The 54,967-nt window shown below is 37.2% G+C and carries 47 protein-coding genes, 2 tRNA genes and 2 pseudogenes; 31 read left to right on the forward strand and 20 right to left on the reverse strand.

The window, feature by feature from the left end; all coding sequences use genetic code 11:
- Positions 1-309: 309 nt before the first annotated feature.
- The 3 genes from QPK98_RS14810 to mce form a co-directional block, all read right to left on the reverse strand.
- Positions 310-606, reverse strand: a complete 297-nt coding sequence (locus QPK98_RS14810; protein ID WP_310994246.1) for a GIY-YIG nuclease family protein — start codon at positions 604-606, stop codon at positions 310-312.
- Positions 607-643: 37 nt separating this feature from the next.
- Positions 644-717 (reverse strand) — tRNA-Ile (locus tag QPK98_RS14815).
- A 49-nt stretch (positions 718-766) separates the two neighbouring features.
- A complete protein-coding gene (gene mce, locus QPK98_RS14820) occupies positions 767-1,171 on the reverse strand; it encodes a methylmalonyl-CoA epimerase (RefSeq protein ID WP_310994247.1) in 405 nt (134 codons plus the stop codon).
- 141 nt (positions 1,172-1,312) lie between these two features.
- Here mce and rbfA point away from each other — a divergent pair, with 141 nt between their 5' ends.
- Positions 1,313-1,708, forward strand: a complete 396-nt coding sequence (gene rbfA, locus QPK98_RS14825) for a 30S ribosome-binding factor RbfA (RefSeq protein WP_310994248.1) — start codon at positions 1,313-1,315, stop codon at positions 1,706-1,708.
- 1 nt (position 1,709) lies between these two features.
- Positions 1,710-2,933, forward strand: coding sequence for an ABC transporter permease (locus QPK98_RS14830; RefSeq protein ID WP_310994249.1), 1,224 nt, complete (start codon positions 1,710-1,712; stop codon positions 2,931-2,933).
- 184 nt (positions 2,934-3,117) lie between these two features.
- On the opposite strand, the gene QPK98_RS14835 is transcribed toward QPK98_RS14830, so the two are convergent.
- Positions 3,118-3,774 carry an FAD-binding oxidoreductase gene (locus QPK98_RS14835; protein WP_310994250.1) on the reverse strand — a complete coding sequence of 219 codons (657 nt, stop codon included), beginning with the start codon at positions 3,772-3,774 and terminating at the stop codon, positions 3,118-3,120.
- Positions 3,775-3,864: 90 nt separating this feature from the next.
- Positions 3,865-4,026: pseudogene (locus tag QPK98_RS14840) on the reverse strand (tRNA dihydrouridine synthase DusB); the annotation flags it as partial.
- Positions 4,027-4,251: 225 nt separating this feature from the next.
- On the opposite strand from QPK98_RS14840, the gene QPK98_RS14845 reads away from it, so the two are divergent.
- Positions 4,252-6,090 (forward strand): T9SS type A sorting domain-containing protein, encoded by a 1,839-nt coding sequence (locus tag QPK98_RS14845; protein ID WP_310994251.1) that lies wholly within the window; start codon positions 4,252-4,254, stop codon positions 6,088-6,090.
- A gap of 4 nt (positions 6,091-6,094) precedes the next feature.
- Complete coding sequence (locus QPK98_RS14850) at positions 6,095-6,613, forward strand: hypothetical protein (protein ID WP_310994252.1); 519 nt, start codon at positions 6,095-6,097, stop codon at positions 6,611-6,613.
- Positions 6,614-6,670: 57 nt separating this feature from the next.
- Here QPK98_RS14850 and dusB read toward each other — a convergent pair whose 3' ends face one another.
- Positions 6,671-7,663, reverse strand: a complete 993-nt coding sequence (dusB, locus tag QPK98_RS14855) for a tRNA dihydrouridine synthase DusB (RefSeq protein ID WP_310994293.1) — start codon at positions 7,661-7,663, stop codon at positions 6,671-6,673.
- A 128-nt stretch (positions 7,664-7,791) separates the two neighbouring features.
- On the opposite strand from dusB, the gene QPK98_RS14860 reads away from it, so the two are divergent.
- Complete coding sequence (locus QPK98_RS14860; protein ID WP_310994253.1) at positions 7,792-8,718, forward strand: DMT family transporter; 927 nt, start codon at positions 7,792-7,794, stop codon at positions 8,716-8,718.
- Positions 8,719-8,868: 150 nt separating this feature from the next.
- Positions 8,869-10,665, forward strand: a complete 1,797-nt coding sequence (gene lepA, locus QPK98_RS14865) for a translation elongation factor 4 (RefSeq protein ID WP_310994254.1) — start codon at positions 8,869-8,871, stop codon at positions 10,663-10,665.
- Positions 10,666-11,008: 343 nt separating this feature from the next.
- On the opposite strand, the gene QPK98_RS14870 is transcribed toward lepA, so the two are convergent.
- Together QPK98_RS14870 and QPK98_RS14875 are read right to left on the reverse strand one after the other, a co-directional pair.
- Positions 11,009-11,233, reverse strand: coding sequence for a hypothetical protein (locus QPK98_RS14870; RefSeq protein WP_310994255.1), 225 nt, complete (start codon positions 11,231-11,233; stop codon positions 11,009-11,011).
- A gap of 37 nt (positions 11,234-11,270) precedes the next feature.
- Complete coding sequence (locus tag QPK98_RS14875; protein ID WP_310994256.1) at positions 11,271-13,142, reverse strand: cation:proton antiporter; 1,872 nt, start codon at positions 13,140-13,142, stop codon at positions 11,271-11,273.
- 137 nt (positions 13,143-13,279) lie between these two features.
- Here QPK98_RS14875 and QPK98_RS14880 point away from each other — a divergent pair, with 137 nt between their 5' ends.
- The 6 genes from QPK98_RS14880 to QPK98_RS14905 all read left to right on the forward strand — a co-directional run bounded on the left by QPK98_RS14880 (position 13,280) and on the right by QPK98_RS14905 (position 20,918).
- The gene (locus tag QPK98_RS14880; RefSeq protein ID WP_310994257.1) at positions 13,280-14,140 is read left to right on the forward strand and encodes an MBL fold metallo-hydrolase; all 861 of its coding nucleotides are present in this window, start codon (positions 13,280-13,282) and stop codon (positions 14,138-14,140) included.
- Positions 14,141-14,153: 13 nt separating this feature from the next.
- Positions 14,154-15,821, forward strand: a complete 1,668-nt coding sequence (locus QPK98_RS14885; protein WP_310994258.1) for a S8 family peptidase — start codon at positions 14,154-14,156, stop codon at positions 15,819-15,821.
- A complete protein-coding gene (locus tag QPK98_RS14890) occupies positions 15,821-17,656 on the forward strand; it encodes a M1 family metallopeptidase (protein WP_310994259.1) in 1,836 nt (611 codons plus the stop codon). The genes QPK98_RS14885 and QPK98_RS14890 overlap by 1 nt, the downstream gene beginning before the upstream one ends.
- 177 nt (positions 17,657-17,833) lie before the next feature.
- Positions 17,834-18,211 (forward strand): ribonuclease P protein component, encoded by a 378-nt coding sequence (gene rnpA, locus QPK98_RS14895; protein WP_310994260.1) that lies wholly within the window; start codon positions 17,834-17,836, stop codon positions 18,209-18,211.
- A 54-nt stretch (positions 18,212-18,265) separates the two neighbouring features.
- On the forward strand, positions 18,266-19,090 hold the full coding sequence (locus tag QPK98_RS14900; protein WP_310994261.1) for a DUF4349 domain-containing protein: 825 nt from the start codon (positions 18,266-18,268) through the stop codon (positions 19,088-19,090).
- A 205-nt stretch (positions 19,091-19,295) separates the two neighbouring features.
- Entirely contained in the window at positions 19,296-20,918 is a 1,623-nt protein-coding gene (locus QPK98_RS14905) for a S41 family peptidase (RefSeq protein ID WP_310994262.1), read from the forward strand.
- Between the two features lie 29 nt (positions 20,919-20,947).
- On the opposite strand, the gene QPK98_RS14910 is transcribed toward QPK98_RS14905, so the two are convergent.
- A complete protein-coding gene (locus QPK98_RS14910; protein WP_310994263.1) occupies positions 20,948-21,916 on the reverse strand; it encodes a T9SS C-terminal target domain-containing protein in 969 nt (322 codons plus the stop codon).
- Positions 21,917-22,111: 195 nt separating this feature from the next.
- On the opposite strand from QPK98_RS14910, the gene QPK98_RS14915 reads away from it, so the two are divergent.
- Positions 22,112-22,483, forward strand: a complete 372-nt coding sequence (locus tag QPK98_RS14915) for a hypothetical protein (protein ID WP_310994264.1) — start codon at positions 22,112-22,114, stop codon at positions 22,481-22,483.
- On the opposite strand, the gene QPK98_RS14920 is transcribed toward QPK98_RS14915, so the two are convergent.
- The 4 genes from QPK98_RS14920 to QPK98_RS14935 form a co-directional block, all read right to left on the reverse strand.
- Positions 22,473-22,913 (reverse strand): GNAT family N-acetyltransferase, encoded by a 441-nt coding sequence (locus QPK98_RS14920; RefSeq protein ID WP_310994265.1) that lies wholly within the window; start codon positions 22,911-22,913, stop codon positions 22,473-22,475. The two genes, QPK98_RS14915 and QPK98_RS14920, sit on opposite strands and share 11 nt — an antisense overlap.
- Before the next feature lie 13 nt (positions 22,914-22,926).
- Complete coding sequence (locus QPK98_RS14925; protein WP_310994266.1) at positions 22,927-23,844, reverse strand: cation diffusion facilitator family transporter; 918 nt, start codon at positions 23,842-23,844, stop codon at positions 22,927-22,929.
- 83 nt (positions 23,845-23,927) lie between these two features.
- Positions 23,928-24,359, reverse strand: coding sequence for a ribose 5-phosphate isomerase B (rpiB, locus tag QPK98_RS14930; RefSeq protein ID WP_310994267.1), 432 nt, complete (start codon positions 24,357-24,359; stop codon positions 23,928-23,930).
- 955 nt (positions 24,360-25,314) lie between these two features.
- Positions 25,315-25,554 carry a DUF2007 domain-containing protein gene (locus tag QPK98_RS14935; protein ID WP_310994268.1) on the reverse strand — a complete coding sequence of 80 codons (240 nt, stop codon included), beginning with the start codon at positions 25,552-25,554 and terminating at the stop codon, positions 25,315-25,317.
- 178 nt (positions 25,555-25,732) lie between these two features.
- Between QPK98_RS14935 and rnr the strand changes: the two genes are divergently transcribed.
- Positions 25,733-27,961 carry a ribonuclease R gene (gene rnr, locus QPK98_RS14940; RefSeq protein ID WP_310994269.1) on the forward strand — a complete coding sequence of 743 codons (2,229 nt, stop codon included), beginning with the start codon at positions 25,733-25,735 and terminating at the stop codon, positions 27,959-27,961.
- Positions 27,962-28,149: 188 nt separating this feature from the next.
- Here the strand turns inward: rnr and QPK98_RS14945 are convergent, their stop codons facing one another.
- Positions 28,150-29,103 carry a Fic family protein gene (locus tag QPK98_RS14945; RefSeq protein WP_310994270.1) on the reverse strand — a complete coding sequence of 318 codons (954 nt, stop codon included), beginning with the start codon at positions 29,101-29,103 and terminating at the stop codon, positions 28,150-28,152.
- Positions 29,104-29,338: 235 nt separating this feature from the next.
- Between QPK98_RS14945 and QPK98_RS14950 the strand changes: the two genes are divergently transcribed.
- Positions 29,339-30,052, forward strand: coding sequence for a LysE family translocator (locus QPK98_RS14950; protein WP_310994271.1), 714 nt, complete (start codon positions 29,339-29,341; stop codon positions 30,050-30,052).
- A gap of 186 nt (positions 30,053-30,238) precedes the next feature.
- Here the strand turns inward: QPK98_RS14950 and QPK98_RS14955 are convergent.
- Positions 30,239-30,309 (reverse strand) — tRNA-Cys (locus tag QPK98_RS14955).
- 293 nt (positions 30,310-30,602) lie between these two features.
- The gene (folB, locus tag QPK98_RS14960; RefSeq protein ID WP_310994272.1) at positions 30,603-30,959 is read right to left on the reverse strand and encodes a dihydroneopterin aldolase; all 357 of its coding nucleotides are present in this window, start codon (positions 30,957-30,959) and stop codon (positions 30,603-30,605) included.
- A gap of 106 nt (positions 30,960-31,065) precedes the next feature.
- Here folB and QPK98_RS14965 point away from each other — a divergent pair, with 106 nt between their 5' ends.
- The 4 genes from QPK98_RS14965 (at position 31,066) to QPK98_RS14980 (ending at position 33,981) form a co-directional block, all read left to right on the forward strand.
- A complete protein-coding gene (locus tag QPK98_RS14965; protein ID WP_310994273.1) occupies positions 31,066-32,742 on the forward strand; it encodes a glutamine--tRNA ligase/YqeY domain fusion protein in 1,677 nt (558 codons plus the stop codon).
- 167 nt (positions 32,743-32,909) lie between these two features.
- Positions 32,910-33,287, forward strand: a complete 378-nt coding sequence (locus tag QPK98_RS14970; protein ID WP_310994274.1) for a YtxH domain-containing protein — start codon at positions 32,910-32,912, stop codon at positions 33,285-33,287.
- Between the two features lies 1 nt (position 33,288).
- Positions 33,289-33,702 (forward strand): phage holin family protein, encoded by a 414-nt coding sequence (locus QPK98_RS14975; protein ID WP_310994275.1) that lies wholly within the window; start codon positions 33,289-33,291, stop codon positions 33,700-33,702.
- Between the two features lie 36 nt (positions 33,703-33,738).
- Positions 33,739-33,981, forward strand: a complete 243-nt coding sequence (locus tag QPK98_RS14980; RefSeq protein WP_310994276.1) for a DUF6327 family protein — start codon at positions 33,739-33,741, stop codon at positions 33,979-33,981.
- Between the two features lie 64 nt (positions 33,982-34,045).
- On the opposite strand, the gene QPK98_RS14985 is transcribed toward QPK98_RS14980, so the two are convergent.
- On the reverse strand, positions 34,046-35,038 hold the full coding sequence (locus QPK98_RS14985) for an SPFH domain-containing protein (RefSeq protein ID WP_310994277.1): 993 nt from the start codon (positions 35,036-35,038) through the stop codon (positions 34,046-34,048).
- Between the two features lie 490 nt (positions 35,039-35,528).
- Positions 35,529-37,043 carry a glutamate--tRNA ligase gene (gene gltX, locus QPK98_RS14990; RefSeq protein ID WP_310994278.1) on the reverse strand — a complete coding sequence of 505 codons (1,515 nt, stop codon included), beginning with the start codon at positions 37,041-37,043 and terminating at the stop codon, positions 35,529-35,531.
- Positions 37,044-37,316: 273 nt separating this feature from the next.
- On the opposite strand from gltX, the gene QPK98_RS14995 reads away from it, so the two are divergent.
- The 4 genes from QPK98_RS14995 to QPK98_RS15010 all read left to right on the forward strand — a co-directional run bounded on the left by QPK98_RS14995 (position 37,317) and on the right by QPK98_RS15010 (position 44,037).
- Complete coding sequence (locus QPK98_RS14995) at positions 37,317-40,751, forward strand: DUF4175 family protein (protein WP_310994279.1); 3,435 nt, start codon at positions 37,317-37,319, stop codon at positions 40,749-40,751.
- On the forward strand, positions 40,744-41,160 hold the full coding sequence (gene ybeY, locus QPK98_RS15000) for an rRNA maturation RNase YbeY (RefSeq protein WP_310994280.1): 417 nt from the start codon (positions 40,744-40,746) through the stop codon (positions 41,158-41,160). Before QPK98_RS14995 ends, ybeY begins: the two co-directional genes overlap by 8 nt.
- Before the next feature lie 106 nt (positions 41,161-41,266).
- Complete coding sequence (mnmG, locus tag QPK98_RS15005; protein ID WP_310994281.1) at positions 41,267-43,138, forward strand: tRNA uridine-5-carboxymethylaminomethyl(34) synthesis enzyme MnmG; 1,872 nt, start codon at positions 41,267-41,269, stop codon at positions 43,136-43,138.
- 53 nt (positions 43,139-43,191) lie between these two features.
- Entirely contained in the window at positions 43,192-44,037 is an 846-nt protein-coding gene (locus tag QPK98_RS15010) for a class I SAM-dependent methyltransferase (RefSeq protein ID WP_310994282.1), read from the forward strand.
- A gap of 144 nt (positions 44,038-44,181) precedes the next feature.
- On the opposite strand, the gene QPK98_RS15015 is transcribed toward QPK98_RS15010, so the two are convergent.
- Positions 44,182-45,336, reverse strand: a complete 1,155-nt coding sequence (locus QPK98_RS15015) for a DNA polymerase III subunit (RefSeq protein WP_310994283.1) — start codon at positions 45,334-45,336, stop codon at positions 44,182-44,184.
- A 154-nt stretch (positions 45,337-45,490) separates the two neighbouring features.
- On the opposite strand from QPK98_RS15015, the gene QPK98_RS15020 reads away from it, so the two are divergent.
- From QPK98_RS15020 to QPK98_RS15045, 6 genes and pseudogenes are all read left to right on the forward strand, one after another.
- A complete protein-coding gene (locus QPK98_RS15020; protein WP_310994284.1) occupies positions 45,491-46,675 on the forward strand; it encodes a phosphoglycerate kinase in 1,185 nt (394 codons plus the stop codon).
- Positions 46,676-46,871: 196 nt separating this feature from the next.
- Entirely contained in the window at positions 46,872-48,422 is a 1,551-nt protein-coding gene (locus QPK98_RS15025; RefSeq protein WP_310994285.1) for a LysM peptidoglycan-binding domain-containing protein, read from the forward strand.
- A gap of 21 nt (positions 48,423-48,443) precedes the next feature.
- Complete coding sequence (locus tag QPK98_RS15030) at positions 48,444-49,421, forward strand: DUF4837 family protein (RefSeq protein ID WP_310994286.1); 978 nt, start codon at positions 48,444-48,446, stop codon at positions 49,419-49,421.
- A 553-nt stretch (positions 49,422-49,974) separates the two neighbouring features.
- Positions 49,975-50,292 (forward strand): T9SS type A sorting domain-containing protein, encoded by a 318-nt coding sequence (locus tag QPK98_RS15035; protein ID WP_310994287.1) that lies wholly within the window; start codon positions 49,975-49,977, stop codon positions 50,290-50,292.
- A 19-nt stretch (positions 50,293-50,311) separates the two neighbouring features.
- A complete protein-coding gene (locus QPK98_RS15040; RefSeq protein WP_310994289.1) occupies positions 50,312-50,890 on the forward strand; it encodes a hypothetical protein in 579 nt (192 codons plus the stop codon).
- 358 nt (positions 50,891-51,248) lie between these two features.
- Positions 51,249-51,728 (forward strand): annotated as a pseudogene (locus QPK98_RS15045) (DUF4837 family protein); the annotation flags it as partial.
- Between the two features lie 76 nt (positions 51,729-51,804).
- Here the strand turns inward: QPK98_RS15045 and QPK98_RS15050 are convergent.
- On the reverse strand, positions 51,805-52,011 hold the full coding sequence (locus QPK98_RS15050) for a twin-arginine translocase TatA/TatE family subunit (RefSeq protein WP_310994290.1): 207 nt from the start codon (positions 52,009-52,011) through the stop codon (positions 51,805-51,807).
- Positions 52,012-52,131: 120 nt separating this feature from the next.
- On the opposite strand from QPK98_RS15050, the gene QPK98_RS15055 reads away from it, so the two are divergent.
- On the forward strand, positions 52,132-52,995 hold the full coding sequence (locus QPK98_RS15055; protein ID WP_310994291.1) for a M23 family metallopeptidase: 864 nt from the start codon (positions 52,132-52,134) through the stop codon (positions 52,993-52,995).
- A 6-nt stretch (positions 52,996-53,001) separates the two neighbouring features.
- Positions 53,002-54,492 (forward strand): GH3 auxin-responsive promoter family protein, encoded by a 1,491-nt coding sequence (locus QPK98_RS15060; RefSeq protein WP_310994292.1) that lies wholly within the window; start codon positions 53,002-53,004, stop codon positions 54,490-54,492.
- The last annotated feature ends 475 nt before the right edge of the window (positions 54,493-54,967 follow it).

Genomic DNA, 54,967 nt, shown 5'->3' on the forward strand with positions numbered 1-54,967 from the left:
AGTCGGATCGCATGTGCATAACTGCTAACTTCAAACGCTAAAAACAGTTCCCAATCGTTTGTAATGGAAGTAAATGATTTACTGCCATAGGTGCCATTGTTGTGTTTTTCAATTCGAACTTTCAAATCATTATGACAAGCACCAGTATAAAAAGCATCTAATTTCTAACTGTATAAAATGTAAGTGTGTGCCATTGTAAACAAAAAAAGCACCCGGTTAGAGTGCTTTTTGTGGTCCCATCCCGAAAATCTTCGGGACAGGCGCTGGGCTCGAACCAGGGACTTTCTGTCCCGAAAGCTTTCGGGAGAGTCAGATACTCCCGGTTTCATTTACAATCTTTTCTCTTAGTTCAGGATATTTTGAAAGATTCAGGATATACTTTCTGCTTTTCATCAATTTTATCTTCCGTTCCAGTCGGATCGCATGTGCATAACTGCTAACTTCAAACGCTAAAAACAGTTCCCAATCGTTTGTAATGGAAGTAAATGATTTACTGCCATAGGTGCCATTGTTGTGTTTTTCAATTCGAACTTTCAAATCATTATGACAAGCGCCAATATAAAAAACATCTAATTTCTGACTGTATAAAATGTAAGTGTGCGCCATTGTAAACAAAAAAAGCACCCCGTTAGAGTGCTTTTTGTGGTCCCACCTGGGCTCGAACCAGGGACTTTCTGATTATGAGTCAGATACTCTAACCAGCTGAGTTATAGGACCGATTAAGAGGATGCAATATTACTACATATTTTAAAACTCTACAAGCATTTTATTTCCTAATTTCTTGGCAAAGCTCTACAAGTACTCCGTTTGCCGATTTAGGATGAAGAAACGCAACCAACTTATTATCAGCGCCTCTTTTTGGAGTTTCATTCAGCAAAACAAATCCTTCCTTTTTAAGACGTTCCATTTCAGCAATAATATCTTCTACGGCAAATGCAATATGATGAATGCCTTCACCGCGCTTTTCAATAAATTTTGCAATAGGGCTATCGGGATTGGTAGCTTCCAAAAGTTCAATTTTACTTGCTCCAGTCTTAAAAAAAGAGGTTTCTACGCCTTCACTTGCAACTTTTTCATGCTTATATGGCGCAGTGCCGAGTAGAGCTTCGTAAACTTTATTGGCTTCGTTTATATTTTTTACCGCAATACCTATGTGTTCTATTTTTTCCATAACTATGCCCGCGTAAACGGGTAACTTTTTATTGTTTTTACTTTGACTATTTTTCAAAAATACAAACTTAATTCCATTGAATTTCAATAAGCTTGAGGCTTCCTTAACGCTCGGTACAATTTTATGTTCTATTTTTGCACTATGGAAGAAACTAATAGACAGAAAAAAATAAGCAGTGTTTTGCAAAGTGATCTCGCAAACGTATTGCAGAATATGCTACGCGAAGCAGGACAAATGGGCATTATCATTTCGGTGAGCAAAGTGAGCACCACTACAGACCTTTCTATTGCCAAGGTCTATGTAAGCGTGTTTCCGGCAGATAAGGCCGAAGCTATTGTAGCCGAACTCAACAAAATAAAGCCAAAAATAAAGCACGAAATTGCGCAACTTACCAAACATCAACTGAGAAAGATGCCCGATTTGAGCTTTTTTAACGATGATTCGCTGGAGTATATCAATAAGATAGACGAAGCTGTAAAAGGGGGCGACAACCCATTGGAAAACCCAGATTTACTTCCGAAAAGAAAAAAGTCGTAATTTGAACTTTTCGCTCTATATCGCCAAGCGCTATTTGTTTTCAAAAAGCAGCAACAATGCCATTAATATAATTACCGGTATCGCTGCCCTTGGCGTGATAGTAGCCGCCATGGCACTCTTTATTGTGCTATCTGCATTTTCGGGCTTAAAGGATTTCAGTTTACAGTTTACCAATATTTTTGATAGCGATCTTAAAATTGTACCCGACAGCGGAAAGACCATTAGTTTTTCTGAAGCGCAAAAAGCACAGCTGAACAATCTTGAAGGCGTAGAAACTTTTTCAGAAATAATAGAAGAGCGTGTTTTTCTTCATTATAAAGGCAAAAATCACATTGCCTACATAAAAGGCGTGGATACGCTATACGGAAAAGTAACCCAACTGGACAGCATTATGTATTTTGGCGAATGGTTGATACCGCATGAACATCAAGTGGTTGTAGGCCTATCCACAATTGCCAAACTCTCAATGGGGGTTAATGATTATACGGATTTATTGGAAATTTACGTGCCAAAACCAGGCACGGGACAGCTCAACGCCCTTGACCCTTCTGATGCCTTTACCAAGGAAAACGTAGTTGTTTCGGGAGTGTACCAAGTAAATGAGGATTTAGATGCCAAATATGTGTTTTCCGATTTAGATTTCGCCAGAAACTTACTTGGCTTGGACAGCTCTAAAATCTCTTCCGTAGAATTAAAGTTGCTGCCAGATGCTTCCCGCATGGGCGGACAGATGGAAGAAAATGTTCGTGCCGAAATAAACAATATCTTCCCAGAGAACATCCGCATTAAAAACCGAATTCAGCAAAACGATGCGCTTTACAAGATGCTAAACGCCGAAAACCTCGCTGTTTACCTCATCGCTACATTGGTGGTAATTATTGCACTTTTTAACGTAATTGGCTCCATCATCATGATGATATTAGATAAGCGGAAAAACATAAAAACCCTTTATAATATGGGGGCTTCATTACCAGAGATACGCCGTATTTTCTTTCTACAAGGCACGCTAATGGCCGTTTTTGGTGGGATAATAGGGATTTTATTAGGTATTCTCGCCGTTTTTGCCCAGCTTAAATTTGAGTTTGTCGCAATAACGAGCACCTTGGCCTACCCTGTTAAAATGGAACTTATAAATGTAGTTATCGTTTTTGTAACCATAGCTGTTTTGGGCCTTATTGCTTCAAAAATTGCCTCGAGCAGAGTTAGGGAGAAATTATTGGTTTAAGTTGCAAAAATTGACAGCTTGAATTTTTCGAGACTGTTGTACATTTTGAGTATTTGATCAGTTTTTACTCTAAACCTAAAGAAATATGGATGAAATTTCAAGTTCTTCCTTTAGGATAAGAGGTACAGAACTTGAAATTTCGCTAAAAATTGTTTGATATCCATTAGAAGATACACTTAAGGTTTTAAACAATAAGAAACTCCGGATCTGCTCCCAAGCTAATCAAAGCCTCACAAATTTCCTCGGTAAAGTTTTTGGGCCCACAGACATAAAAACGGGAGTCAAAACTACCTATGGTCTCTATAAGAAATTTACGGTCTATTCGGCGTTCACGAAAACCGATGACTCCTTCCCTAGTGAATACATTTTTATAGGCGGGGCCCAACATTTTTGTCAATTCATCGTGTAGAATGATGTCGTCCTTGGTTTTATTTGAATACAAAAGCGCAAGGTTCCGCAGGTTTCCACTTTCAAAAAGCGCCCTAAAGATTGCAATAAAAGGAGTTATACCCGTACCGCCGGCAATAAATATGCCCGGCCCCTTGTATTGGATAGTGCCATATACATCATGAAGCAAGAGCTCATCGCCCGTATTGAGCGCGCCCATTTTGGAGGTTACCCCTTTATGATCTTCGTATATTTTAACGATGAATTCCAGATAATCCCAATGTTGCAAAGAGGTAAAGGTAAACGGCCGTATCTGGTTCTCCCACCCGGGAAGATTAATGGATATTTGGGCTGATTGCCCTGGGCTGTATTTAAAATCTACTGGTTTTTCCAGTACAAATTGTTTAACATTATTGCTGATATAATGGGTATTGAGAATCTTGAGGCTTTGCATTGTTTAATTTTGAGACTCAAAGGTAGGAAGGATTTTTAAGAAAACACATGCTTCGGCAGGATGCATTAGAGAAGTTATAGTTTAGTAATCTCAAACAAACTCATAATCACCAAACACTTGCAAAACCTCATCAAAAGCTTGAAAGACCGAAGCGGAATCATCGCTGGTGACCATCTTCATTCGGTATTCCTTAAAGTTGGGAATGCCTTTAAAGTAGTTGGTGTAGTGACGGCGAGTTTCAAAAACGCTCAAAGCTCCAGTTTTTAATTATTTGTAATACAAACAGCATAAAACCGAATAGAATTCTGATTGTTTAACAAATTATTAGGTTTATAACGGATAAATCTATATTTTTAAAAAATCATAACTCCCCAGAAATAAGATTCATCTTTAAATTATAAAGTTATGAGTAAAAATTTCACCCCCCCCCATTTTTTAAAAAAGTGGTTACTATCTTTTTTATTAACAATTCCTCTTGTGCTTTTAGCTCAAAATAATCCTGAACCCTTCATTGGATGTGGTGCTATCCTAGCGCCCGAAGATTACAAACTAGATAAATATTTTGGAGATAACCAAAAGTTGGTCAATTTACTTATTGAAAATAATGTAAATATTGATAAAAATTATTTAGATCAATTGAATAATATGGAGTCTATACCGTTTATGAATTCCGAAATGTTCAATCAGAGAAGCACCCATTATAAAATACCTATTAAGGCTTGGATTTATAGATACAACAATGGAACAGGAAATATTTCCCAAAATCAAGTTTATCAAATTGTTGACGAATTGAATTCAATTTATAGTTCTAATACCAATATAAGTTTTTATTTACTATGTGATATTGAAGAAATAAATAATACGAACTACGCAAATCAAGGTGATGTTTATTTTGATAATTACGTTGTTGCAAACAAAGTATCAGGTGCCCTGAATATTCATTTTGTAATAAATTCTTATCTCTGGACTGGAAGAGGTCAATTTCCTTGGTTTCCTAATCCATATACTGCCGCTGTGGTTACTAATGATTCTGGTGCAGTAGGAAGTATTCTTGCGCACGAGATTGGTCATAATTTGGGTCTTTTACATACTTTTGAATCTGCTCGCTCTAGTGAACACTTTAACGAAAGTGCAGGTAATTGTTTTCAAGAAGCAGTAGATAGAGGAAAAAGACAAGGAGTTTTCTGTGTGAGTACAATCAACAGGCTGAAATGTGAAATAAATGGTGATGGATTGTGTGATACTGAGGCCGATCCAGGAATTATTCGGCCAGGCAGATGGCCTGAATCATATTTATATCCTAATTCATGTAATTATAACACTTCTGTTGGTGGTCAGGATAACTGGAACGATAATTGGACTCCTACTGTAGCCAATATAATGGCATACGTTCCTTCATATTGCCGTTCATACTTTTCGCCATTACAAGTTGGTAAAATGTATGGCTATATTGGCGGTATTGGCATTAACAATCCTACTTTTGATATTTCTGGTCCAGATGCACTTTGTTATAATCAGACTGCAACATATTCCGTAAATACTTTGCCTGGTGCAAATAATTACTTTTGGGAGCTTCCCAGCAACATGACCATAGTTCCTGGTGCCGGCACAATTGGAAATCCAGTCGGTCAAGGTCATCCAGTAATTAAGGTTAAAGCCGCTAACGGTGCGGGAGGAGAAATTAAAGTTACCCCAAACTGTGGCAGCAAGCCCGCCATCGCCAATATATTAGACCTTGGTGCTATAGAGATTGATGGTTACGACCAAGCTTGTCCTATTTATACTTACACCTATACAGCACCCTTTATTTCCACGGCCGATTATTCTTGGACCATAACAAATGGAATAATCCTCTCGGATCCGACATTACGCGAAGTGCAAATAAAAATGACTGCAAATCCCTCCAATCAATCCACTTTGCATTTGGAGGTTACCAATGTTTGCAATTATACTATAAACTCATATAAAACAATTATCCATGGCGATCCGCCACCGCCCGCACAGCAATGTATTTCGTACAAACCCACAGCAACGGCACCAGAGGCATTACCAAAACAAAAAATACCCCTTACTGAATTTGGCGATATGTTACTATACCCAAATCCCGCTTCAACCGAGGTAACTATCATTGCCCCAACAAGAGGTCGTTTTATCTTAAGTATTTTTAATACAATTGGGCAATTAATGTATGGAGAATCCATTGAAATAAAAGATAAGCAAACAATAAATGTCAATGCCTTACCTGATGGCGTTTATTATGTAAAACTTGAAGGAGAGACAGGAACTTCTACTAAAAAATTAATCTTAAAAAAATAACATTATGAAAACATTTTTTATACTATCCATATTTTCTTTATTCTTGATTTTATCCTGTAATAAAGAAGAAAATAATCCCGGAACTGGTCTTCCTGCAGAATACAATGTATTTTTAAATTTGAGAAATCAAGATGGTAACTCATTTGAAGAAGGCCAAATCGAAGCTAAAGCAGCATTTATAAATCAAGAAGGTCAAATTGTGTATAATGGAGATTGGTTTCCATTACCTATCGCTCCCGATCAATCAAATTCTATTGGACAAAACGTATTTGGTCCTTTCTTTCTCAGTATAGGTTGGGAAGCAGGTCAAGAGCCAGAAGAGGGCACCGAATGGGTAACCAATAATTTATTATTGTTGCGATATGAAGGCCTTTCGGAAATAGATACTTTACGTGGCAGAGACAGCATGCGATATCCGGAATACCGCTATTTTGATATATTTAAAAATGGTACGCACTTACAACGTTTTAATGATCCAGAAAATTATATTGAAAAACCATGGTATATTACCATTCAGAAATAAAATTTATTGAATTAATTATCCTAACCTTCCTCTAAACGGGGAAGGTTTTTTTATTGGCTAAACAAACTCATAATCACCAAATACTTGCAAAACCTCGTCAAAAGCTTTGAAGACTGAAGCAGAATCGTCACTGGTTACCATTTTCATTCGGTATTCCTTAAAGTTTGGGATTCCCTTAAAATAGTTGGTGTAATGGCGGCGGGTTTCAAAAACACCCAGTTTTTCGCCTTTCCAGTCTATAGCCATCTGCAAGTGACGTTTGGCGGCATCCACACGTTCTTGCATGGTGGGCGGCGGTAAGTGTTCCCCAGTTTTAAAATAGTGTTTCACTTCCTTAAAAAACCATGGGTAGCCAATACTTGCTCGGCCAATCATGGCACCATCAAGACCGTATTTATCACGCATTTCCATCGCTTTTTCGGGCGTATTCACATCGCCATTTCCAAAAATTGGAATATGCATCCGCGGATTGTTTTTAACATCGGCAATGGGTTTCCAGTCGGCATCGCCTTTGTACATCTGGGCGCGTGTTCTACCGTGAATGGAGAGGGCTTGGCAACCCACATCCTGCAAACGTTCCGCAACTTCAACAATTTTTATGGAATCGTGGTCCCAGCCCAATCGGGTTTTTACGGTAACAGGTAGTTTGGTGTGTTTTACCATGGCTTCGGTAAGGCTTACCATTAAATCTATATCTTTCAAGATTCCAGCACCGGCGCCTTTACTGACCACCTTTTTAACTGGGCAACCAAAGTTGATGTCAATAATATCCGGGCCACTGGCTTCCACAATTTCAACACTGCGCAGCATAGATTCCAAGACCGCACCAAAAATCTGAATGCCCACGGGGCGTTCCTTTTCGTAAATATCGAGTTTCATCGTGCTTTTGGCGGCATCGCGAATAAGCCCTTCCGAAGATATAAATTCGGTATAGACCACATCGGCGCCCTGTTCCTTGCAAAGTGCACGAAACGGCGGATCGCTAACATCTTCCATTGGTGCAAGCAACAACGGAAAATCGGGCAGTTGTATGTTTCCTATTTTTGGCAATTCTATTTTATTTGGAAGTGCAAAAGTAGTAAATATCAATAAATAACGTTGTTAATTAAAAATTTCACTAAATACCTTGTTTAGATGCTTATAGCCATTTACATTTAGCCGCTGAAACAAGATTGAAAATGAAGAATCAAAAACAGGCGTATATCTATGCAGGCATTGCCGTACTTTTATGGAGCACGGTGGCTACCAGTATGAAAATAGCCCTGCAGGGTTATAGCTTTTTACAACTGCTGTTTTGGTCTTCGGCAACTGCTTTGGTAGTCTTAGCCATATTGATGATAGTGACCAAAAAGTACGTAAACCTAGTGAAGCTGCCGGCAATAGCTTTTTTAAGATCTGCTTTTTACGGGGCTGTCAATCCATTTTTATACTATATGGTTTTGTTTAAGGCGTACGATTTATTACCGGCCCAAGAAGCGCAAGCCCTTAACTATACTTGGCCCATTATGCTCAGTTTATTGGCAGTGCCCTTGCTAAAGCAAAAAATTGGCTTTAAAAATGTAATGGCTATTGCAATTAGCTTTATCGGCGTACTGATTATTGCCACGGGCGGCAACCTAATTAATCTGTCTTTTACCAACGGACAGGGCGTGCTTTTAGGTCTGGCGTCTGCCGTTATTTGGGCTTTATTTTGGATTTTCAATATTAAGGATGACCGCGATGAACTCAGCAAGCTCTTCCTTAATTTTTGCTTCGGGTTTGTTTATATTGTCATTGCCCTGCTCTGGAGCTCAGAAATTGTTTTTGTCAACATAAAAACGTGGTTAAACGCCGTGTATATTGGCTTTTTTGAAATGGGAATCACTTTTGTAATTTGGTCTATTGCCCTTAAAAAATCCTTTTCGGCCGCCAAAGTGAGTAATTTTGTTTATTTAGTTCCCTTTTTGTCTTTAGTCGTCATTTATTTTGTTTTAGAGGAACCTATCGGTTTTCCTACCATTATCGGTCTTTTTCTAATTGTTGGTGGTCTTGTATTTGACAAGATTAGCTTTAGGCAGTTGCGTTTTAGAAGAAGAAAGGAAGAAACCAAAAAAAGTAACTTATAAAAAACAAGTATAGTCATGCAATGGCTTTATTCCTAAATAGGAAGTGAATTGCAGCTTACTGATAAGTTTTTTTTAAGTGTATTAATGAAAAACAAGATAATCACGCTTTTAATCTATATTTGCACTAATTTATTTTGAGAAGGTATTTTTATGAAGAACATTCGCAACTTTTGTATTATCGCCCATATTGACCACGGAAAAAGCACCTTGGCAGACCGCCTTTTAGATGCTACCGGCAGCGTCACAGATCGTGAGAAACAGGCCCAATTACTTGACAGCATGGATCTGGAGCGTGAACGTGGTATTACCATTAAAAGCCACGCCATACAAATGGATTATGTTTATAAAGGCGAAAAATTTATACTGAATTTAATCGATACCCCCGGCCACGTCGATTTCTCGTATGAAGTTTCCCGATCCATTGCAGCTTGCGAAGGCGCTTTATTGATTGTAGATGCCGCACAGAGTATTCAGGCGCAAACCATTTCTAACCTTTATTTGGCACTGGAAAACGACCTGGAAATTATTCCCGTACTAAATAAAGTAGATCTTCCTTCGGCAAATGTTGAAGAAGTAACTGATGATATTGTAGATCTTTTAGGCTGTAAGCCAGAAGAAGTAATACCTGCAAGTGCAAAAACAGGCCTTGGAATTGAAGAAATATTAGCTGCTATTATTGAGCGTGTTCCTGCACCAGAAGGCAACCCAGATGAATCTTTACAAGCTTTAATTTTCGACTCGGTTTACAATCCATTTCGCGGTGTTGAAACGTATTTTCGCGTTCTTAATGGCGAAATTAAAAAAGGCCAGCACATAAAGTTTATGGCCACCGAAAAAAGCTATTATGCCGATGAGATCGGAACCTTAAGACTAAAGCAGTATCCTAAAGAGGTAATAAAAACTGGCGATGTAGGCTATTTAATTACAGGGATAAAAGAAGCTAAGGAAGTAAAAGTAGGTGATACCATTACCGATTCTAAAAATCCTACCGTAAACATGATCGAGGGTTTTGAGGATGTAAAACCAATGGTTTTTGCCGGTATTTATCCCGTTGATACAGAAGATTATGAAGAGCTTCGGAACTCCATGGAAAAATTGCAGTTAAACGATGCTTCCCTTGTTTTCATGCCTGAAAGTTCGGCCGCACTTGGTTTTGGTTTCCGTTGTGGTTTCCTTGGCATGCTGCATTTGGAAATAATTCAAGAAAGACTGGAACGCGAGTTTGATATGACGGTGATAACCACTGTTCCAAACGTGTCGTATCACGCCTATACCAACAGCGAGCCGGATACCATAATTATGGTAAACAACCCTTCCGACTTGCCAGAACCTTCCTCCCTAAACCGCGTTGAAGAACCATATATTAAGGCCACCATCATCACAAAAGCCGATTTTGTAGGCTCGGTTATGTCGCTTTGTATTGAAAAAAGAGGCGAAATTACCAATCAAACCTACCTAACCACAGAACGGGTAGAACTAACTTTTGATATGCCCTTGGCAGAAATCGTTTTCGACTTCTACGACCGTCTCAAAACGGTTTCAAAAGGCTATGCTTCTTTTGATTATTCGCCTATCGGGATGCGAATGTCGCACCTTGTAAAAGTAGATGTATTATTGAACGGCAATACCGTTGATGCTTTGTCTGCACTCTTACACCGCGATAATGCGTATGATATTGGTAAAAAGATGTGTGAAAAACTTCGCCAATTAATTCCGAGGCAACAATTTGATATTCCAATACAAGCGGCAATCGGAGCAAAAATCATTGCTCGTGAAACTGTAAAAGCCCTTAGAAAAGACGTTACTGCAAAATGTTACGGCGGTGATATCTCGCGAAAGCGTAAATTGCTAGAAAAGCAGAAAAAAGGAAAGAAACGTATGCGCCAAGTTGGTAATGTAGAAATTCCACAAGAAGCGTTTATGGCGGTATTAAAGTTGAATGATTAAAATAATAAGCCACGAATTCACGAATGTGTCGAAAGCATTCATGAGTTGGTGCTGTATTTTTCCTTGAATAAAGCCTTCATTTCATCCCTATTCAAACTTATCAACATCATCCCCCTGAGATTGTCGTTCGCAACTATTATTGGACTACTGGATCTACTGTGGACCACTCCGAAGGAGTATAATTTTAATAACCCTACACAAACACAGTGCGGTGTAGGGTTGCAATACCACTGCTCGGCAAGAACCCCGAAGCGGGTTCAAAACAAAACAAATTCACGAATGTTAATACTGTATTCGTGAATTCGTGGCCTACTTCATAACCTACGTCAGCGGATTTTAAAATTCAATTTCCACAATTAGCGCCTGTTGCTTTAAGGTCTTGAACATAAATATCATACGGGGTTTCGGTATTTTGGCCGTTAACCCAAGCATTGCCATCACTTTCTTCGCAAACCTGAAAGCTTGCTGTTTCTGGTGAAGAACAGGTAATACAGGCAACGGCATCATCTTTTTTACAGGAAAAAACAGTTAAGGAAGTTAATGCCAGTATCAAGACCCATTTTTTCATCACAATCAATTTTAATACAAACGGCTTCAATTGAAAATTATTTCTTTTGGGCCTTTCCTTCGTTTTCAGTTCTGGTAGCATTTACCACGTCTTCAAAATCCATTGGCTTCCCTAGATAGACTAAAGTACTCCCCTTTTCTACCTCGAGCTCCGAAGGTTCATTAAGAAGGTCTAAATGACCATTTTCCTGCTTTAAAAAAAGTGGAATGGCGTTTTCGTTATCACTAATAATATTGAGTACCCGCAAAAACTGATTGTGGCTTTCCACAGGTATTTCCTGAATAGAAGGAAAATCTTGAGCTACTTGGGTAAACCGCGTATAATCATGAGTATATGAAAAAAGTTCCTTAGCAGGCAGACTTTTTCTTTTGTGCATCTCGTCTGATGTCATTAACCTAAAAGTTCCGTTTTCACCAAAAAACTTTCCAAAACGACCAATGGCCTGTCTGTTAATTTCGTCGCTTCCCGTCATTGCCAATAGGTACCCTACATCGTTCAATTCTATATTGTCTGATAGATCATCGGAATAAATATTTGCAGTAAAGGCTTCAAGCCCCAACTCTTTGGCTCTATTTATATTCAATTGGTTGGAGTCAATAAGCACCACATGTCTATTATTTTTATGCAGGTAGGTAGCAATCAATCGAGATACTTTTGAGGCTCCTACCATTAAAATTCCTTCAGATTTCTGTAAAAATACACCCATCCAACCGGCCATAACCCGCGCAGTAGTTGCATTTATAATTACGGTGGTTAAAACCACTGCAAAAACCAAGGGCGTAATGTATTCTGCACCTACAACCCCTTTAGAAACGAGTTGCGTACCAAAAAGTGAAGATATACCAGCTGCAACAATACCGCGTGGACCTACCCAACTAATAAATAGTTTTTCGTTGGTTTTTAAGGATGAATTCGTGGTACTGGCAAAAACCGTCAAGGGCCTTAAAACGAAAATAACGATAGCCAACAATATGGCTGTTTTTACATTATAGACCAACAACAGGTCTTCAACACTTATATTTGCCGCGAGCAAAATAAAGAGAATGGAAACTAAAAGAACGCTCAATGATTCCTTAAAATAAAGCAGCTCTTTTAAGCTTGGTAAATCGCTATTCCCAAGGAACATTCCCATTACCACAACAGCTAAAAGACCAGATTCGTGTGCAAAAAGATCACTCAGAACAAAAACCGCCATTACCAGCGATAGCGAAACCACATTGGAGAGGTAATGTGGTACAAATTTCTTTTTTATGGAAAAGTAGAGTGCATAACCGGCTGAAATTCCGAAGGCCATCCCTATTAAAATAATTTTTCCAAAATCTAATAAAGCTTGTTTAGTATAGCCTGAATCGCCTTCTACACTAATAAATTCATATACCAATACTGCTACTAATGCACCAATGGGGTCAATTAAAATTCCTTCCCACCGAAGTACGGCTGCTACATCTTTTGTAAGTGGAATATTTCGAAGAATTGGGGTAATAACCGTGGGCCCAGTAACTATAATCAAGGCAGAAAAGAGGAATGAAATACGCCAATCAAGCCCAAAAACGTAATGGGCAGCAATACCGGCACCAATAAATGTAATGGCAGCACCAATACTAATAAGTTTCCCAATTACAGGGCCAACTTTTGAAATTTCCTCTCTTTTAAGCGTGAGGCCTCCTTCAAAAAGAATAATCCCTACAGCTAAGGATACAAAGTAAAAAAGATTTTCACCTGGAAAAAGTCCTTTTTCGCCATTCCAAATGGGTTGAAGCCATTGAGAACCGTCCGCTGAAAAAAATGTGGATAACGGCCCAACTAAGAGTCCTATTAAGATTAAGGGCAAAATCGCAGGAATTTTAAACTTCCAAGCGACCCATTGAGCCAAGATTCCAAGAATTATAATTCCAGCAAGTTCTACCATATAATTGGGTTTTCGGTAAAATAAAGATTTTTAGCTTCGACCAAATATTAAAGAAGTGTTAAAAATAGTATAATTAATTTACACAGCGTCTATGGAGTGTAAGGCTTTTGCTAATTTGCGGGTTATTTCTACAAATTATGCAACTATATCCTATTGAAGCCGGCAATTTTAAATTAGATGGCGGTGCAATGTTCGGGGTTGTACCCAAAACCCTGTGGAACAGAACAAACCCAGCAGATAACAACAATATGATTGATATTGCCGCGCGATGTCTTTTAATTGAAAACGGCGATCGGCTTACGCTTATCGATACTGGAATGGGCGATAAGCAAAGCGAAAAATTTTTTAAATATTATTTTCGTTGGGGCGATTATAATTTAGATGATTCACTTAAAAAACACGGATTTCACCGCGATGACATTACCGATGTCTTCCTAACGCATCTTCATTTTGATCACTGCGGCGGAAGTATTCAATGGAATAAAGATCGTACTGGATACGAACCCGCATTTAAAAACGCAAATTTTTGGAGCAACAAAGCGCATTGGCAATGGGCAACCCAACCAAACCGACGCGAAAAAGCTTCATTTTTAAAAGAGAATATTCTTCCCATGGAGGAAAGCGGACAGTTAAAGTTTGTTGGAAAGCCCGATTCAGATTTTGCAAGCGCCAATGAACTTGACTTCGGAATTCTATTTGTTGATGGCCATACCGATAAGCAAATGATACCGCATATTAATTACAAAGGGAAAACTCTAGTATTTGCGGCAGATTTATTGCCAACAGTGGGGCATTTACCGCTTCCATTCGTTATGGGGTATGATACCAGACCTTTATTAACCCTTCCCGAAAAGGAAAAATTTCTTAATACCGCGGCAGAAAAAGACTACTATTTGTTTTTAGAACACGATGCCCATAATCCTATTATAACCGTTAAAAATACCGATAAAGGCGTTCGGCTTAACGAAACCTTATCGCTTAATGAATTTTTTAATTAATACATTTTAACTAATGAGAATTTTAAAGATTACACTTTTCGCAGTTGCAATGTCTGCTGTTATGGCAAGCTGCGGAACTGGAGCCGCAATTATTGCCACTCCAATTGAAAACATTGATTCAACCCCAATTAAAAACGTTCCTTTAACCGATGCCGAAATGAAACGTTGGCCGGCTATGGATCTGGTACAAGATACCGTTCCTGGAATGAGCGTTGATAGGGCATACCGAGAAATTATAAAAAACAGAAAAGGTGAAACCGTAATTGTTGGCGTTATAGACAGCGGGGTAGATATTGAACACGAAGACCTTGTAAATGTGCTATGGAAAAACCCTGGAGAAATTGCCGGGAACGGAATAGACGACGATAATAACGGGTATGTTGACGATGTTTACGGTTGGAATTTTATTGGCGATATTCTTGGTGAAAACATGGAGTATGTTCGTTACATCAGAAAGTTCGGACCTAAGTTTGAAGGAAAAAGTGAGTCGGCAATTAGTGCTGCAGATCGAGCAGATTTTTCCATTTATCAAAAAGCCAAGGCCGAATATGAAAAGGAATTTGCTGAGATTACCAATAACAAGGCGCGTTATGAGCAAATGCTTTCTCAGTTAAAGCCAGCGCATAAAGCAATGTCTAAAAAGCTAGGTAAAGAAGATTACACCGAAAAAGATCTTCAAGCTATTGAAAACCCTTCATCAGAAGAAAAGCAACAAATTGCAATGCTTTCGCAAATGTTCAATTTTTCTAGTTCTATGCCAGAAATGTTGGAGCAAGTAGAAGGCGGCGTTAAGTATTTTGAAGGAAGGCTTGAAGACAATTTCAGCATGACGAAGGATTTCCGTGGCGTTTTAGGTGATGATCCAGAAGATCTAGCAGATAATATTTACGGCGATAACAACGTAATGGGCCCTGATACTACAAGAGATAATATAAAACACGGAACCCACGTTGCCGGAATAATAGCTGGCCAACGCAGCAATGCCATTGGAATGGACGGCGTAGCAAGAAATGTTGAAATTATGTCTGTTCGTGCTGTACCAGATGGCGATGAGTACGACAAAGATATTGCATTGGCAATTCGCTATGCTGTAGATAATGGTGCAAAAGTGCTAAACACAAGTTTCGGAAAATACTATTCTCCGCATGCAGATTGGGTTTATGATGCCATTAAATATGCAGCTTCAAAAGATGTTTTAATTGTAAATGCTGCCGGAAACGACGGTTTAGATCTAGATACCGTAAATGTATATCCTAACGATCAAATTGATAACGGCACCGAAATGGCCGATTCATTTTTAACTGTTGGAGCGCTTAATTTCAAGTATGGAAGCGAACTGGTTGCTAACTTTTCAAATTACGGAAAAACCAACGTAGATGTTTTTGCTCCTGGAGTAAAAATTTGGTCAACTACACCTTTAGATGGTTATGAATTTTTACAAGGAACATCAATGGCTGCGCCAGAGGTTGCCGGAGTTGCAGCAATGATTCGTTCCTATTATCCTAAGCTTTCTGCTGCACAAGTAAAGCAGATTATTATGGATAGTGGTGTTACCACAAATATGGATGTAGTGTTAGATGGAGACCCAACAAACACAGCACCATTTTCTAGTATTTCAAGCTCAGGAAAAATGGTTAATATGTACAACGCCTTAATTATGGCAGATAAAATGTCTAAATAATGAAGAAGTTTTTAAGTGCTTCCTTTTTTATAGCTGTATTTGTTTCAGCTTTTGCTCAAAACAACACCAGTTATTGGCAACAGGAAGTTGATTATAAAATGGACATCCAAATGGATGTTGAAACCTACCAATACAAGGGAAAACAAGAGTTAAAATACACTAATAATTCCCCAGATACCTTAAATAAAGTTTTTTACCATCTTTATTTTAACGCGTTTCAGCCGGGAAGCGAAATGGATGTTCGTTCGCGAACCATCAAGGATCCCGATAGCCGCGTGGGCGATAGAATTTCAAAATTATCGCCTTCGGAAATAGGGTATATTAAACCGAGTGTATTTACCCAAGATGGTGCAGCTGCTTCTTATAAAATTAAAGGTACTGTAATGGAAGTTACGCTGAATAAGCCAATACTGCCAGGAAAAAGTACTACTTTTAAGATGGATTGGGATGCACAAGTACCGGTTCAGATTCGACGATCAGGCAGAAATAGCGCTGGTGGCGTTGCTTTAACCATGACGCAATGGTATCCTAAAATAGCGGAATATGATTTTGAAGGCTGGCATGCAAACCCCTATATTGGTCGCGAATTTTACAGCGTTTGGGGAAATTATGACGTTACTATTACCATAGACGCAGCTTATACCATAGGCGGAACCGGTTATTTACAAAACCCGGCAGCCGTTGGGCACGGATACACCCACCCCGGGCAAAAACCAATGCATCCGGTAAACGGAAAATACACTTGGCATTTTTTAGCGCCAGACGTACATGACTTTGCTTGGGCGGCAGATGACAATTATATTCACGATACCTACGATGGCCCAAATGGTGTGAAATTGCACTTCTTATATAAAGACAACCCCGAAATAGCCGAAAACTGGAAAAACCTACAACCGAAAACTGCAGCCTTAATGGAGTTTTTTAATGAAAATGTAGGCCCATATCCGTATGATCAATATTCGGTGATTCAAGGTGGTGACGGCGGTATGGAATACGCTATGAGTACCATGATAACTGGTGAACGGGAATTTGGAAGTTTAGTAGGCGTTACGGCACACGAACTTGCCCACTCTTGGTTTCAATTTATTTTGGCTACCAACGAAAGCAAATACGAATGGCTAGATGAAGGTTTTACCGTTTATATTGCAAGTGAAGCTATGAATTACGTTATGGAGCAGGAAAAACCAAATCCACATGCCGGATCTTATAGAAGCTACTTTTCTAATGTAAAAAATGGAGCGGAAGAACCTCAAACAACACATGCCGATAGATATGCTACCAATAGAAGTTACGGAGTAAATGCATATAGCAAAGGAGCTGTATTTTTAGCACAGTTAGGATATGTAATTGGTCCAGAAAACTTATCAAAAACCTTGAAGCGATATTATTCCGATTTCAAATTTACTCATCCAACCCCAAATAACTTTATACGTACTGCCGAAAAAGTTTCCGGGTTTGAACTGGATTGGTATTTAACCGATTGGACTAAAACGACCAACACTATAGATTATGGCATTAAGACCGTGGAAAGCGACGGCGAGCATACAAAAGTAAGCTTAGAACGAATTGGGCCAATGCCAATGCCCATTGATCTTTACGTAACCTATGAAGATGGTACTCAGGAATTGTTTTATATCCCGCTACGAATGACATGGGGCGAAAAACCAAATCCGTTTACCGAACTAAACCGAACAATTTTAGAAGACTGGCCGTGGGCATACCCTACTTATTCCTTTGAAATTAAAAATGGTAAAAAAGTAAAGACGATGATGATTGACGCCACACAGCGAATGGCCGATATAAACCCCGAGAATAATTTATGGGAAGCTGAGTGATTCAGTAACTCAGTAATTCAGTAATTCAGTGAGTCAGTAAGCAGTGGTTGGTGGTAATTTGTAGTGCTGCCTAATAACTATTTCCTTATTCCTTCTGCCTACAACAGTGATTCAAAATAAATAGAAGCCCCAAAGATTTTAAAGTCTTTGGGGTTATTCTTTTTATATATTTACAGCGTGAACCAAAAATTTCCAAAATCCGAAAAACTCAAAAGCGCCAAGACAATAGGAAATTTGTTTTCGGAAGGAAAGTTTTATACCAAATACCCAATAAAAGTCTTCTTTATTCCTGAGGATGCACTGGAAAATAACCGTGCGGCCTTTGCAGTCCCGAAGCGAAATTTTAAGCTGGCTGTAGATAGAAACCGTTTAAAACGGCAGCTTCGCGAAGTATATAGAGGTAACAAACGAGTGCTTGAAGAAATTAACGGCAAGAAATTTGTGATGCTATTTCTTTATTTAGGAAAGAAAAAACCACAATACGCCGTTTTAGATAAAGCAATGCTAAAACTGCTAAAAAATTTAAGAGCAGAAGCGAGCCATACAAAAGCTTAACTTTAAGCATGTTTTAATAGCCCATCTTCCGTTAAAACCCAAAACACACTACAGATGAAAATACTTAGCGCTTTACTTTTAGTATTCGTTTTAGGTTGTTCTAACAATGGTATAGATACGCCCTATAACCAATCTGCCACTGCTGGTAATGACTATTTAGAAGCGGAAATTCCAATTGCCCAGCAACTTACACCACCATCGCCTCCCAAAGCCAAACAAAAAATAATAAAAACCGCGCGATTGGTTTTTGAAACAGAGGAGATTGATGCTACCTATAAAAAGATTATCCAGCTTGCCTCACAATATAAAGGACTGATACAAAGCGATAACAGCGGTAAGGATTACAGCCGTGTTTATAAAAATTTGACTGTTCGTATTCCTACCGAAAGCTTCCAAGCCTTTATCAATAGTGTTTCAGAAGGTGTTGCTTATTTTGACCAACGTGATATTTCGCGACAAGATGTATCGGAAGAGTTTGTAGATCTAAATGCGCGGTTAAAGGCAAAGCGAATTTTGGAAGACCGTTATCTTGAATTGCTAAAGAAAGCGAACAACGTCAAGGAAATGTTACAGATTGAACGTGAACTTTCAAACATTCGTGAGGAAATTGAAGCAAAACAAGGCCGTTTACAATATCTTCAAAATCAGGTTTCCATGAGTACCGTTACTATCGAGTTCTACAAAACTACGGCAGAAACCGGCATTACACAGTCTTACGGGCAAAAAATGAAAAATGCCATGCAAGGTGGTTGGAATGGGGTTTCGGTATTTTTCTTGGGTATTTTATACCTTTGGCCATTATTTTTATTTGCAGGTATTGTCGTAATTTTTCTTCGTATCTTTCTGAAGAAAAGAAAGAAAAGAAAAAACAAACAATAAAGTCTTGTTGGTCTAAAAAAGCAATTTCCTTACGCAATAGCAGCTGTATCGGTTTCGCTTTAAGGCTGTTTAGACAATACTAAAAGGTGTTATTGATTTTTCGAATAACTTCATAAAAAAATCTCTTTGTAGGTATAGACCACAGACAATTATAAATACCTACAAGGTTCTTAAAACCTTGCAGGAGTCATAAAATTTCAGAATCATGAAAAAAAGAATTCTAATTCCCATCCTTGCCGTAGGTATATTTTTCACAACGGTAAGCTTTAAAAGTGATTTCTTTGAAATTGCGAAACAAATAGAAATATTTACCACGCTTTTTAAGGAGTTAAACATGAATTACGTTGACGAGGTAACGCCTGCTAAACTCATGGACAATGCCATTAAAGGCATGCTGGAAGATCTTGACCCCTACACCGTATATTGGAACGAACAGGAAGTAGAAGACGCCAGAATCAATAATTCAGGCGTTTATACCGGTATTGGTGCCACAGCTAAAAGTAAAAAGGACAAAATTATAATTGTTGAGCCTTACAAGGATTATCCAGCAGACAAAGCTGGGTTAAAGGCCGGAGATGAGATTATAAAAATAGGAGACCTTAGCATTGCCGATTTAGAAGAGCAAGCTGGCGATTTATTAAAGGGAACCCCAGGCTCTAAAGTGGAAGTTACCTATCTCCGCCAAGGAAAAACACAAACGGCAACCATCACTCGTGGCGCAGTAGAACTAAATGCAGTGCCGTTTTACAAGTTGTTAAACAACGATATTGGCTATATTGTTTTAAGTCGTTTTAATAAAAAAACCACTTTTGAGACCAAAGCCGCCTTAATGGATCTTAAATCGCAGGGTGCAAAAAAACTAATTTTAGATTTACGTGGAAATCCCGGGGGACTGCTCAATGAAGCTATTAGTGTAGTAAACCTTTTTGTGGATAAAGGGCAGGTGATTACAACTACCAAATCGGTTATTGAAAAATACAATCAAGTTTATAAAACCAAGAAACAACCTGTAGATACCGAAATTCCGTTGGTGGTATTGGTCAATGGTAGAAGTGCTTCGGCCAGCGAAATTGTTTCTGGAGGACTTCAGGATTTAGACCGTGCTGTGATTGTTGGCGCACGGAGTTTTGGAAAAGGTCTTGTTCAGCGTCCAAAAAAATTGACCTACGGAACACAGTTAAAAGTGACCATTTCGCGCTATTACACCCCAAGTGGAAGATGTATCCAGGCGTTAGATTACTGGCATCGGGATGAAAACGGCGATCCTATCCGCAGAGACCTTAATGAATATAATGCCTTTAAGACCAAGGGAGGCAGAACCGTATATGATGGCGGCGGAATATTGCCAGACGTTGAATTGGAATCGGCTGCTTATAGTGCAATTACCACAGCGCTATTAAAGGACAATGCCATTTTTGATTATGCCACAAAATATTATTACAGCCATAAAATGGACACTTGGGAAAACTTTAAATTTGAAGAAACCGATTTTCAGGATTTTATCAGTTTCTTAAAAAAGAACGATTTTGAATATGAAACCGAAACCGAACGCAAGTTTGCCGAAGGTTTAAAAATTTCTGAAGACGATGGAATGAGCAAAGAAATTACTGCGAGTTACAACCAATTGTTAGCTGCTATTGATAAGGCTAAGGATAAGGCTATTATAGATAAAAAAGTAGAGATTGAATCTTTATTAAAAGATGAAATATTAAAACGCTATTTTTATCGTGAAGGCTTGTATAACTATCATATTGAGCACAATCCAGAAATTATGGAAGCCGTGTCTATATTAAATGACTCTGGAAGATATAGGAAGATTTTAAGGTAAATGTATAAAATATTCATTCTTATATTGAATTATTTCTTTACATACATAGAAAGATCAACAATATGCAATTGTTGGATGGTACCTGCGGTATCAAACCTTTCGTTTGTTAGAAAATAATTAAAACCATCATTTGTAGTAATACCTTCTACTTGATGAAATGGTAAATTAACTTCCAATCGCCGTTTATTAGCGCCAAAGAAATCGGTTTCCTTAAAATCGTATAAAAGAAAAATAAAGGCTTGCATAAAATTACTGTAGCCGCTCAGTGCAATAACACCTTTATCCTTATTATAAACGGCACCCGTTACCAGCCCATTAATAGCATAGGTGTCCTGCAATTCGGCTTTATAGGTACCTGGCGTTTTAGGCAGTTTATATATTCGCGTTTCATTGTTTACCCACTGCTTGGTAAATAGAAAAATAGCTGTTTTGGTTACAATAAAAGCCTCACAATCAAAATCTGTATTATTGGTTCCTTTAGGTGTAAAATTGGTTTGATCTTCATACCCAAAATTTATAAAATCCATTTGGGGCGTTCCTGTTAAAATAGAAGATTTGTTAATGCGAATTATCTTAAGATCGGTTCTATTGCCATTTACATTATTTCCAAAATCGCCTATATAAATATAATCTTCATCTTGCGAAATCTCCTCCCAATCCGTATTTACCTGAGAATGTAAAGAAAGACTATCTACTATTGCACCATTAGCGGGGTCTAGTTTATAAATGTTTGTATCGGTATTATCATTATGAGTCCATAGGTTATTGTCCCAATAAATAAGTCCTGAAGTTTCATATAAAAGAGAATCTAAAGCATAACTATTTATGGGCGAAATAAGCACCGGCTCGTAAGTACAACTGCCATCATTTTCAATAACCTCGGAATCGTAATTAATAGCTAGGGAATCCATGCATCCCGTTTGAGCTTGAATTTGAACAAGGTTCAAGAAAATAAATGCAAGTATATAAGCACCTGTTTTAAAGATTTTTACTATCATAATTATTTAGAATTACACTTCAAATTTACGTTGTTTAAAAAGAACATCATCTATTTGTTAAATCAAGATAAAAAGTTTTAATAGATTACTTAAAAAGCGCTATTTTGCAGTATATTAATACGTTACGGATAAAAAAGATAATAGTTAACATATTGTTAACCGATAATTAATCAATATTTTCGTAGCTTAGCGGTTATGGTAAAATCAGAAAGAGACGAAAACAAAGAGATTCTAGAAGAATCCGTAGCCTATTTAGAGAGCCGGGGCTTTGAACACATCAAGGCAGATGTGGAAGGTTATGAGATCCCAAAATCGTATCATAAAAAAGATAGCGATGTAGTAATAACACCAGATATTGTTGCCGATCGTGCTGGTATTAAACATTATTTTGAAATTAGTTTAAAAACGGAAGAACCGCGTTTACTAAAATCAAAATGGCAATTTTTAGATACAATAACCCGCATGAGAAATCAGCGTTTTAAAATTATTACCCGCCGTGGGCATTATAAGTTTACGGATGAAATGCTTAAAGAACTTAATCTGGAGAAAAACCTTATTAAACTCTAACCATAGCAATATGGGGGATGCCATCTTCCAGATACCGATTGCCCGTGGTTTTAAAACCATGGCTTTCATAAAAAGTAATTAAATACACCTGGGCCGATATTTTTATAGTATCGGCTTTGTATTTGCTTTTTATCGCATCTATAGAGGCTGCGGTAATTTTATGGCCATAACCCAGTTTACGGTAATTTTCACGCACCAAAATTCTGCCAATAGCAGCATGGTCAAAATAATCGCCAGATTCAAAACAACGGGCATAGGCCACTATTTTTTCATCTTCAACCCCCAGAACATGCAAAGCACGTTCATCCTTACCATCAATATCCTGATAAACGCAGTCTTGTTCTACTACAAAAACGTCGCTTCTAAGTTGCAGTAAATCATACAATTCCTTCTTAGTTACTTCAGCAAAGGTCTTTACTTTAATTTCCATAGGTTTTTATAAATCAATCTTGAACGATAATATCTTTTGGATCGTCCTTTTGATGTTCGGGCTGGATGGTTACGTGGTTGATTCCAAAATCATCATAAAGTACCTTTTCAACCTTTAATAATACTGCATCAAATTCAGAAAGGCTTACATCTTCGTAAAAATCAAGATGTGCCTCTAAATGCGTTTCCTCTTCGTTTAGTTGCCAGATATGCATGTGGTGCACATTTTTTATCTCCGGAAATTTACAAATAACTTCGCTAACTTTTTTCAGATTTAAATCATCGGGCGTAAAAAGCATCAACACCTTAAAAGAACTTTTTAATAAATCGTAACCCATAATCAATAAATAGATGGCAATTAGCACCGTCAATAGGCTATCTACCCAAAACCATTGATAATATTTCATCAATAAACCACCAATCAGTACAGCGACGGAAGCGGCCATATCAGTAAACAAATGTAAATATGCAGAGCGCATGTTCATATTAGACTTTGCATCCTTAAAAAGAAGCAAGACGCTGAACCCGTTTGCCACAATTCCTAAAATAGCAAGCCAGATAACCAAGCCACTTTCAATAGGCTGGGGATTCAAAAAGCGAAACACCGCTTCATAAATAAGATAAATAGCCACCCCAACCAAAGTGGCAGCATTGACAAAAGCGGCCAATATTTCGGCACGTTTATACCCAAAGGTTTTTGTGACCGAAGCATCTTTTTTTGATAATCTATCGGCAATATAACTTACTGTAAGGGAAAGTACATCGCTAAAATTATGTAGTGCATCAGAAAGTAAGGACAGACTCCCAGATATAATACCTCCTATAATTTGGGCAACGGTAATAAGTACATTTAAAAAAATAGATAGCAGTAACTTTCTACCTTTTAAATCTGGATGGGAATGGCCGTGATCTTTTGCGTGGTTATGAGACATTTTATACCAATTTAATTATTAATGTAGTATTTATTTTTATAAGGTATAATGCCAAAAAAGTAGTTATTAAGGGTATTAACAAGTTATGAACAAGCTATTTTCTGAACTCGATTTTGATGGCGACCCCCTTCAAATTCAGTAGCTAAAAAGGTTTTTACCATTTCAAGTGCTTGTGGTTTACTGGTAAATCGTGCTGGAATGCTTAAAATGTTGGCATCATTGTGTTGTCGTGCCAAGGCGGTAATTTCTGTAGTCCAACAGAGAGCAGAACGCACTTTTTGGTGTTTATTGGCAGTCATGTTGGCACCATTTCCGCTTCCGCAAATTATGATACCTAAATCTACCGTTCCGTTTTCAACATCATTTGCCACAGGATGGACAAAATCTGGGTAATCAACGCTAGATTCTGAATCTGTACCGTGATTAATAATGCTGTGGCCTTCTTTTTCTAAATAGGAGACTATTTCAAATTTATAGTCCGTGCCTGCGTGATCGTTACCAATAGAAATTTTCATCTTTATTAAATATTTTAAAGCGTTAGAAAGAAGAAGATGGTTTGTTAGTTTACTTCTTCAATTGATTTTGTATATAAAAGAAATGTATTTTTAGTTTCTTATCTTTTTTCAAAGATAATAATTTAGAAGCCAGGAATTTTTAGACTTTGCTTATAATGCGTAAAATTAAAGTGTACGGATATTTCGTTTGTTTTTAATAGCATAACACTAACAAATTTGAAATTTTTACTTAAAATTAAATGGTAACAATTTCTTAACCAGGCTATCCCCTTTTAGTTGATAAAACTGTTGATATTTGTTTATTGAAATACAATAAATAAAATTGCAGATGTAAAAAATAATTACAATATGTTTAAGATTATTTCAAAACAAAATAAAGTAAGCATTTCTTACCGTTCAATTATGAGCAATTATTTTGTGGTTACCAACATGAATTTACAAAATACTTGTCAAAGTCAACTTGTCAATATAGGTTGTTGACAATTGTTGATTACTTCAGTTACCTCCTTATTGTCAAGGATTTTAAATATTAATACAGTGTTAATAACCTATTACTAACTAGCAATAAATTGAATTCAAAAGAAAACATCAAAAAGTTATGCTAGCTATTAACAAGCTATAATAATCAGCATTTTTCTTTTAAAATTTATAAAAAAACAAATGATGTATATTATATATGTTGATAACAATAAAAACTTGTTTTAGAATTAATCGTTTTCGTCTAGAATTTAGAACGCTACGCTACGAGACTTAAAAAGTAAGACTTGATTCTGAATAGATTGATAATTAGGTGAAATTGATTAAACCATGATTGTTAATTCTATAGTATGTTGTAAATTAACAAAAAAGCGTCAAGAACCTAATATCAGTCGGGTAATTGATTCATTAAATATTTTTATAGACAGTATAATTTTAAAGTTTAATGGAAAAAAAAGGAGGGTGTAGTACACAAGAATTAAACTATATTTAAATTAGAAGGAAAATCAAGATCTTTAATAATGCGTTGGGCAGCTGCAATGTCTTCAAGATGGACTTGTAGTCTGATTCCGCCAAGGGCATTAGAAGAGAAAGGCAAAACACTAATCATTGCCTCGTTTAAAAAAACGTATCTAATTTCTTCTTGATCAAACAAGAGTTTAATTACAGCATACTCTGCGGGATATTGAAATATTGCAATGGTCTTAAAATGCTTCATTGTTTTGTATATTAAGTTAAACTATTGTTTCGCCTTAAAAAGTTTTCTTTAAAACCAAAAATGGATATTACCAATATCTTCCTAAGCCATTAACCCATAACAAGATAATAAAACTTTGCCAATGTAAACATGCTATTGCTTTAGAAATAGTACTTTTACGCTTATTACAAAATAAACTATGCCAAAAAACAAAAAGAAAAGAAAAAAGAACAATAAAATTCAAAATCTTTCCCAAACCATACTTAATCTTCTTCGGAAAGACCATTCAAAATCTTTTAACTACAAACAAATTGCTGCAAAACTTCAATTGGACGATACGAGCAGCCGAAATCAAATAATAAAAAAGCTAAAAAAACTCAAGGATAAAGGTAAAATCCAAGAGATAGACCGTGGTAAATATATACTTACGCCTTCTAAAAATTACTATACCGGAAAGGTTGATATAGCAGGCCGTGGCCAAGGTTATATAATTGTTGACGATTTAGAGGACGACATCTATGTAAAGAGTAAAAATTTAAACAAAGCCTTAAATGGCGATATTGTTGAAGTTTATGTTTTTAAGCGCAAAAAGGGCGGTCAGTCTGAAGGTGAAATCACCAAAATTATAGAACGTAAACGTACCGAATTTGTGGGTACTATAGACGTTCAAGATAATTTTGCATTTGTAGATATTACCGATTATAAAATGTACACCGATATTTTTGTACCGAAAAACAAAATTAACGGTGCTAAAAACGGAGAAAAAGTTCTAGTCTCTATGGAAGATTGGCCAGAAAAGGCTGATTCTCCATTTGGGCGGGTATTAAAAGTCTTGGGAATGCCAGGAGAGCACAATACCGAAATCCATTCCATACTTGCACAATACGGGCTACCGTATGAGTTTCCTAATGAAGTTGAGGCGTATGCAAACAATATTGATACTTCAATAAAAGCTTCCGAAATAAAGAAACGTCGCGATATGCGGGACGTGCTTACTTTTACAATAGACCCTAAAGATGCGAAAGACTTTGACGATGCACTTTCCTTTCAACAATTGGAAAATGGCAATGTAGAAATAGGAATTCATATTGCTGATGTTTCGCATTACGTAACTCCGGGAAATGAACTTGATGATGAGGCCTATGAGCGTGCAACGTCAGTTTATTTAGTGGATAGAGTGGTGCCAATGCTACCTGAAATTTTATCTAATAATGCCTGTTCGCTTCGACCAAATGAAGAAAAATATACGTTTTCTGCAGTGTTTGAAATGGATCAAAAAGGAAAAGTGATTAAACAATGGTTTGGTAAAACCGTTACGCTAAGTGATGCACGTTTTGCATACGAAGAAGCCCAGCATATTCTAGAGACCAATTTTAATACAAAAGAGGAATCTTTAAATCTTGAAATTCCGAAGAAAATCTCTATTACCGATAAAAAATACTCGGTAAAACCTGAAGTTGCAGCGGCAATATTAAAAATGGATGCTATTGCAAAGAAATTACGAACGAAACGAATGCGAGCTGGAGCAATTTCCTTTGATAAAGTGGAAGTAAAATTTATTCTGGACGAGGATAATAATCCGGAAGGCGTATATTTTAAGGAAAGTAAGGACGCCAATAAGTTGATTGAAGAATTTATGCTTTTGGCGAATAGAAAAGTAGCTGAATTTATTGGTAAACAGGATCCAAAAAAGACTTTTGTCTATCGGGTTCACGACGAACCAGACGATGAAAAAATTGCAGCGCTAGAAAATATAATCAAACGTTTTGGATATAAATTAAATACCAAAGACCGTAAATCTACTGCAACTTCAATGAACAAACTTTTAAAGGATGTTCAGGGTAAAAAGGAACAAAATTTAATAGATACCCTGGCTATCCGCAGTATGAGCAAGGCTATGTACACCACGCAAAATATTGGTCATTACGGACTTTCATTTGATTATTATACGCACTTTACTTCGCCAATTAGAAGGTATCCTGATATAATGGTCCACCGGCTATTACAACATTATTTAGAGCAAGGAAAATCTGCCAAGGTAGCGGAATATGAAGAAAAATGTGGTCATAGTAGCGATATGGAAAGTTTAGCTACCAATGCCGAACGGGACAGTATAAAATATATGCAGGTTAAATTTATGCAGGACCATCAAGATGAGGAGTTTTTGGGTGTAATTTCTGGAGTTACCGAATGGGGAATTTATATAGAGATTATATCAAACAAATGTGAAGGAATGGTTCGTTTACAAGATCTAAGAGACGATCATTATGTGTTTGACAGAGATGAATTTGCTGTTATCGGCCAACGTTCACAGAACACTTATCAGCTTGGCGATGAAGTTTACGTAAAGGTGAAAAACGCCGATTTAGTAAAGAAACACTTAGATTTTACCATGCTTGGCCATAAGGATGAAGTAAAGTCTAAATAATAGGTATATCAGCTTTTATTACAAACGTATTTGTCTATGATCAGTTACGTTTTTCAAGCACTCATCTTGGCAAATGAAAACCGAACCTGCCTACTGGCACGAAGGTAGAAAATTTGCAAGTCCAGAATATTTTTAGGATTCGTAAGTAGATGACAACTAGGATTAATTTTAAAGGGTATTTTACCCAATTATTTTAATCGATAAATCGTCTTATTCTTTTCTCCTATTTTTTCAAATAGATTTAATTCGGTACCTTTTTTTAAATCTCTACTTGCAGTTGCAGAAGAAATGTCTTTAAATACATTCATATAATCCTTTCGCGTAAATTCAGTTTTATTTAAGGAAACATAATAATCTAATCTATCTTTTTCATTTAATGTTCTATTATTGAAATTTAGTAACTCACTTATTGAAATATCAATTATACCTAGCATATATTCAATAAATTTTGTTGATTTTCCTGATTTATCACTTTCTGCCAAAGCTTGATAATAGTTGCCTTGGTCATTACTTATTAAAGTCTCAAAAGGTAAAAACTCAAATATGGGATATTTTTCTATTAAAATAAGTGTTTGCCACAATCTTCCCATTCTTCCGTTTCCATCCAAAAATGGATGTATAAACTCCATTTCATAATGAAAAACACAACTCTTAATAAGTTGAATTTCATCTGAATTTTGTAAATATTTAAAGAGGTCTTTCATTAAGTGAGAAACATTCCCATATGGTGGTGCTAAATGCTCGACTTTTGAACCCTTAATAATTCCAACGCTTTGATTTCTATATTTTCCAGGGTTTTCAATCAGACCTTCCATTAAATTATGATGTGCTTTCAAAAATGATTTTTCGTTAGAAGGATTGTATTTTTCTAAATTTCCATAAATATTAATCGCATTTAAAACCTCAATTACATCTTTTTTTGGACCGATAACTTTTTTGTTTTCCAACAGTGCTGTCACTTGTTCTTCGGTAAGTGCATTTCCTTCTATTTTCAAGGAAGAATGAATAGTTTTAATTCTATTCTGTTTCCTCAATTTAGGTGAAGGCTTGTTTAATAAATTTGCATTTACTTCTCCTATTTTCTCTGAGATTGAAGTTATTAATTTTAAAATTCCTGATGTTATTTCGTAAGGTGGATTCATTCGTGATACTATCATTTGATACTATCAAATATACAGTCAAATAAGTGAAATTATCGTTTAAAACTAAATTTTTTACTTGGGTACAACAATTAAGGTATATCCATTCTGAAATGAAAGGAAGACTTACAAGGTTTTGATTTTGGGTTACAACCTAATTGGGCTAAAACCTATTTATTTTTATAATCCCAGACACTGAAAGCTATTATCTTTAAAAACTTCGTACTTTTACCTAACTATGTTTGATGGTTTAATCTACGCAGCTTTCTACGGTTTTTTACTGGCATTTGCCGTTGGTCCGGTGTTTTTTACACTCATTGAAACCGCTATTACCAAGGGAATTAAAGCAGCAATATTTTTTGATATTGGGGCAATAGTTGCTGATATTGTCTTTATTCTAATCGCTTTTTTTAGCACCAATAGAATTCTTGAACAAGTAAAACACGATCCAGGATTGCTAATTTTTGGCGGTGTTATTCTTGTGGCATACGGTATCATTTCGTACATCCGAACCAATAAATCTGTTTTTAAAATTGTTAGGGAGCACTACGCTGTAAAAGTTAAAAAGAATTTAGGAGGCCTGTTTTTAAAGGGTTTTCTCTTAAACTTTGTAAACTTTGGCGTATTAGCAGGATGGATAGGTGTATTAATTATGGCTAATGCTTTAACTACTTCAGAAAATGGAGTACTTTTATTTATAACTACCGTCTTGGCCACTTTTTTTGCTACCGATCTTTTAAAAATGCTTCTGGCAAAAAAACTAAAGAATAAAATGACGCCTCGGTTTATCTTTAAAACTAAAAAATGGGTGAGTATTTTAATATTGGCTTTTGGCGTACTTTTATTGATTCAGGGAATTTTTCCAAAAGGAGTAGAGGCCGGTCTTGAACGTATTCCTGGCAAACAACAATCTGTTGAAAGACCAATTCCGCCGTTAGAAGATCCACAATAGTTTTCGTTTTAGCCTTTCTTTCAAAATAGCTCCTCTCACGTGCACCCAGGAATTCAGAGGCATTGGATGGTATCTTAGATATTTGTTTCGCTATTCTGGTTGGGTTTGAAAAGGGCGATACAATCGCGAACCAGCGGAGTATTTTAACAAAAAAACTGCAACCTTTTGGATTGCAGTTTTTGGTTGAGGCATCGAGCGGACTCGAACCGCTGTAGCAGCTTTTGCAGAGCTGAGCCTAGCCACTCGGCCACGATGCCCTATTTACAGGCTTGCAAAGGTAAAAAAAATTAACTAGAAAAGCATAATTATACATTAAATTACAGTAGTGTCCGATTAAAAGAGTGAGAAAATTTGTTGAGTCAAAGATAATAGGCAATTAGAATATTTTTATTTAATGACAGCATGCTATTATACTTAGCATCAAAATTTATCAATTAATAAGTATGTTTAATCAATTTTATCTAGTTTTCAATCTATTAAAAAGCAAGTCTTACGTCTTATGTCTTCCAGCGCAGCGGTCTTATATCTTAGTCGGACACGACTGATTAAATTACCTTTTTCCATTCATGGTTACGCTTACTTCAGCTACATCGCCGCCAATAGGCGGATTTTTTTTAGCTACCGAAACTTGTATTTCAGCTACCATTTCGGCTTGTTCTAAGACAGAATCTATAATTCGTTTTGCTACATGTTCCAGTAATTTAGCGCGTACGGCCATCTCTTGCCTAACAATTTTTTGCAGCAATACATAATCTACGGTATCGGCAAGCTCATCGGTTTTTGAAGCCTTACTCAAGTTAGCTTTCACCTTTAAATTCACTAAATAATCAGAACCTATCTGTCCTTCTTCTCTCAAACACCCGTGAAAGGCATAAATCTTAATATTCTTTAATCGAATTGTACCCATGTAATTAGTTTCCGCAAAGATACTTTTTTATGTTATTTAGTTACCTTTGTAGCTCTTAAATGATCCAGTTCATTTAAAAAATTCACATTATTTAAACTACGCCTATATGAGCAATGATGCACCGCTTAACTTTATTGAACACATAATTGAAGACGATCTTAAAGACGGGTATAAAAAAGAAGAATTGTGTTTTCGGTTTCCGCCAGAACCCAATGGTTACCTTCATTTAGGGCATGCCTCGTCCATATGTTTAAATTTTGGTTTAGGCGAAAAATATAATGCCCCAGTTTTTCTTCGTTTTGACGATACAAATCCCGCCAAGGAAGAGCAGGAATTTGTTGATGCTATAAAACGCGATATTACCTGGTTGGGCTATGAGTGGGAAGACGAACGGTATGCTTCAGATTATTTTCAGGAATTATATAACTGGGCCGTTGAAATGATTAAAGACGGAAAAGCCTATGTTGATTCGCAGTCTTCAGAAGAAATAGCAGAACAAAAAGGAACGCCGAATACCCCCGGAAAACCGAGTCCGTATAGAAATCGTTCTATTGAAGAAAATTTGGATTTGTTTGAAAAAATGAAATTAGGCAAAACCAAGGAGGGCGAACATGTGCTACGTGCTAAAATTGATATGGAATCTACCAACATGTTAATGCGCGATCCGGTAATGTATAGAACCATTAATAAAGCGCATCACCGTACGGGCACAGATTGGAAAATATTCCCCATGTACGATTGGACTCATGGCGAGAGTGATTATATAGAGCAAGTGTCTCATTCTTTCTGTACACTTGAATTTTTACCGCATAGAGAGCTTTACGATTGGTTTTTAGACCAAGTGGTAGATCCTGATAAATTACGCCCTAAACAACGCGAATTTGCCCGTAGAAACCTAAGTCATACTATCGTGAGTAAAAGAAAATTAGCACAATTAGTTGCCGCTGGGGTGGTAGATGGTTGGGACGACCCGCGAATGCCTACAATATCTGGCCTTCGCCGAAGAGGATACACACCAGAATCTATTAAAAACTTTGTAGATAGCATTGGCGTTGGTAAACGTGATAATATTATTGACGTTTCACATTTAGAGTTTAATGTTCGGGAAGATTTAAACAAAAAGGCCCCTAGAATCATGGTCGTTCTGGATCCGGTAAAATTGATAATTGACAATTATCCCGAAGGAAAAACCGAAATGCTGGAGGCCGAAAACAACCAGGAAGACGAAAGTGCAGGAAGCAGAGAGGTTCCATTTTCAAGAGAACTACTTATTGAAAGAAATGATTTTAAGGAATCGGCGAACAGAAAATTCTTTAGATTGACTATTGGAAAGGAAGTTCGTCTTAAAAACGGATATATTATTAAGGGTGAAAGTGTTGTAAAGGATGCCGATGGTAACATTACGGAAATTCATTGTACGTATGATCCAGATAGTAAAAGTGGAAGTGGTTCTGAAGCCTCCTTACGCAAGGTAAAAGGAACGCTGCATTGGGTTTCTAAAGCTGAAGCCCTTCCTGTTGAAGTAAGGCTATACGACCGTTTGTTTACGGAAGCTTCACCAGATGGCCATAAAGACAAGGATTTTATGGAATTTATAAATCCAGAATCTTTGAATACGATTACGGGTTATGCCGAACCTAGTGTGAAGAGTACTAAACCAGGAGATAAATTCCAATTTCAGCGGTTGGGATATTTCGTTGTAGATTATGATGCAACGCCTGATAATATAATATTTAACAGAACGGTTCCCTTACGCGATTCTTGGGGAAAATTAGATTCATAATTAACATTTCAATAAAATTATATATCTTTTTTTAAGATAAAATCACTAAAATTTTGGTTTTTTAGGATAAGTTTATATATTGAAAATTAACTATTAACCGGTTATTAACAGAGCTAAAAACTATACTTGCATATCTTTGGATTTATTAACCAATAAAAAATAATACAATGGCATCAAACACAGGACAAACACTATTAGCTTTATTAACTGGAGCGGCAATTGGAGCAGGAATTGGAATTTTATACGCACCTGATAAAGGTTCTGAAACGCGAGAAAAATTGAACAAGGAAAGCAAAAAAGCTAAGAAAAAATTAAACAAACAAATTAAAAAAACAAGTAGTAACCTAAACGAAAAAGCTGAAAAGGCACGCTATAGTTTTGAACAAAAATTGAATGATACTTTATCTTCAGCAAGTTATAAAGCCGATGATATTTTAGTGGCTATGGAAGACAAATTGGAGTCGCTACGTAAACAAAATGCGAAACTTCACAGAGAAGCCGAAATTGACAAAACGAAAGCAACCGCCAAAAAGGTAACTTCGTAATATGTTTAAAAACCTAACAGATAGCCTGCAACAAATAGTAGATAGATTTGAAGATTATGGTATAAGTACAGCCGAATATTACAGGCTTCGCTTGTTTAAATCTGCCATGAAAGGATCTATATCCTTGGTAAACCTTTTGGTCTTTGGAAGTCTCTCTTTGTTTGTTATGCTCTTTTTATCTGTTGGTGCTGCCTTTTGGCTAGGTACATATTTTGAGCACAGCTACGTTGGGTTCTTTCTTGTAGGTGCCTTCTATGGTATCCTCTTAATTTTTATGTATGTTTTCGGTAAGAAACTGATAGAGCGAGGTATGTTACGCAAATTCTCAAAATTTTTGTTTGATGAGGATGATGACGAACCTAAAGACGTTGCAGAAAAAGAGGTTGAGGAATTTAGAAAAGTGATTAAAAAGTAAGTATAACCACCTCGTAAATATTGAAATTAATACATTATGAAACAATACAGTTCATTTGATGAGATAGATCGAGATTTAAAATACCTACGTTTAAAATCGCAAATTAACCTTGAAGAAATGAAACTTGGGGTTACAAGAAGCAAAGAAACTATGAACGAAACCTTTTCTCCTATGAATTTGATTGCGAATACGGTAGGAGCAATTGTGAAAAAAGCTTTTGTTTTAAAGGTAGTAGATAAGATTATAGGTATTAAAACAGTAAAAAATGAGAAGTATTAACAGTTGAAATTCTATCTGTTTACCAATATAGAAAGGCCGCTAAAATTTTTAGCGGCCTTTTGTATTAATAATTTAAATCGTCACCTTCTTCTTCACGGGGCGGAGCTTCGCGTTTAGGCTTTTTCTTTGGGAGAATACCTTTGGCTAAATTTTGTTTCTTCATTTCTTCCCCAATCTGATTGCTTGCAACAAATGAAGCAATCATATCGTTAAGCATATTACTTCCCGCCTGTGGTGAATTTGGCAACAGGATAAGGTTAGTATTGGTTTCCTCGCCAATAGATTGAAGGGTGTCATAATGCTGAGTAACCACAATAAGGGCAGATGCTTCCTGCGAGTTGATGCCTACATTGTTTAGCACATCAACACTTTCTTCAAGCCCACGTGCAATTTCACGACGTTGGTCTGCAATACCTTGACCTTGTAAACGTTTGCTTTCCGCTTCGGCACGAGCCTTAGCAACAATTTTTATACGTTCGGCTTCTGCTTCATATTCAGCGGCTACTTTTTCTCTTTCCGAGGCATTAATACGGTTCATTGCGGCTTTTACCTGTACATCTGGATCAATATCGGTAACCAAGGTTTTAATAATATCATAGCCGTATTCGCTCATTGCTTCGTTTAATTCTGCTTTAACGGCAATGGCAATATCATCTTTTCGTTCAAAAACGTCGTCTAATTTCATTTTTGGTACTTCGGCACGTACAACGTCAAAAACGTATGATGTAATTTGATCGTGCGGATTTTGTAGCTTATAAAAAGCGTCATAAACCTTTAATGCAAGCACTTGAAACTGCACCGAAATTTTTAAGCGAACAAAAACGTCATCTTTGGTCTTTGTTTCAACAATAACGTCTAATTGCTGAATCTTTAAATTAACTCTTCCCGCAATTCTGTCAATCAAAGGAATTTTTAGCTGTAATCCAGAATTTCTTATACTTAAAAATCTTCCGAAACGCTCTACAATGGCCGCTGTTTGTTGTTTTACCGTAAAAAAACTTGCCAGTAGAATAAAAATACCAACTACCAACACGGGTATTAAAAGAAATCCTCCCATAACTATTATAAATTTTATAAGGGTTTAAGATACGAAAATAAACCTATTTCTGTACGGTAAATTAAACTGCAATTGATAAGGTTTAATCGCTAGACCAAGACCTAAAAGAAATGTTCTATTTTCAATCCTGTCCTAAATATTTAACCTGTTCATTTTTTCCATTGATGAAAAAACGAACCAAAAAAATCTAGACTTACGAAATTTTCTCTAAATTTTTTGTTCGTCCCCTAAATTTTAGGAACTCGCCTTTAAGTCCAGTACTCTGATGACTATCTTTGTTGGCTCAAACAGCNAAACAGCCTAAAATTTTACGGGAACTTCACTTCAAATTTTACGATAAATTTTCGATAGGCCAAAAAACAGGAATTCTCAATTACAGCCCCCTAAGCTTCATATTATCTCTAAAGCCCCATTAAACAAGGGCTTTCAATGGTTACCTTATGAACGTTTAGGACGCTATTGTTCTATTTTGTATATTTATGCGTAGGGCTTAGTCCATAAATTGGATTGCCTTTTTTATGCGGGATAGGCTTTCATTTTTTCCTAAAATTGAAATTATTTCGAATACATCTGGGCCCTTCATTTCGCCAACTAAGGCCAAACGCAGCGGCATCATTACTTTTCCAAAGCCAATATTTTCCGAAGTAATCCATCCTTTTACCTGCTGAGAAAGGTTTTTTGATGAAAAATCTTCCGAATTATCTAAAATCTCAAGAACCTGTTGCAGTAACTGAGGAGTAGCTTCTTTAAAAGCCTTTTTTGAAGCTTTTGCGTCATAGGTTTCAGGGGCTTGAAAGAAGAAGCTGCCTTGGTCCCAAAGATCGCTTACAAAGCTTGCGCGCTCCTTTAACAGCGTGGCAATTTGGGTTAGATCTAAATTTCCCGTGGAAATATTCTTGGCCTGAAGAAGTTGCTCAAATTTATGAGTCAATTTTTCATCGCTAAGCTCTTGTAAGTATTGATGCTGAAACCATTTTGTTTTGTCTGGATCAAATTTTGCTCCTGCTTTGTGAACGCGTTCCAATTCAAAAGTGGCAATAAGCTCCTCTAAACTAAATATTTCTTGTTCGGTACCCGGATTCCAGCCTAAGAACGCCAACATGTTGACTACGGCTTCGGGTAAATAGCCATCTTCGCGATAGCCTGAAAATAGATCGCCATCGGCAGTTTTCCATTGTAACGGAAATACTGGGAAACCCATTTTATCACCATCGCGTTTGCTTAATTTTCCGTTACCAGTAGGCTTTAAAATTAAGGGTAGGTGTGCAAATTCTGGTGCTGTCCATCCAAAAGCACGATACAGTAAAACGTGAAGTGCCAAGGACGGAAGCCATTCCTCACCACGGATAACATGAGTAATTTTCATTAAATGGTCGTCCACAATATTCGCCAGGTGATAGGTTGGCATACCATCGCTTTTAAACAAGACTTTATCGTCTAGAACGTTGGTTTCTACCTGCATTTCACCTCGGATTATGTCATTTAAATGAAGTGTTTCATCTTCAGGAGATTTAAAACGAATAACATATTCTTCGCCAGCATCAATTTTTTGTTGTGCTTCTTCCGCAGAAAGAGTTAATGAATTATTTAGCTTTAATCGGTTGTGCCAGTTGTAGATAAAGGTTTTTCCCTTTGCTTCGTGATCGTTTCGGTGTGCTTCAAGTTCTTCGGCAGTGTCAAAAGCGTAGTATGCATTACCAGATTCAATCAAGGCATCGGCGTAGGCACTATAAACATCTTTACGTTCGCTTTGGCGGTACGGACCGCAGTCAGCTTCTTTCCCTGGACCTTCATCATAGGGAATATTTAACCACTCTAATGCTTCCACAATATATTTTTCGGCACCTTCAACATATCTATTTTGGTCTGTATCTTCAATGCGTAAAAGAAAATCGCCATCGTGTTTCTTGGCGAATAAATAATTGAATAGGGCGGTACGAACACCACCTATATGTAAAGGCCCTGTTGGACTTGGAGCAAAACGCACCCGAACTTTTTGTGACATATATTCCTGTTTTTTAATTCTGCTCGGCGATACTGCTGAGATTTATTATGTTTTTTGAAGCTGCAAAGGTACAATTATGTTGTCTTATTTTAAAGTCTATGCCCTGTCTAGTATTTCAATAAATTGGTGTGTTATTTGCAACGTGGCAGGAACAAAATATTATTGTATTTTAGGAGTTTTGAATATTGTATCCTACAAGCTTTTCAATACCTTGTGGGTATCTAGTTAATTAAACAAACTGGTGGGAGAAAATGCCTGCCTTTACAGGAGTTTATGAGCAGTTATAACATCATCCAGCGAAAACTGGAGGAATTTATCAAGAAATATTACACCAATGAGTTAATAAAAGGAAGTATTCTTTTTTTGGCTATCGGGTTGCTTTATCTGTTGGTTACGCTGCTTGTTGAATATTTTTTATGGCTAAACCCTTTGGGAAGAAGACTGCTATTTTGGGCTTTTATACTGGTAGAGCTTGGACTATTTTTTCGGTTTATTGCCTTTCCGTTGGCCAGGTTATTTAAACTTCAAAAAGGGATTAACCACGAAGAAGCTTCAAGAATAATTGGAAACCATTTTCCGCAGGTAAACGACAAATTACTCAACCTAATTCAATTGAATCACAACCAGCGAGAAGGTGAGTTGCTTGCGGCAAGTATTGAACAAAAAGCTGATGAGTTACAGCCAATTCCTTTTAAAAGTGCAGTTAATTTTAAAACCAATGCCAAGTACGTTAAATATTTTGCCATTCCAGTTTTCATCTATATCGTCTTTAGCGTTTTGGGTGGCACCGATATTTTTTCCAGCAGCTATCAACGCGTAGTGCATTATGATATGGCTTTTGAACCGCCTGCACCCTTTACTTTTGTGGTGCTAAATAAGGATCTTAACGCATTAGAACAGAAGCCTTTTACGTTAAATGTTCGCGCCGATGGAAACCTTATTCCGGAAAATGCCAGTATCAATTATAATGGGGAATCTTATTATATGCAGCAAACTGCCCCGGGGACTTTTCAATACACATTTCAACAGCCTTCGGAAACCATTGATTTTAATTTAACCGCCAACAAGGTTACTTCTAGACCTTACACTTTAGATATTGTCAAAACACCTTCGCTGTTAAATTTTGAAATGATATTGGATTATCCTTCGTACACCGGAAAAAACGATGAAACCTTAAAAAGTACCGGTAATGCTACTATTCCTGAAGGAACGCGCGTAAAGTGGAAAGTTGCCACTAAAAATACCGATGCCGTGAGCTTAAAGGCTGCCGATACCAGTTTTTCCTTTACCCAAAATGGCGATGTCTTTAACTTACAAAAGGGAATTTATAGCAAATTGGACTATACCATTACTACATCTAATAAGAAGTTGAAGGATTATGAAAACCTCTCCTTTGCCTTGAATGTTGTGAAAGATCAATACCCCGAAATTAGCGTTCAATCAAAACGGGATTCAACAAGCAGTCAGCGCGTTTTCTTTTTAGGTCAGATTTCTGATGATTATGGACTCACAAAACTGCGTTTGGTCTATTTTCCCGAAGGTGAAGAGAAAGAGGCTGTAACTGAGAATTTACCTGTGAATAAAACCAATTTTGATCAGTTTACCTACACATTTCCAGGCGCCCTAGTTTTAGAAGAGGGTATTTCCTATGAGTATTATTTTGAAGTATTTGACAATGACGCTATCCACAATTATAAATCCACAAAGTCTGGAACTTATTCCTTCAGAAAGTTAACAAAAGACGAATTGGAGAACGAGCAACTTCAGAAGCAACAAAACGCTATAAAAGGATTGGATAAATCCTTGGATAAATTGAAAGATGCAAAAGTAAATTTAGAAGAACTTTCAAGATTGCAGAAAGAAAAAAAGGATTTAAACTACAACGATAAAAAGAAACTCAAAAACTTTATTAAGCGGCAACAGCAGCAGGAAGAAATGATGAAGAACTTCTCAAAAGAAATGAAAGAGGAGTTAGAGAACTTTCAACCCGAAAAAAAGGAAAATGATCCGTTTAAGGAACAGTTGGAAAAACGGCTTGACGAAAATGAAGAACGGCTCAAAGAAAATGAAAAGCTATTGGAGGAGCTTGAGAAGCTTCAAGATAAAATTCAGAAAGAAGAATTAACCGAAAAGCTTGAAAAACTTTCCAAACAGAATACAAATCAAGAGAAAAATCTGGAGCAGCTTTTGGAGCTTACCAAAAGATATTATGTAGAGAAAAAGGCCGAAAAGTTGGCTGAGGAATTAACCAAGTTAGGGGAGGAGCAAGAAGAACTTTCAGAGAAATCTGAAGAAGAAAACACCGTTGAAGCCCAAGAGGAACTCAATAAAAAATTTGAGGAACTCAAAAAGCAAATGGACGATTTGCAAAAGGAAAACGAGGGTCTAAAAAAACCTATGGATATACCAAATGATGAAGCCACCGAGCAAGAAATTGACGAGGAGCAACAAAATGCAACGGAAAAACTTGAAGAAAGCAAACCAAGCGAAGCTGGTAAAAGCCAAAAAAAAGCTGGTGAAAAAATGAAGCAAATGGGGAAGCAAATGCAGGAAGAAATGCAAAGTGGCGGTATGGAATCTATGGAGGAAGATGCTAAAATGCTCCGTCAAATAGTAAAGAACCTTATTGTTTTCTCCTTTAATCAGGAAGCGTTGATGGAGTCTTTTAAAGCTATGGAATATGGAAATCCAATATTTGGTAAGAAACTGACTATCCAAAATGATCTTAAAAACAACTTTGAACATATAGACGACAGTATTTTTGAATTGTCGCTAAGACAACCTTTAATTGGTGAGAAAATCAATAATACGCTCACCGAAATGTCTTATAATATTAATAAATCCTTAGACCGTTTGGCACAGAATAGAAAGCAACAAAGTGTTGGTAATCAGAGATATACTGTAAAAGGCGCTAATGATTTAGCTGTATTGCTCAGCGAAATATTGAACAACATGCAGATGCAAATGCAAATGGCGATGGGCTCTGGTTCTGGAAAGGGACAACCCGCGCCAGGCCAAGGTGGTGGCGGAGGATTTCAATTGCCAGATATTATTCAAAAGCAAGAAAGCCTGAGTGAACAAATGAAAGATGGTATGGATAAGGGTGAAAAAGGCAAACAAGGTGAAGAGGGCAAGGAAGGCCAAAAAGGAGATGGGCAACAAGGCGAGGGCAAAGGGAAAGGCGATGGCAAAGGTGAAGGTGATGGCGATGGTGAAGGAAGTGGCGATAACGGCAAGAGCGGTAAGAATGGCGGTAAAGAAAGTGAGAACTCAAAATCACAAGGTAATAGTGAGGAGATGAGTGGAGAACTTTTCGAAATTTATAAACAACAACAACAATTAAGGAAAGAACTTGAAGACCGACTTCGAAAGGCGGGGTATAAAGGAAATACGGATGGTATTTTGCGGAAAATGGAAGGCATTGAACAACAATTGTTAGAGAAAGGTTTTAATCAAGGTACGCTTCAAGAAATGCTTAATTTGAACTATGAGTTGCTCAAATTAGATAAGGCTACTTTTGAGCAAGGACAGGAAGAAAAACGAGAGGCTCAAACCAATAAAAAGGAATATAGAAATACGCTTTTAAATTCTCCTGAGGATATTAAAAAATATTTTAACACTACCGAAATTTTAAATAGGGAGGCCTTACCTTTGCGCCAAGATTATAAAAATAAGGTACAAGACTATTTTAAGCAGAAAAATGATTGATTTTAATTTTGAAACCGATTTTCAATTAGAAAACCAAACTCGTTTGAGTGCCTGGATTACAAATATTGTCACTCGTGAGGGTTTTGAGCTTGGCGATTTGCTTTATGTGTTTTGTGATGATGACTATCTGCATAAACTGAATGTTGAATTTTTGAATCACGACACGCTAACTGACATTCTCAGTTTCGATTATAAGGTAGGGAAACAAATTAACGGTGAAATCTTTATTTCTGTGGAACGTGTTGCTGAGAATGCCCAAGATTTCAACACCAGTTTTAATGACGAGTTGCACCGCGTTATGATTCATGGAATCCTTCATTTTTGCGGTTATAAAGACAAAACTGAAGAAGAGGAAGCTTCTATGCGTTATATAGAAGATGAAGCTTTGAAATTACTTGCAAGTTCCTAGTAGTGAATTGGATTAGAAATTTGCATGTAATATATTTATTGTACTTTTGCACCCCGAAAAAATAGAAAAAGAATAAATGTTCCACGTGGAACAATGAAGATGTTTTATGTTTCCAAATGAATTTGATGTAATTGTTGTTGGAGCCGGACATGCCGGTTCAGAGGCAGCTGCCGCGGCGGCCAATATGGGCTCTAAAACGCTATTGGTAACCATGAACCTACAAACCATAGCGCAGATGAGTTGCAATCCAGCTATGGGTGGTATCGCTAAGGGTCAGATTGTGCGCGAAATTGATGCTATGGGTGGTTATAGTGGGATTGTTTCTGATAAGACTGCTATACAGTTTAAGATGCTTAACAAATCTAAAGGTCCTGCAATGTGGAGTCCCAGAGTGCAGAGTGATAGAATGCGATTTGCCGAAACTTGGCGATTGATGCTTGAGCAAACTCCGAATTTAGAATTCTATCAAGAAATGATTTCTGGTATTATTGTAGAAAACGGTGCTGTTAAAGGTGTTAGAACTTCTCTTGGTTTAGAGATTCGTGCAAAGAGTGTTGTGCTTACCAATGGAACTTTTCTTAACGGATTAATTCATATTGGTGAAAAACAGTTAGGAGGAGGTAGAGCTGGTGAAAAAGCATCTGTTGGAATTACCAAAGATTTGATTGATTTAGGCTTTGAAGCCGGAAGAATGAAAACCGGAACGCCACCAAGAGTTGATGGGCGATCTTTAGATTTTTCTAAAATGATAGAACAACCTGGAGACGAAGTTCCTGAAAAGTTTTCTTTTTCAGACCAAACGATGCCTTTGACCAATCAACGGTCTTGCCATATGAGCCATACCAGTTTAGAGGTTCATAATATTTTACGTGAAGGCTTTGACAGATCCCCAATGTTTAACGGCTCCATACAGAGTACTGGCCCTAGATATTGCCCTTCTATTGAAGATAAGATTAACCGTTTTGTTGATAAAGACAGGCATCAATTGTTTGTTGAACCCGAAGGTTGGGATACTGTGGAATACTACGTTAATGGTTTTTCTACTTCCTTGCCTGAAGATATTCAGTTTAAGGCCTTAAAGCAGGTGGCTGGGTTTGAAAATGTTCGTTTTTTCCGTCCGGGGTACGCTATTGAGTATGATTATTTTCCGCCAACTCAGTTAAAACATACCTTAGAAACCAAATTGGTCTCTGGACTTTATTTTGCAGGACAGATTAATGGAACTACCGGCTATGAAGAAGCTGCATCGCAAGGTTTGATGGCTGGGATAAATGCGCACTTAAAAGTTTATGAAAAAGATCCGTTTACCTTACAACGGAATGAAGCTTATATTGGGGTTTTAGTTGACGATCTTATTACAAAGGGAACTGAGGAACCGTATAGAATGTTTACCTCGCGTGCGGAATATAGAACTTTGCTAAGGCAGGATAATGCAGATTTTCGCCTTACTCCTAAATCACATGCTATAGGTTTGGCGGGTGACGATCGGATGCGGAAAATGGAGGATAAGCAAGAAAAATCTAAAGCCTTTGTTCAGTTTTTTAAAGATACCAGCGTAAAGCCAGAAGAAATTAACCCAATTTTTGAAGCGAAAAATTCTGCTTTGGTTCAGCAAAGTGATAAAATGTTTAAGTTCTTTTCACGACCAGAAGTAACAATGGACGATATAAGGGAAATTGATTCTGTGAAGAATTTTATTTCGGATAACAATTTAGATTCCGAAATGATAGAGCAGGCCGAAATTCAAGTGAAGTATTCTGGATATATCGCTAAGGAAAAAAACAATGCAGATAAATTGAACCGATTGGAAGGGCTAAAGATTCCCGCATCGTTTGATTATTCAAAATTGAAATCACTTTCTTATGAAGCACGGGAAAAATTGACTAAAATTAAACCGGCAACTGTATCACAGGCTTCAAGAATTAGCGGTGTTTCCCCAAATGATGTTTCTGTACTACTCGTGTATATGGGGCGTTAAGTTCATTGTTTCACGTGGAACACTCCCAAATCCAATTTCATAAATAACCTTCTTTGAGCCAGCAAACAAAACCATATTTAAAGACAAAAGACTATCTGGTGTCTGGTGAATCATTCAACTTGGTGTATGATGCCGAATTTGATATGCTAAAAACTTCGCCACAGCCTAAGCCAGAAAACCTCGCCAAATATTACGAAAGCCAAGAGTACATTTCGCATACCGATGAAAAACGCGGTTTGTTTTCCAGCCTATATCAACTCGTAAAGAAATGGTCGCTCCAGAAAAAAACAAAACTAATTTATAAGCAGAATTCGGGAGTAGGGACTTTGTTGGATGTTGGCGCCGGCACAGGCGAATTTTTAAAAGTTGCAAAAGATAAAGGTTGGCAGGTTTATGGAATGGAACCAAATGAAAACGCCAGTAAGCTTGCTTCAGAAAAAGGAATTGAATTAGAGTCTAAGCTAGATTATTTTCAGGGACAACAATTTGATGTGATTAGTCTGTGGCATGTTTTAGAACATATTCCTAATTTGGACGAAACCATTTCTAAATTATCAGATTTAGTAAAGCCAAATGGAAGTCTTATAATTGCAGTACCAAACTTTAAAAGCTACGACGCAAAATACTATAATGAATTTTGGGCCGCCTTTGATGTTCCAAGACACCTTTGGCATTTTTCAAAAGACACGATGCAACATTTGTTTGCAGATCATTTTGTTTTGGAAGAAACAAAACCAATGATTTTTGATTCCTTTTATGTAAGTCTGCTTTCCGAAAAATATAAAACAGGTAGAAAATTTTCATTAAAAGCTTTTTGGATCGGTCTAAAGTCGAATATCAGTGCAAAGCGCTCAAAACAGTATTCCTCACACATTTATTGCTTTCGAAAAACCAAATAGGCTATTTAAAGCGTTTTTAAGCTGGTTTTGTGCCAAACAATAGCTTTCACCATAAGATTTTGTTGATTACACTGTAAAATAACCTTAAAACGCATCAAAATCAATAGGTAGAATCTATCTATCTCTATTGTTGATAAAAATAACTTATGCTAGTTCTTTTTTGTGAATAAGTCGTGTCAATTTTATGGAGAGGTCTGTAAATATGATTTTGGCATTTCCGTTTCGCTCAATGTGGTACGAAGCATCTTCTAGGGCTTTGTTAATTTCAAAAATGTTGTTTTGATGAACAAAAGGTGCAAATTTGGCAAGTGAGAAAGTTTCATCCTTGGCTTCAAAAAACAATAACGCATCTGCTTTATAATTTTTAAGTAAGGATTGCCGAAACACTTCAATACAATAATTCAGGAATTTTTTCTGGGTCTCCCTACCTTTTCCAGCAAGTGCATCGCTCCATTCCAACAAGTTATTTATTGCCCCTTTGTTTCCTTTTGCCCTAAATGCAGTACGCACCCAACTAATAAACCATTCTTCAAAAATTTCATCCTGCCCAGTTTCTTGTAGTAGTTGAAGCGCGGTATTAAAATTACCACGGGCCCTTCGTGCTGTTTTTAAAGCAAGATGCTGCTCTGTTTTTTGGTTTTCTATTAAATGCTTTGCAATATCAGATTCTGATAGTAAAGGAAAATCCAGTTTTTGGCAACGTGAACGAATGGTAGTTATAATCTGCTGTTCGTTTTCACTTAAAAGTAAAAGCACGGTTTTATCAGCGGGCTCCTCAACCAACTTTAAAATTTTATTGGCACATTCGGTATTCATGTTTTCCGCCATCCAAATTATCATAACTTTATAACCGCCTTCAAACGATTTTAAGGCCAGCTTTTTAGAGATGTTTTCGGCTTCATACTTGCTAATATTCCCTTGCTTTTTCTCAATGCCAAGACTTTGTAACCATTCAAAAAGGGAAGCGTAGGGATTGTTGCGTACAAAATCGCGCCATGCTTCAGTGTAATTGTCTGAAATTGGATGCTTTTTAACGCTATCACTGGTATTTACGGGGTAAACAAAATGTAGATCGGGATGACTTAGTTTCGCAACCTTATTTTTACAGGTAATGTACTCCGGGCTTTGTTTTTCATATTGATTGCACAAAAGCGCCGAAGCATATGCAATTGCAGTGGGTAACAGCCCACTTCCATTAACGCCGGAAAATAACTGAGCATGCGGAATACGGCCATTTTCAATGGTCTTTGATAAATGCGATTTTATATGTTTTTGACCAATAACTTCTGAGAAATCCATGCGCAAATCTAAGCAATTTTGGCCGTATCTTTTCACTGTTGCTATTTTCAGATTTCCACAAATTCTATTGTTTATGTGATATAATTTGAGTTGCTCTGTGAATTACTACTTAAAAAGGGCAAAACAACTATATTTGCAATCAAAATTTACAGATATGAAAACAGTTAACGATATAAGTTTTAAAGGAAAAAGAGCTCTTATCCGGGTAGATTTCAACGTTCCCTTGAATGATGAATTTAAGGTAACCGATGCAACACGTCTTGAAGCGGCAAAACCAACCATCCTTAAAATCTTGGAAGACGGCGGCAGCTGTATATTAATGTCGCATCTAGGAAGACCAAAAGCTAAAGAGCCCGAATTTTCCTTACAACATATTGTAAGTGCCGTATCTAATACCATTGGCGTGAAGCCAAAATTTGTTGCAGACTGCGTGGGCCAGGAAGTTGAAGCCGCGGTTTCTGACCTAAAATCTGGAGAAATTCTTTTACTGGAAAACCTTCGTTACCATCCCGAAGAGACTAAGGGCGATCGTGATTTTGCTGAAAAACTTTCAAAATTGGGCGATGTTTACGTCAATGATGCCTTTGGAACTGCGCATCGCGCTCATGCTTCAACTGCTATTATTGCCGATTTTTTTCCAGACAATAAATATTTTGGGCTATTGCTCGCTTCCGAAGTTGAAAATGTAGGGAAGGTACTGGAATCGAACGAAAAACCGGTAACAGCAATCATTGGAGGTGCAAAGGTTTCGTCAAAAATTACGATTATTGAAAATATTCTCGATAAAATCGATCACTTAATTATCGGTGGTGGCATGGCCTTTACCTTTATAAAAGCGCAAGGTGGAAAAGTTGGTAGCTCCTTGGTAGAAGACGATAAGCAAGATTTAGCCCTTGAGATTTTGGCCGAGGCGAAAGCTAAAAATGTTCAGGTACATTTGCCAGTTGATGCTGTAATTGCAGACGACTTTTCTGATACTGCAAACACCAAGATTGAAGCTGTAAATACCATTCCAGACGGTTGGATGGGCTTGGATGTAGGGCCAAAAACCAATGAAATTTTCCAAGATGTGATCTTAGCGTCAAAAACGATTTTATGGAATGGCCCAGTTGGGGTTTTTGAAATGGATAGCTTTGCTGAGGGTACCCAAATCTTGGGGAAAAATATTGCTAAAGCTACCCATAATGGTGCTTTTTCCTTAGTTGGCGGTGGAGATTCGGTTGCTGCTGTTCATAAATTTAAGCTCAATGATAAAGTGAGTTATGTTTCAACCGGTGGCGGTGCAATGTTGGAAATGCTTGAAGGCAAAACACTTCCCGGTATTGAAGCACTTTTGTAAAAACCTTAATAATCCCTATATTTAGGTACTTGAAGGAATATTTTTTCAATATTTTTACGTATTATTATTTTTGACATAACTTTTTAATCAAAAAAGCGTTACAGACGTTGAGAAACTTATTTGTAAAGCTTAAAACAGGATTTTTCAATTGGTAAGGTTTAACTTGCCAAGTCCTTTAAACGATAAATTATTGCTGATGAAATTTAATAAAATTCTACCACTTTTGCTGTTGCTGGTCTTTGGCGTAAGTATGAGCCAAAATAAAAAGCAGGGTAAAAACTTGGACACAAAAAAAATTCAAGTTGCAGACTCCATAAAAGTGACATCCATTTCTTCAGAATTACCTTCAACAGTTGTCGCCACTAATCTAAAGGATAGTATCGTTTATAACCTTCAGGATATGGCTTTGGCTAGAGAAAAGGATAGCCTTTGGTTAAATGAAGTATATAAATCTGATTTGTTTGACGATGTTTATAACAGTATCGTCAATCAAGATTATGAGCCGGTAGAATATGCTGAACTTCCCACCGAAGTTTTAAAACAGCGCTTAAAAGAGCTCAATGCCCGCACGCCTTTTAATGTGGAATATAACCCATCTTTAGAAAGTGTTATAAAACAATACTTAAAAAACCGAAGAAGATCCTTGACGCGCTTGATGGGGTTAAGCGAATATTACTTTCCGCTTTTTGAGCAGGAACTCGATAAGCACAACCTGCCGTTAGAGCTAAAATATTTGGCCATTGTGGAATCTGCACTTAATCCTACAGCTAAGTCTAGGGTTGGCGCTACAGGGCTTTGGCAGTTTATGTACCCCACGGGAAAAATGTTTGGGTTAGATGTAAACTCGTATGTAGATGAACGCTCAGATCCAATTTTAGCTACCGAAGCGGCTTGTAAATACTTACACAGCCTAAACAACAGCTTTAACGATTGGGATCTAGCGCTTGCCGCTTACAATTCAGGGCCAGGGAACGTGTCTAAAGCGATACGTCGTTCGGGTGGAAAAACCAATTATTGGAACCTTCGCAACTATCTTCCACGTGAAACCGCTGGTTATGTGCCTGCATTTTTGGCCACCATGTATATTTTTGAATATGCCGAAGAACACGGTTTTGAGAAACAAGCTTCCAGAATTCCGTTTGTTGCTACCGATACCATTCGGGTAAAAAAACAAATTACTTTAGACCAAGTTGCAAAACTGACCAATTTGGATAGGGAAGAACTGGAATTTTTAAATCCCGCCTATAAATTAGGGGTAATCCCGGTGGTAAAAGATGAAAACTATGTATTACGCCTTCCGCTAACGGTTGTGGGCACGTTTGTTAATAACGAAGATGCCATTTATGCCTTTGCTACGGAAGAATTAGAAGATGAACTTGAAGCGGTAGAAGCAAAACCCGAAAAAATACGGTATCGCGTTAGAAGAGGAGATTACTTAGGGAAAATTGCCGAAAGATATGGGGTTGGAGTGAGCCAAATTAGAAACTGGAACAACATGCGAAGCAATTCCTTACGTATTGGTCAAAACCTTATTATCTTTCCTAAAAAGACCCCTCAGAACATTGCAAGTAATGCTGCTTCAAGGAGTAATACCTCAGAAAAAACCTATACGGTGCGCAATGGAGATTCATTATGGAGTATTTCCCGAAAATTTCCTGGCGTTTCAATTCAAAATATCCAAAAATGGAACGATATTAGTGGTACTAAACTAAAGCCCGGAACTAAACTTAAAATTCACAAAGGATAGTTCCCTCTAAACATCCTTTTCATGAAATCACTTCATATCCTACTTTTTTCGCTGTTACTTGCTTTTACCTCGTGTAATGAAAGCGGAAAAAGAGACAAATCTTTGCTTCCTGACTCTGTTGGAAACATTAACGCCTTACAGATTGTCACTTCCAACGAACTTTGGAACGGTATTGTTGGCGAGGCCATCAGAAATAATTTTGCCGCGCCAACGGATGGTCTTCCGCAAGACGAACCCTTATTTTCCATGAACCAGATGCCCCCAGAAGCTTTTGACGGTTTCGCACGTAGCAACAGACTGTTTCTATATGTGGTTTTAAGCGATGATGACAAGGTGTCTATAGCCGAAAACGAATATGCAAAACCACAGGCCGGAGCGCTGATTAAAGCCACTTCGGAAGAAAAGCTTGTGGAGCTTATAAATAAAAATTCGGCGAAAATCATTGAAAATTTCAAGGCTTCCGAAATCAAGGAAAGACAGCGTAGAACGGCTATTTCTCTTTTAAAAACCGATTCATTAAAAAATAAAATGGGGGTTAGCCTTAAAGTGCCCAGCGCCTACCGAATTGCAAAAGGCGCCGAGAATTTTTTCTGGCTGCGGAAAGATTTAAAGGATGGAACCACCAATATTCTTGTGTATGAAGTGCCATTGACCCTGATAAAAAACGATACCACCGCCGTTGCAGACATCATAAAGATTAGGGATTCCATTGGCAGTAAATTATTGCCCGTGGAGGACGATGGGCAATTTATTACCGAAGATGCTTACGCTCCATACCTATTTAAATCTAAAATTGATGGACACTTTGCGTACGAAACCAAGGGAACTTGGGAAGTAAAAGGCGCTTGGATGGGCGGTCCCTTTATAAACTATGCCGTCCGCGATGAAAAAAACAATCGGTACCTTATCTTGGAAGGTTTTACCTATGCCCCTTCCGTATCTAAGCGGAACCTGCAGTTTGAATTGGAATCTATTTTGAAGTCGGCTAAGATTGAGTAAATTATAAATTATTCTGAAAACAAAAATGGGCTCTATGTTGTTTCAAGTGGGTAATTTTTTCAAAGATCAAAGTTTTATAAGTGCTGTTTTGGCCTAGTAAAAGTTTACGTAAAAAATGATCCGCGATAGCTATCGGGAGAGTGGAGGGTTGAGCAAACTAGCGCCAGCCGCCCAGATAATTTTAATCTTATCGATATTTAAATATTAACTATTTTGAACGAACAAATGTGAGCCTTTGGTTTGCGCCGCAACGAGGTAAATTTTTAGTAAAGTTTTGCTTAGCCTAGCCTTTTTTTTGGCTTGGTTTATCCTGAGCGGAGACGAAGGTTTTTTTCTGGCAATGAAAAAAAATGAACAATTATTATTTACATGATTCAATTTTAACAGTTGAACTTAGAGTTAGATATTTTTATTAATAAAAAGTAATCTACCCACTATATTCAACATAGTACCTAAAGTAAAGAGTATTAAATTTGCTTTTTCCATTATTTTGTTTCATTTTAGCAAAACCATAACTCCCCAATTAGAAGTCCCATTTTAAACTTTTAACGTTATGAAACAAAGTATTTCCCCCCCCCCCCGAAGAATAGTTTTATTGCTATTTTTTATGACTGCCTACGCTGCCACGGCGCAAACTTTTATGGATAATGTACGTGCAGAGATCCAGACCAAAATCCAACATCTAAACCAAAACGATGTCCCTACACGCATACTTTATGACATGTACGGGCAGAAGAAAACTTCTAATCGGGCTTTAGGCAACAATCCCTTAACTCTTAATATTAGCAACATCCCTAATGGTATTTATATTTTAAAGATTATAGGACAGAATGGAGTCGAAGCAACAAAACACATAAGTATAGAAAGATAATAATTTTAAAAATGAACAAATGAAAAAATTTATGATTTTAAAATTCTTAATAATATTTGCCCTATTATTATCCAGTTGTAATAAAGACGATGAGAATAACGGAGACCAAGAATGTGTAAAAGATGAAAACTTTTTTGAGGCTCATTTTAATGGAGAGACTGTAGAACCCTATTACAACCAAGGCGGGGGGGTTGGTCGATATACCCTTAGTTTTACTAGATGTGATGACAATGGCAATGATTGGTTACTGACAATAAATACAGAAAATGATTTAGGGCTTTATCTATCTTTTATTGGTATAAATGGAACTGGTGTCTATGATCTTAATTTTGGTGATCCAAATCATATTCCTGCAAATTGTGCGGAAAATATTTCCCTTTATTTATTCAACCAAAACGCATTTGAATATTCTTATTTAAGTTCAACAAATGGAACGGTTGAGATAACCGAAAATGATAACGCTTCCGGAATACTTGTAGGCACTTTGACCTGCGAGATGGTAAGCACCGCCGATCCCTCCGTAAAAAAAACCATAACGGGGGAGTTCAATCTCAATAAATCCACCTTGGACAAAACTAAAAAGCCGTGTTGGCTGTAAGATAATATTATAGATTTTCAACAATTTTTAGAAAACCATTGTTCGCGAGCGTTCAAAAATTAACCGTAACGATAAAGTAACCATCAAGCATGTGATGTGTGGAGAAAACAAAACCTTAAAATACAAGCAGGCCCTTCTATTGATTGACAAAGGGGATTGGGTGCTTGTTGATGAATAGATTTAGAGCGAAAAACCAAATACAAGCTTTAAAATTATTTTTAAAAAAGAAATCCTTCACGGTTGTGGGGGGGGGGGTTATTAATAAGTAAAGTATGGCTCTATGTTGTTTCAAGTGGGTAATTTTTTCAAAGATCAAAGTTTTATAAGTGCTGTTTTGGCCTAAAAAACCGATTCATTAAAAAATAAAATGGGCGTTAGCCTTAAAGTGCCCAGTGCCTACCGAATTGCAAAAGGTGCCGAGAATTTTTTCTGGCTGCGGAAAGATTTAAAAGATGGAACTACCAATATTCTTGTATATGAAGTACCATTGAACCTGATAAATAACGATACCACCGCCGTTGCTGACATCATAAAGATTAGGGATTCCATTGGCAGTAAATTATTACCCGTGGAAGACGATGGGCAATTTATTACCGAAGATGCTTACGCGCCATACCTATTTAAATCTAAAATTGATGGACACTTTGCGTACGAAACCAAGGGAACTTGGGAAGTAAAGGGCGCGTGGATGGGTGGTCCCTTTATAAACTATGCCGTCCGCGATGAAAAAAACAATCGGTACCTTATCTTGGAAGGTTTCACCTATGCCCCTTCCGTATCTAAGCGGAACCTGCAGTTTGAATTGGAATCTATTTTGAAGTCGGCTAAGATTGAGTAAATTATAAATTATTCTGAAAACAAAAATGCCTTTCAAACTTTTATTTGAAAGGCATTTTTAATTATTTAAAAACGAATTATTTCTTATCGTCTATTTTGCTGTCTTTAATGTTCGGGTCAGTATCTTCATCTTTTGAGGCATCCTTAAATTCTTTAAGGCCACTTCCTAAGCCACGCATAAGCTCTGGAATTTTCTTTCCGCCAAAAAGCAATAGTACGATAACTACTATGAGTATTATTTGCCAAGGCCCAATCATACCTAATGGAATAAACAATGTGTTCATGTTTTCTATAATTTAATTATGCAAATGTAGCAAGAAATGTTTAGATAGAACGTTTTGGGGAAAACTTTAGCATCTGTGGCTCTAGTTTATTTTATATTTGTAAAAAGTATTAAGTAAATAATGGTAAAGAAAGAAAAAAAGGCCAAACGCTTTAAACGCAAGTTATTGCATAAATACCGTTTGGTTATACTTAATGAAGAAACCTTTGAGGAGCGCTTTTCTTTTAAGCTGAACAGGCTGAATGTGTTTATTTTCAGCACGCTATTTGCCTTATTTCTAATAATTACCACTACTATATTAATTGCCTTTACCCCGCTTCGGGAGTATATTCCCGGCTATTCATCTACGGCCCTAAAAAAACGGGCTACAAAATTGGCCTATAAAACCGATTCGCTTCAAAAAGTATTGGAATTGAATGAGCAATACTTGGTTTCAATTAAAAAAGTACTTACCGGCGATGTAAAAATGGTCAACTTTAATAAAGATTCCATTATTGAGGTCGCAAAGTCAGACCCGGCCGTTTTAATACAAACTTCGAGAAAAGATTCGCTGTTGCGGGTTAAAGTTGAAAAGGAAGATAAATACAATCCGCTTATTGCGCCTCAACTTCAGGAATATACATTCTTTTCGCCTGTAAAGGGCAATATTACCGAAAAATACGACTCTAAAGCCAAGCATTATGCCGTAGATGTTGTTACCGTTAAGGATTCACCGGTAAAAGCGGTGGCCGATGGTACGGTTATATTTGCCGAATGGTCTGCCCAAACGGGGTATGTAATCATCATTAAGCACAATAACGGTTTTATATCGGCATATAAACACAATGCCATGCTTACCAAAGACCAAGGAGAACTTGTAAAAGCGGGCGAGGTTATTGCCACCGTGGGCAGTACCGGAGAGCTTACAACGGGGCCACACCTGCATTTTGAGCTTTGGCGGGATGGTTTTCCGGTCAATCCAACCAATTTTATAGATTTTGATTAATAGCCTATGTCTTTAAAATCCATTGCTGCCAAAATTTACGCCAAGATTGTTGTTCTGCGAATTAAAAAGTGGGCCAAAAACCCAGTTGAAACCCAGCAGAGGGTTTTTTCTGAATTAATAACTGAAGCAAAAGACACCGCTTTCGGAAAGGACCATGACTTCGCCAATATTAACAGCTTTCACGATTTTGCAGCACGTGTTCCCATAAGAGATTACGAGGCCTTAAAACCATACGTAGAGCGTGTTGTTGCAGGGGAAGAAGATATACTCTGGCCCGGAAAACCGCTTTATTTTGCCAAAACTTCTGGCACTACTTCGGGCGCCAAGTATATTCCGCTTACCAAGGCTTCTATGCCATATCATATTAGCGCTGCCCGAAACGCCATTTTATGCTATATCAACGAAACGGGCAATGCCGATTTTGTTGATGGGAAGATGATTTTTTTGCAAGGAAGTCCTGAAATGCACGAAAAAAACGGAATTCAAGTTGGAAGGCTCTCCGGCATCGTGGCCCATTATGTTCCCGCTTATCTTCAAAAAAACCGATTGCCGAGTTGGGAAACCAATTGCATTGATGATTGGGAAACCAAAGTAGATGCCGTGGTTGATGAGACCAAGAATGAAAATATGACGGTAATCAGCGGGATTCCGTCTTGGGTACAGATGTATTTTGAAAGACTACAACAACATACCGGCAAAAAAGTGGGTACGCTTTTTAAAAATTTCAATCTCTTTATATATGGCGGTGTTAATTTTGAACCTTACCGTGCCAAATTTGAAGCTTTAATAGGAAGAAAAGTAGATAGCATAGAGCTGTTTCCTGCCAGTGAAGGTTTTTTTGCATTTCAGGATAAACAGAAGGAGAAAGGCATGCTTCTGCTACTGGATTCCGGTATATTCTATGAGTTTATTGAAGCGAGCACTTTTTTTGATGAAAACCCAAAGCGGCTTACTATAGGCGAAGTTACGGTTGGCGTCAATTACGTAATGATTATCTCTACAAATGCAGGGCTTTGGGGTTATAATCTGGGCGATACCATTCAGTTTACCGCCACGGAGCCCTACCGTGTAATTGTTTCGGGACGGATAAAACATTTTATTTCGGCATTTGGTGAACACGTAATCGGGAAAGAGGTAGAAGAAGCCATGAATAAGACTATGGCCAAATTTAACTTTTCTATTTCTGAATTTACCGTTGCTCCACAAATAACCCCAGAGGGTGATGAATTGCCGTATCACGAGTGGTTGGTTGAGTTTGAAGAAGAACCCGAAAACATGCGGGAAATGGCAGCTTTTCTAGATGCCGAAATGCAGGAACAAAACTCATATTACTTCGATTTGATTGAAGGAAAAATACTGCAACCTTTGGTCATTAGATCGTTAAAAAAGAACAGTTTTCAGCAATATATGAAGTCGCAAGGGAAATTGGGCGGCCAAAACAAGGTACCGCGACTTTCCAACGATCGTAAAATAGCCGATGCCTTACTTAAAGTTTAGAATTAATAATATTACCGAGCTAGAAGTGTACTAAAGTATTTAAACGCGTTTATTTTCCGTTCTAATTCTTCGTTCATAATTTCCGTAAAACTGGCTGTGCAAACCAATCGGTATGGTCAGAGAATAAAAGAGCAACTTCGCTTTCTGCGCGACTTCACAAAATTGAATTGGTATATAACCGGTTGTGCAGTTTGATTAAGTTTTGACAATATTGCCCAAACCCAACAGCGATTATTACCAAATCCTTCGTTTTTTCCTTCAGAATTGAGGTAAAAAAACAATAGCGTCCTAAACGTTCATAAGGTAACCATTGAAAGCCTTTGTTTAATATGGCTTTAGAGATAATATGAAGCTTAGGGGTCTGTAATTGAGAATTCCTGTTTTTTGGCCTATCGAAAATTTATCGTAAAATTTGAAGTGAAGTTCCCGTAAAATTTTAGGCTGTTTGAGCCAGCAAAGATAGTCATCAAAGCAC

Origin of the sequence: Aequorivita marina (assembly GCF_031631895.2) — a bacterium.
Lineage (GTDB): Bacteria > Bacteroidota > Bacteroidia > Flavobacteriales > Flavobacteriaceae > Aequorivita > Aequorivita marina.

Excerpts from the sequence above, each read along its gene's own strand:
- QPK98_RS14810 (WP_310994246.1), bottom strand. The coding sequence starts at position 606 with ATGGCGCACACTTACATTTTATACAGTCAGAAATTAGATGTTTTTTAT.
- mce (WP_310994247.1), bottom strand. The coding sequence starts at position 1,171 with ATGGAAAAAATAGAACACATAGGTATTGCGGTAAAAAATATAAACGAA.
- rbfA (WP_310994248.1), top strand. The coding sequence starts at position 1,313 with ATGGAAGAAACTAATAGACAGAAAAAAATAAGCAGTGTTTTGCAAAGT.
- QPK98_RS14835 (WP_310994250.1), bottom strand. The coding sequence starts at position 3,774 with ATGCAAAGCCTCAAGATTCTCAATACCCATTATATCAGCAATAATGTT.
- QPK98_RS14850 (WP_310994252.1), top strand. The coding sequence starts at position 6,095 with ATGAAAACATTTTTTATACTATCCATATTTTCTTTATTCTTGATTTTA.
- QPK98_RS14860 (WP_310994253.1), top strand. The coding sequence starts at position 7,792 with ATGAAGAATCAAAAACAGGCGTATATCTATGCAGGCATTGCCGTACTT.
- lepA (WP_310994254.1), top strand. The coding sequence starts at position 8,869 with ATGAAGAACATTCGCAACTTTTGTATTATCGCCCATATTGACCACGGA.
- QPK98_RS14870 (WP_310994255.1), bottom strand. The coding sequence starts at position 11,233 with ATGAAAAAATGGGTCTTGATACTGGCATTAACTTCCTTAACTGTTTTT.
- QPK98_RS14875 (WP_310994256.1), bottom strand. The coding sequence starts at position 13,142 with ATGGTAGAACTTGCTGGAATTATAATTCTTGGAATCTTGGCTCAATGG.
- QPK98_RS14880 (WP_310994257.1), top strand. The coding sequence starts at position 13,280 with ATGCAACTATATCCTATTGAAGCCGGCAATTTTAAATTAGATGGCGGT.
- QPK98_RS14885 (WP_310994258.1), top strand. The coding sequence starts at position 14,154 with ATGAGAATTTTAAAGATTACACTTTTCGCAGTTGCAATGTCTGCTGTT.
- QPK98_RS14890 (WP_310994259.1), top strand. The coding sequence starts at position 15,821 with ATGAAGAAGTTTTTAAGTGCTTCCTTTTTTATAGCTGTATTTGTTTCA.
- QPK98_RS14900 (WP_310994261.1), top strand. The coding sequence starts at position 18,266 with ATGAAAATACTTAGCGCTTTACTTTTAGTATTCGTTTTAGGTTGTTCT.
- QPK98_RS14905 (WP_310994262.1), top strand. The coding sequence starts at position 19,296 with ATGAAAAAAAGAATTCTAATTCCCATCCTTGCCGTAGGTATATTTTTC.
- QPK98_RS14910 (WP_310994263.1), bottom strand. The coding sequence starts at position 21,916 with ATGATAGTAAAAATCTTTAAAACAGGTGCTTATATACTTGCATTTATT.
- QPK98_RS14915 (WP_310994264.1), top strand. The coding sequence starts at position 22,112 with ATGGTAAAATCAGAAAGAGACGAAAACAAAGAGATTCTAGAAGAATCC.
- QPK98_RS14920 (WP_310994265.1), bottom strand. The coding sequence starts at position 22,913 with ATGGAAATTAAAGTAAAGACCTTTGCTGAAGTAACTAAGAAGGAATTG.
- QPK98_RS14925 (WP_310994266.1), bottom strand. The coding sequence starts at position 23,844 with ATGTCTCATAACCACGCAAAAGATCACGGCCATTCCCATCCAGATTTA.
- rpiB (WP_310994267.1), bottom strand. The coding sequence starts at position 24,359 with ATGAAAATTTCTATTGGTAACGATCACGCAGGCACGGACTATAAATTT.
- QPK98_RS14935 (WP_310994268.1), bottom strand. The coding sequence starts at position 25,554 with ATGAAGCATTTTAAGACCATTGCAATATTTCAATATCCCGCAGAGTAT.
- rnr (WP_310994269.1), top strand. The coding sequence starts at position 25,733 with ATGCCAAAAAACAAAAAGAAAAGAAAAAAGAACAATAAAATTCAAAAT.
- QPK98_RS14945 (WP_310994270.1), bottom strand. The coding sequence starts at position 29,103 with ATGAATCCACCTTACGAAATAACATCAGGAATTTTAAAATTAATAACT.
- QPK98_RS14950 (WP_310994271.1), top strand. The coding sequence starts at position 29,339 with ATGTTTGATGGTTTAATCTACGCAGCTTTCTACGGTTTTTTACTGGCA.
- folB (WP_310994272.1), bottom strand. The coding sequence starts at position 30,959 with ATGGGTACAATTCGATTAAAGAATATTAAGATTTATGCCTTTCACGGG.
- QPK98_RS14965 (WP_310994273.1), top strand. The coding sequence starts at position 31,066 with ATGAGCAATGATGCACCGCTTAACTTTATTGAACACATAATTGAAGAC.
- QPK98_RS14970 (WP_310994274.1), top strand. The coding sequence starts at position 32,910 with ATGGCATCAAACACAGGACAAACACTATTAGCTTTATTAACTGGAGCG.
- QPK98_RS14975 (WP_310994275.1), top strand. The coding sequence starts at position 33,289 with ATGTTTAAAAACCTAACAGATAGCCTGCAACAAATAGTAGATAGATTT.
- QPK98_RS14980 (WP_310994276.1), top strand. The coding sequence starts at position 33,739 with ATGAAACAATACAGTTCATTTGATGAGATAGATCGAGATTTAAAATAC.
- QPK98_RS14985 (WP_310994277.1), bottom strand. The coding sequence starts at position 35,038 with ATGGGAGGATTTCTTTTAATACCCGTGTTGGTAGTTGGTATTTTTATT.
- gltX (WP_310994278.1), bottom strand. The coding sequence starts at position 37,043 with ATGTCACAAAAAGTTCGGGTGCGTTTTGCTCCAAGTCCAACAGGGCCT.
- QPK98_RS14995 (WP_310994279.1), top strand. The coding sequence starts at position 37,317 with ATGAGCAGTTATAACATCATCCAGCGAAAACTGGAGGAATTTATCAAG.
- ybeY (WP_310994280.1), top strand. The coding sequence starts at position 40,744 with ATGATTGATTTTAATTTTGAAACCGATTTTCAATTAGAAAACCAAACT.
- mnmG (WP_310994281.1), top strand. The coding sequence starts at position 41,267 with ATGTTTCCAAATGAATTTGATGTAATTGTTGTTGGAGCCGGACATGCC.
- QPK98_RS15015 (WP_310994283.1), bottom strand. The coding sequence starts at position 45,336 with ATGGATTTCTCAGAAGTTATTGGTCAAAAACATATAAAATCGCATTTA.
- QPK98_RS15020 (WP_310994284.1), top strand. The coding sequence starts at position 45,491 with ATGAAAACAGTTAACGATATAAGTTTTAAAGGAAAAAGAGCTCTTATC.
- QPK98_RS15025 (WP_310994285.1), top strand. The coding sequence starts at position 46,872 with ATGAAATTTAATAAAATTCTACCACTTTTGCTGTTGCTGGTCTTTGGC.
- QPK98_RS15030 (WP_310994286.1), top strand. The coding sequence starts at position 48,444 with ATGAAATCACTTCATATCCTACTTTTTTCGCTGTTACTTGCTTTTACC.
- QPK98_RS15035 (WP_310994287.1), top strand. The coding sequence starts at position 49,975 with ATGAAACAAAGTATTTCCCCCCCCCCCCGAAGAATAGTTTTATTGCTA.
- QPK98_RS15040 (WP_310994289.1), top strand. The coding sequence starts at position 50,312 with ATGAAAAAATTTATGATTTTAAAATTCTTAATAATATTTGCCCTATTA.
- QPK98_RS15050 (WP_310994290.1), bottom strand. The coding sequence starts at position 52,011 with ATGAACACATTGTTTATTCCATTAGGTATGATTGGGCCTTGGCAAATA.
- QPK98_RS15055 (WP_310994291.1), top strand. The coding sequence starts at position 52,132 with ATGGTAAAGAAAGAAAAAAAGGCCAAACGCTTTAAACGCAAGTTATTG.
- QPK98_RS15060 (WP_310994292.1), top strand. The coding sequence starts at position 53,002 with ATGTCTTTAAAATCCATTGCTGCCAAAATTTACGCCAAGATTGTTGTT.